Source organism: Enterobacter sp. BNK-8 (genome assembly GCF_048685095.1).
Lineage (GTDB): Bacteria > Pseudomonadota > Gammaproteobacteria > Enterobacterales > Enterobacteriaceae > Enterobacter > Enterobacter quasiroggenkampii.
This window is the reverse complement of the sequence record NZ_JBLQTN010000002.1, coordinates 1-57,671: the sequence shown is the minus strand read 5'-3', so window position 1 is coordinate 57,671 and position 57,671 is coordinate 1. Positions and strand designations below refer to the sequence as shown.

Annotated in this window: 47 protein-coding genes and 2 pseudogenes (1 of these 49 running past the window's edge); 31 read left to right on the top strand and 18 right to left on the bottom strand. The window is 51.3% G+C overall.

Annotated features, from left to right (window positions below; genetic code table 11):
- The 21 genes from ACMGGU_RS23550 to ACMGGU_RS23450 form a co-directional block, all read left to right on the top strand.
- Positions 1-919 carry the 3' portion of a hypothetical protein gene (locus ACMGGU_RS23550; protein WP_208557642.1) on the top strand. Its footprint begins 92 nt before the window's first position, so only the last 919 of its 1,011 coding nucleotides appear in the window; its start codon lies off the left edge, out of view; the stop codon is at positions 917-919.
- Positions 920-1,022: 103 nt separating this feature from the next.
- Entirely contained in the window at positions 1,023-1,238 is a 216-nt protein-coding gene (locus ACMGGU_RS23545) for a hypothetical protein (protein ID WP_032641288.1), read from the top strand.
- A gap of 55 nt (positions 1,239-1,293) precedes the next feature.
- Entirely contained in the window at positions 1,294-1,617 is a 324-nt protein-coding gene (locus ACMGGU_RS23540) for a hypothetical protein (protein WP_032641290.1), read from the top strand.
- The gene (traU, locus tag ACMGGU_RS23535) at positions 1,614-2,612 is read left to right on the top strand and encodes a conjugal transfer pilus assembly protein TraU (RefSeq protein ID WP_032641291.1); all 999 of its coding nucleotides are present in this window, start codon (positions 1,614-1,616) and stop codon (positions 2,610-2,612) included. Before ACMGGU_RS23540 ends, traU begins: the two co-directional genes overlap by 4 nt.
- 10 nt (positions 2,613-2,622) lie before the next feature.
- Complete coding sequence (gene trbC / locus ACMGGU_RS23530; RefSeq protein ID WP_208557643.1) at positions 2,623-3,246, top strand: type-F conjugative transfer system pilin assembly protein TrbC; 624 nt, start codon at positions 2,623-2,625, stop codon at positions 3,244-3,246.
- A complete protein-coding gene (traN, locus tag ACMGGU_RS23525) occupies positions 3,243-5,102 on the top strand; it encodes a type-F conjugative transfer system mating-pair stabilization protein TraN (RefSeq protein WP_420301040.1) in 1,860 nt (619 codons plus the stop codon). Before trbC ends, traN begins: the two co-directional genes overlap by 4 nt.
- The gene (gene traF / locus ACMGGU_RS23520; protein ID WP_110915517.1) at positions 5,099-5,881 is read left to right on the top strand and encodes a type-F conjugative transfer system pilin assembly protein TraF; all 783 of its coding nucleotides are present in this window, start codon (positions 5,099-5,101) and stop codon (positions 5,879-5,881) included. The genes traN and traF overlap by 4 nt, the downstream gene beginning before the upstream one ends.
- Positions 5,882-6,000: 119 nt before the next feature.
- On the top strand, positions 6,001-6,219 hold the full coding sequence (locus ACMGGU_RS23515; protein WP_110915516.1) for a hypothetical protein: 219 nt from the start codon (positions 6,001-6,003) through the stop codon (positions 6,217-6,219).
- Positions 6,209-6,820, top strand: coding sequence for an F-type conjugal transfer protein TrbB (gene trbB, locus ACMGGU_RS23510; RefSeq protein ID WP_208557644.1), 612 nt, complete (start codon positions 6,209-6,211; stop codon positions 6,818-6,820). The genes ACMGGU_RS23515 and trbB overlap by 11 nt, the downstream gene beginning before the upstream one ends.
- A gap of 17 nt (positions 6,821-6,837) precedes the next feature.
- A complete protein-coding gene (locus ACMGGU_RS23505; protein ID WP_208557645.1) occupies positions 6,838-7,101 on the top strand; it encodes a hypothetical protein in 264 nt (87 codons plus the stop codon).
- Positions 7,098-7,514, top strand: coding sequence for a hypothetical protein (locus ACMGGU_RS23500; RefSeq protein ID WP_110915513.1), 417 nt, complete (start codon positions 7,098-7,100; stop codon positions 7,512-7,514). Before ACMGGU_RS23505 ends, ACMGGU_RS23500 begins: the two co-directional genes overlap by 4 nt.
- Positions 7,507-8,871, top strand: coding sequence for a conjugal transfer pilus assembly protein TraH (traH, locus tag ACMGGU_RS23495; protein WP_208557646.1), 1,365 nt, complete (start codon positions 7,507-7,509; stop codon positions 8,869-8,871). The genes ACMGGU_RS23500 and traH overlap by 8 nt, the downstream gene beginning before the upstream one ends.
- Positions 8,871-12,161, top strand: coding sequence for a conjugal transfer mating-pair stabilization protein TraG (gene traG / locus ACMGGU_RS23490; RefSeq protein ID WP_420301013.1), 3,291 nt, complete (start codon positions 8,871-8,873; stop codon positions 12,159-12,161). Before traH ends, traG begins: the two co-directional genes overlap by 1 nt.
- 1 nt (position 12,162) lies before the next feature.
- Entirely contained in the window at positions 12,163-12,852 is a 690-nt protein-coding gene (locus ACMGGU_RS23485; RefSeq protein WP_208557648.1) for a hypothetical protein, read from the top strand.
- A 149-nt stretch (positions 12,853-13,001) separates the two neighbouring features.
- Positions 13,002-13,733, top strand: coding sequence for a conjugal transfer complement resistance protein TraT (gene traT, locus ACMGGU_RS23480; protein WP_032641144.1), 732 nt, complete (start codon positions 13,002-13,004; stop codon positions 13,731-13,733).
- 190 nt (positions 13,734-13,923) lie between these two features.
- Entirely contained in the window at positions 13,924-14,235 is a 312-nt protein-coding gene (locus tag ACMGGU_RS23475) for a hypothetical protein (protein WP_420301012.1), read from the top strand.
- Between the two features lie 115 nt (positions 14,236-14,350).
- Entirely contained in the window at positions 14,351-16,918 is a 2,568-nt protein-coding gene (traD, locus tag ACMGGU_RS23470; protein ID WP_420301011.1) for a type IV conjugative transfer system coupling protein TraD, read from the top strand.
- Positions 16,915-22,338 (top strand): conjugative transfer relaxase/helicase TraI, encoded by a 5,424-nt coding sequence (gene traI / locus ACMGGU_RS23465; RefSeq protein ID WP_208557560.1) that lies wholly within the window; start codon positions 16,915-16,917, stop codon positions 22,336-22,338. The genes traD and traI overlap by 4 nt, the downstream gene beginning before the upstream one ends.
- A gap of 28 nt (positions 22,339-22,366) precedes the next feature.
- On the top strand, positions 22,367-23,149 hold the full coding sequence (locus ACMGGU_RS23460) for a DsbA family protein (protein ID WP_208557561.1): 783 nt from the start codon (positions 22,367-22,369) through the stop codon (positions 23,147-23,149).
- 136 nt (positions 23,150-23,285) lie between these two features.
- Entirely contained in the window at positions 23,286-23,513 is a 228-nt protein-coding gene (locus ACMGGU_RS23455; protein ID WP_208557562.1) for a type II toxin-antitoxin system Phd/YefM family antitoxin, read from the top strand.
- Positions 23,514-23,539: 26 nt separating this feature from the next.
- Positions 23,540-23,875 (top strand): type II toxin-antitoxin system RelE/ParE family toxin, encoded by a 336-nt coding sequence (locus ACMGGU_RS23450; protein WP_208557563.1) that lies wholly within the window; start codon positions 23,540-23,542, stop codon positions 23,873-23,875.
- A gap of 166 nt (positions 23,876-24,041) precedes the next feature.
- Here the strand turns inward: ACMGGU_RS23450 and ACMGGU_RS23445 are convergent, their stop codons facing one another.
- The 5 genes from ACMGGU_RS23445 to ACMGGU_RS23425 all read right to left on the bottom strand — a co-directional run bounded on the left by ACMGGU_RS23445 (position 24,042) and on the right by ACMGGU_RS23425 (position 29,881).
- Positions 24,042-24,383, bottom strand: a complete 342-nt coding sequence (locus ACMGGU_RS23445; protein WP_208557564.1) for a hypothetical protein — start codon at positions 24,381-24,383, stop codon at positions 24,042-24,044.
- Between the two features lie 720 nt (positions 24,384-25,103).
- A complete protein-coding gene (locus ACMGGU_RS23440) occupies positions 25,104-25,226 on the bottom strand; it encodes a hypothetical protein (RefSeq protein ID WP_276522996.1) in 123 nt (40 codons plus the stop codon).
- Between the two features lie 59 nt (positions 25,227-25,285).
- The gene (locus ACMGGU_RS23435; RefSeq protein WP_208557565.1) at positions 25,286-26,053 is read right to left on the bottom strand and encodes a hypothetical protein; all 768 of its coding nucleotides are present in this window, start codon (positions 26,051-26,053) and stop codon (positions 25,286-25,288) included.
- A gap of 844 nt (positions 26,054-26,897) precedes the next feature.
- Complete coding sequence (locus tag ACMGGU_RS23430; RefSeq protein ID WP_208557566.1) at positions 26,898-28,517, bottom strand: phosphoethanolamine--lipid A transferase MCR-10.2; 1,620 nt, start codon at positions 28,515-28,517, stop codon at positions 26,898-26,900.
- A 368-nt stretch (positions 28,518-28,885) separates the two neighbouring features.
- Entirely contained in the window at positions 28,886-29,881 is a 996-nt protein-coding gene (locus ACMGGU_RS23425; RefSeq protein ID WP_208557567.1) for a tyrosine-type recombinase/integrase, read from the bottom strand.
- Positions 29,882-30,420: 539 nt separating this feature from the next.
- Between ACMGGU_RS23425 and ACMGGU_RS23420 the strand changes: the two genes are divergently transcribed.
- A protein-coding gene (locus ACMGGU_RS23420; RefSeq protein ID WP_420301010.1) for an IS3 family transposase occupies positions 30,421-31,541 on the top strand; the annotation gives its coding sequence in 2 pieces (ribosomal slippage) (positions 30,421-30,679 and positions 30,679-31,541; 1,122 coding nt in all).
- 77 nt (positions 31,542-31,618) lie between these two features.
- Here ACMGGU_RS23420 and ACMGGU_RS23415 read toward each other — a convergent pair.
- Positions 31,619-33,151 (bottom strand): EAL domain-containing protein, encoded by a 1,533-nt coding sequence (locus tag ACMGGU_RS23415; protein ID WP_420301009.1) that lies wholly within the window; start codon positions 33,149-33,151, stop codon positions 31,619-31,621.
- Between the two features lie 38 nt (positions 33,152-33,189).
- Positions 33,190-33,554: pseudogene (locus ACMGGU_RS23410) on the bottom strand (integrase core domain-containing protein); the annotation flags it as partial.
- Between the two features lie 776 nt (positions 33,555-34,330).
- On the opposite strand from ACMGGU_RS23410, the gene ACMGGU_RS23405 reads away from it, so the two are divergent.
- The 4 genes from ACMGGU_RS23405 to ACMGGU_RS23390 all read left to right on the top strand — a co-directional run bounded on the left by ACMGGU_RS23405 (position 34,331) and on the right by ACMGGU_RS23390 (position 37,837).
- A complete protein-coding gene (locus tag ACMGGU_RS23405) occupies positions 34,331-34,663 on the top strand; it encodes a DUF3302 domain-containing protein (RefSeq protein ID WP_420301008.1) in 333 nt (110 codons plus the stop codon).
- A gap of 12 nt (positions 34,664-34,675) precedes the next feature.
- A complete protein-coding gene (locus tag ACMGGU_RS23400) occupies positions 34,676-35,713 on the top strand; it encodes an HlyD family secretion protein (RefSeq protein ID WP_420301007.1) in 1,038 nt (345 codons plus the stop codon).
- 641 nt (positions 35,714-36,354) lie between these two features.
- Positions 36,355-36,906, top strand: a complete 552-nt coding sequence (locus ACMGGU_RS23395) for an NlpC/P60 family protein (protein WP_420301006.1) — start codon at positions 36,355-36,357, stop codon at positions 36,904-36,906.
- Positions 36,907-37,246: 340 nt separating this feature from the next.
- Positions 37,247-37,837: a DUF2913 family protein gene (locus tag ACMGGU_RS23390; RefSeq protein ID WP_420301005.1), complete on the top strand. Its 591-nt coding sequence runs from the start codon at positions 37,247-37,249 to the stop codon at positions 37,835-37,837.
- 242 nt (positions 37,838-38,079) lie between these two features.
- On the opposite strand, the gene ACMGGU_RS23385 is transcribed toward ACMGGU_RS23390, so the two are convergent.
- From ACMGGU_RS23385 to ACMGGU_RS23375, 3 genes are all read right to left on the bottom strand, one after another.
- Complete coding sequence (locus ACMGGU_RS23385; protein WP_420301004.1) at positions 38,080-39,477, bottom strand: ISNCY family transposase; 1,398 nt, start codon at positions 39,475-39,477, stop codon at positions 38,080-38,082.
- 194 nt (positions 39,478-39,671) lie between these two features.
- A complete protein-coding gene (locus tag ACMGGU_RS23380; RefSeq protein WP_420301003.1) occupies positions 39,672-40,157 on the bottom strand; it encodes a GNAT family N-acetyltransferase in 486 nt (161 codons plus the stop codon).
- Positions 40,145-40,447: a DUF1778 domain-containing protein gene (locus ACMGGU_RS23375; RefSeq protein ID WP_376744025.1), complete on the bottom strand. Its 303-nt coding sequence runs from the start codon at positions 40,445-40,447 to the stop codon at positions 40,145-40,147. The genes ACMGGU_RS23380 and ACMGGU_RS23375 overlap by 13 nt, the downstream gene beginning before the upstream one ends.
- 619 nt (positions 40,448-41,066) lie before the next feature.
- On the opposite strand from ACMGGU_RS23375, the gene repA reads away from it, so the two are divergent.
- Together repA and ACMGGU_RS23365 are read left to right on the top strand one after the other, a co-directional pair.
- Positions 41,067-42,080 carry a plasmid replication initiator RepA gene (gene repA, locus ACMGGU_RS23370; RefSeq protein WP_420301002.1) on the top strand — a complete coding sequence of 338 codons (1,014 nt, stop codon included), beginning with the start codon at positions 41,067-41,069 and terminating at the stop codon, positions 42,078-42,080.
- A gap of 890 nt (positions 42,081-42,970) precedes the next feature.
- Positions 42,971-43,774, top strand: a complete 804-nt coding sequence (locus ACMGGU_RS23365; RefSeq protein WP_420301001.1) for a DUF4225 domain-containing protein — start codon at positions 42,971-42,973, stop codon at positions 43,772-43,774.
- On the opposite strand, the gene ACMGGU_RS23360 is transcribed toward ACMGGU_RS23365, so the two are convergent.
- From ACMGGU_RS23360 to ACMGGU_RS23325, 8 genes are all read right to left on the bottom strand, one after another.
- On the bottom strand, positions 43,752-44,075 hold the full coding sequence (locus tag ACMGGU_RS23360; protein ID WP_029403831.1) for a hypothetical protein: 324 nt from the start codon (positions 44,073-44,075) through the stop codon (positions 43,752-43,754). The two genes, ACMGGU_RS23365 and ACMGGU_RS23360, sit on opposite strands and share 23 nt — an antisense overlap.
- A 14-nt stretch (positions 44,076-44,089) precedes the next feature.
- Entirely contained in the window at positions 44,090-44,860 is a 771-nt protein-coding gene (locus tag ACMGGU_RS23355; protein ID WP_420301000.1) for a TraX family protein, read from the bottom strand.
- Between the two features lie 475 nt (positions 44,861-45,335).
- A complete protein-coding gene (locus ACMGGU_RS23350; protein WP_420300999.1) occupies positions 45,336-45,707 on the bottom strand; it encodes a hypothetical protein in 372 nt (123 codons plus the stop codon).
- Between the two features lie 12 nt (positions 45,708-45,719).
- On the bottom strand, positions 45,720-46,718 hold the full coding sequence (locus ACMGGU_RS23345) for an IS256 family transposase (protein ID WP_420300998.1): 999 nt from the start codon (positions 46,716-46,718) through the stop codon (positions 45,720-45,722).
- Between the two features lie 245 nt (positions 46,719-46,963).
- Complete coding sequence (locus ACMGGU_RS23340; protein ID WP_420300997.1) at positions 46,964-47,470, bottom strand: hypothetical protein; 507 nt, start codon at positions 47,468-47,470, stop codon at positions 46,964-46,966.
- Positions 47,471-47,525: 55 nt separating this feature from the next.
- Positions 47,526-53,225 carry an autotransporter outer membrane beta-barrel domain-containing protein gene (locus ACMGGU_RS23335; RefSeq protein ID WP_420300996.1) on the bottom strand — a complete coding sequence of 1,900 codons (5,700 nt, stop codon included), beginning with the start codon at positions 53,223-53,225 and terminating at the stop codon, positions 47,526-47,528.
- 363 nt (positions 53,226-53,588) lie between these two features.
- A complete protein-coding gene (locus ACMGGU_RS23330) occupies positions 53,589-54,146 on the bottom strand; it encodes a helix-turn-helix transcriptional regulator (protein ID WP_420300995.1) in 558 nt (185 codons plus the stop codon).
- Between the two features lie 44 nt (positions 54,147-54,190).
- Entirely contained in the window at positions 54,191-54,628 is a 438-nt protein-coding gene (locus ACMGGU_RS23325) for a winged helix-turn-helix domain-containing protein (RefSeq protein ID WP_420300994.1), read from the bottom strand.
- A gap of 496 nt (positions 54,629-55,124) precedes the next feature.
- Between ACMGGU_RS23325 and ACMGGU_RS23320 the strand changes: the two genes are divergently transcribed.
- The 3 genes and pseudogenes from ACMGGU_RS23320 to ACMGGU_RS23310 all read left to right on the top strand — a co-directional run bounded on the left by ACMGGU_RS23320 (position 55,125) and on the right by ACMGGU_RS23310 (position 57,526).
- Positions 55,125-55,895: a winged helix-turn-helix domain-containing protein gene (locus tag ACMGGU_RS23320; RefSeq protein ID WP_420300993.1), complete on the top strand. Its 771-nt coding sequence runs from the start codon at positions 55,125-55,127 to the stop codon at positions 55,893-55,895.
- A 208-nt stretch (positions 55,896-56,103) separates the two neighbouring features.
- A complete protein-coding gene (locus ACMGGU_RS23315) occupies positions 56,104-56,361 on the top strand; it encodes a hypothetical protein (protein ID WP_420300992.1) in 258 nt (85 codons plus the stop codon).
- 191 nt (positions 56,362-56,552) lie between these two features.
- A pseudogene (locus tag ACMGGU_RS23310) lies at positions 56,553-57,526 on the top strand (diguanylate cyclase domain-containing protein).
- Positions 57,527-57,671: the final 145 nt, after the last annotated feature.

The following is a 57,671-nucleotide window of genomic DNA, read 5'->3' as shown; positions in this document are numbered from 1 at the left end:
CGTCGTTGCGCTACTCGCAGGCTGGATCGTTGTTCAGCATCTTGCAGATGCACGCCGTGAACGCTGTGCGTGGGAGAGCAGACCGGGAATACCCGTCCCTCTGGCGCAATTTGGCGGTGCCCGACATGCTGACGCGGTTCACGCCTTTGCTAACCGGGAATACTACCAGGTGATGCTGGCCGAACTGGAAAAAGCATTGACTGACGCGGGCTACGAACTGACGCGTGAAGAATCACTGCGCGTGACGATGCCAGAGGCAGACCGGCAAAAAATCAGCCGCCGTATTTTCCGGGCGCGCCAGTGTTATACGGCACCGAGAGTCACTGAGCAGGCGATGCAGGACAGCGAAGATGCGGCAGTGAACGATGGGTACGCCGGCTCGTGGCTGAATTTGCTTATCCGGGGCAGTGAGCGGGAAGGGTGGTACATCACAAAACCGGTACCGAAATTCGTCCCGACGAACTTTCCGTTGAAGCAGGTCACCATAACTGTCAGTGCAAAACAGTCTGTCCTGACGCGGGATGTTGTGAGAATTATCAACGATGTGGCTGAAAAAGTGAAAAAACAGCCTTCATTTCCTGAAACACCGGAAGCTATTGTAGGAAAGGTAATTAACAGTGAACTGTGTTATGGGGCCTATCAGAGACAGGTAAAGGTAGCGCCAGGCTGGTTTAGTTCACCGTCTGGAAATGATGTTCCTGACGATATCACCGAAGGACAATTCCCGCCGGCGGGGATGTCAGAATACCGGCATTTCATTGTCCGGGCGCAGGCAGGAAGGTTTTATACCCCGGCTGCACTTGCCTTCTATATTGATGAAGCTGGTCGCAGGATAGAACAGGGGGAATCCAGAGGAGCAAGCTACGAAGATGACAGCGGCTACGCTTTCACCGTGACGCCTGCAAAAAACACGCCCTGATACAACCGCGCTGCCCTTCAGGATGTTCGGTGCTCACTGCGTTGCGCTCCGCCTCAGCCTGAATGTCATCCCGGTTTCCGATTAACCCCGACCAGGTAACGCCATGAAAAAAGACCCTGATACTGAAAAGGGCCAGAATGTTACAGCCGTTCGTCATGATGAAAAATCGGCTTTACGGCTTAAGGCCATTCTTGCAGAAAATCCCCTTTATTATCCCTCAATAGTGTTAAGAGCTGGCTTGCTGGCTCTTGAGGATATGTCCAAAGACCAGCGGCTGGCATTCATCATGAAGGCGGCCGACAAAACCAAAAACTATTAATCCTGTTTTAAGCCCTCCCGCCGTCCGGTGGCTGCGGCACTCCCGGAGATACCCCATGACTCACCCTGAATCTGTCAGGCCGGTGACGGTTACCCGTGACCGCAATGGCTTCTGGACGCACCCTCATTATTTTGCACCCGCCAGTGATGAGGCCACGCAGACTGAATTTGGCGACTGGATGCGCCGGCACAATCTGACCTGCGCCACCCGCTGGATGGAAAACGACGCGCCTCCCCAGGTGATTGCCGACTGGGAAAAGGGGAAACAAAACATCAGTGACTGGCTCCCTTCCGCGCCTCAGGGCGAAGGCTGGTTCATCGGCTCCATTCATGACACTGAGGACGGCCCGGTCTGTGTGTGGCTGCGGGAGGTGAAATGAAGCGTTTCTCATGGCTTGCCGGTGTGATGCTGATCCTGCTGTCCTGGATGCCAGCTCAGGCAACGGCCGCAGCCAGCAACGCGGGTGATGGCCGCTGGGTTAACCCGATAAGCGATGTCTGCTGGAAGTGTCTGTTTCCGATGACGCTCGGTAATATTCAGCTGGCCGCCGGTCCACAAAAGGATACCAACAACCCGGCTTCGCCGATCCAGATTTGTCCATATGGTGTGTTTTATCGTATCGGTCTGGCCATCGGGTTCTGGGAGCCAATGGCGATGGTGGACGTAACCCGTGAGCCTGGCGTCATGGTCAACATGGGCGGCTTTAAAATCGATCTCGGACGAACGGGAACGGGAACCGCAGGGCAGAGTGACCGGCCCGCTGCCGGCACGTTCTACCATGTTCACTGGTACAAATACCCGCTGATTTTCTGGCTGAACATCATCACCAGTCTGGGGTGTCTGCAGACCGGCGACATGGATATTGCCTATCTCTCCGAAGTTGATCCTCTCTGGAATGACAGCACCCTCTCGATGCTGATTAACCCCGAGGCAGCACTGTTCGGCAACCTGATAGCTCAGGGGGCCTGTGCTGCTGACGCAGCTGCATCATCAGCTGGCCTTCCTCTGTCGCCGCTGTTCTGGTGCGCAGGTAGTCAGGGTTCTATCTACCCGCTAACAGGCTTTACCAGCGGTGAGTTTTCTCCGCTCGAGGCCTCTCTGCTGGTCGGAGAGCGAATGGCCTTCAAGATGCATCGTGAGGGGCTGGTATGGAACTCTGTGGGCGCGGACGTCGCCGTATGTAACCAGTATCCATCCCCGATCATCCCGAAAGAGCGATGGCGATACCAGATGGTGAACATGTACCCCGAACCGGGCAACTGCCATCCCTTCGGGGCCAGCACGCAGCTGTGGGGCACAACGCATAACTCTCCATCCTCCAAAAAGAACTTCGGCTACCTCTTCTGGCGCAAACGTAACTGCGTATTCCTTTAAGGACATGACAATGAAAAACGCTTATCTCCGGGCGCTGACGATCAGCGTCATGATTGCTTTCGCGCCGCTGGCCCTGGCGAGCGCCCAGACCGATATCTCCGTCTCCGACCATAGCTGGATCAAAGGTCAGCAGGATGCGCTGACAGCGATGAAGGAAGACCAGCAGGGGCATCCGGCGGCCGCACCCGTCTTACCGCAGCAGCAACTGGACCTGATTAACCGCCTGCAGGGCGATATCGCAGCCCAGACTAACAAGATGGGGGAAAAAGACACGTTCCCGGCAATTTACTTTGTGAGCCTCGGTATTCCACGTGAAGGTCTGCTGCCCATGCTGAAGGATGCCCGCCGTTACAACATTCCGCCAACGCTGCGCGGCCTGGTCAATAACGACATGCGGCAGACCGCGGCGGCAATGTTTGAACTGAGTAAGGAGGACAAGGACGCCGGTGTGCAAATTGATCCAACGTTGTTCACTCAGTACAACATCACCACGGTACCGGCCCTGGTGGTGACCTGCTCTGGTCACTATGACGTAATCAGGGGAAGTCTGCCCCTGCAGCAGGCTCTCGAAAAAGTGGCAGAAAATGGTGATTGTGCGGCAACGGCACGCCATCTTCTGGAGGCCGCAAAATGAAAAATCTACTTTCAGCAATACTGATGCTTTTTCCGCTTCTGGCTGGCGCAGCTGATCCTGCCTTTGAGGCGGGAGCGAGCTTTGGCAAGGGCAATGCTTCCGCCGGCACGGGAGCCCTGAAGAACCCGGATACTGTCACGGGGGCAATACCAGGCTATACCGCTAATCCACCAGAGAAAGGGTATTACGGCGGTGTGGATGGCGGAGACGGCGGGCTGGCCAACAAAGGGCAGGCCGCTCTGCAGGGCAATGACGCAGCGCAGTCGGTTATCAACTCCGGAAAAACGAACCCGACGCCCGCCATCGACCCGAACGCACCTTTCATCACTATCGGTAAAAATGCGGAAGCTGGTGTAGACGGTGTGCTAAACGGGACCGCGAACCAGTGTAAGGAGGTGACGGTATCGAAAACCACCTTTGAAAATTACACCTGTGATAAGGATGTTGCCTCAGTGGAAGCCTGCTCAAGAACGGCAACACCTGGCGGACATACTTCCACCACGACAGTGCAGAAAACTTTCACACTGACGGCGGCCAATGGCGATGTTGTTTTTACGAATAACGGAACTTCCTTCAGTTTTAGTTTTAAAGCGCCGGCATCAGGACCGGTGATCAGCGCGCATTTTTACTGGGCGGATCGCGATGTCAATGCCGGGAAAATCTCCTGGTGGGGCATCAGCAAAACTATAGTCGGGAAGGCGTTTGACTGGGAGATGCCGGGCGCTCCGGGGACACCGTTGTCGCAGGGGGGCTCGTTACCTGCCGGTTCCTATCAAAGCACCGGGTGTGTTAGCGGAAATCAGGGTGTCTGTAGAAAACATATCCAGGAGCAGATAGCTGACTTTCAGTCCGGCGCGTCAGGCTTCACGCTCGTGCTCGTTATGAATGCGGTCGAGACTACCTTTGTCCCCGAAGTGAACTGGACTTCATCCTGCGGTCTGGATATGTCGAAGGCGCAAAAAACCACGTCAACCTGCACCTCTCCGGGCGGAAATAAAACCATTGTTAACAATGGCCAGAGCTATGACGTTTACAGCGACTGTTGGGAGTACACCGATAACTATGTCGTACCATCAGACTCCACGGGAACCTGTGGCACGCTGATGACAAACCCGTCCTGTACAGTGGCCGGAACGACCTGCACCGAGTCGACCGACGGGCAGTGTACCCATATGAGCTACACCTACCAGTGTCAGACCACACATCAGTCTGGCGGCCTGGTTTGCGGTGGCGACTACATCTGTAAGTCAGGCGAGTGCGACGACACCAATGGTGCCGGAAGCAGCGGTTTTGATACGGCTGTGGCCAAACTGGCAGGTCTTGCCTCGGCAGCTGAAGACGCAAAAGGCGCCAGCAGCGCCATTGATGTAAAAGTCTTCACGGGTAAAGCTATGCGGTGCCGTAAGGCCTTTGCAGGGTTCTCTAACTGCTGTAAAGACTCAGGCTGGGGACAAAGCGCCGGTCTGGCCGCATGTGATGATGAAGAAAAAGCTATAGGGAAGGCGAAGGCGAAGAAAATCACCGTCAGCGTCGGCGAGCGGTGTGACCGTCAGGTGCTGGGTGCCTGCATCCAGAAAAGTCAGGTCTACTGCGTCTTTGACGGCAAGCTTGCCCGCATCATTCAGGAGCAGGGACGTCGCGACCAGCTGGGCATTAAGTTCGGTAGCGGTGACAGTCCGAACTGCCGGGGTATGACAGAAAAGGAGTTGGAGAAAATCGACTTCGACAAAATCAACTTCTCTGACTTTTATGAGGATTTAATAAAAAACCAGAAAGTGCCGGACACAAGTACCCAGATTCAGCTTATAAAAGATCGTATCGCCGCGCAGGTGAATCAGCAGGGAGGTGGCAAATGAAGCGTGTCCTCTGTGGCCTGCTTATGGCGCTGACGAGCCATACGGTGATGGCCGAGGAGATTGTGACGCCGGCAGAGCCGTTCACCGGCTGGTCCTGGTACAACGAGCCGAAAAAGCCGCCGGAGCAGCCCAGAAAGCCACAACAGCCTGCACCGCAGGCCATTCCGGATCTCAGCAGAATGTCCCCGATGGAGCAGGCCCGGGTACTGAAAGGGTACACACAGGAGGCGCTTAATCGCGCCATCCTGTACCCCTCACGGGAAAACACGGCGACGTTCCTGCGCTGGCAGAAGTTCTGGACAGATCGGGCATCGATGTTCAGCCAGTCCTTTGCGGCGGCGCAGCTGAGCCACCCGGATCTCGACTACAACCTGGAGTATCCGCACTACAACAGCATGGCGCCGTTTATGCAGACACGCGACCAGCAGACGCGGCAGAGCGCCGTGGAGCAGCTGGCGCAGCAGTACGGTCTGTTCTACTTCTACCGGGGCAGTGACCCGATTGACGTGCAGATGGCGGGCGTAGTGGCGGACTTTGCGAAAACCAACGGTATTTCGCTTATCCCGGTATCGGTTGATGGACAGGTGGCAGCTTCCCTGCCGCAGAGCCGTCCGGACACCGGACAGTCCCGGTCGATGAATATCACGCACTTCCCGGCGCTCTACCTTGTTGACCCCCGGAGCAAGAATTACCGCGCGCTGTCATACGGCTTCATGACTCAGGATGACCTGTCTAAGCGATTTCTGAACGTGGCCACCGGCTTTAAACCCAATTCCTGAGAAATTCCTATGCCATACAGACTTTTTACCCTAATCGGTGAAGCCGTGCGTACCGCCCGGAAACGCATTTCACCAGATACGCATTCGCTTTTGGTACGGCAGAGCAAGGAGACACACGAATGAAACCCGCTATTCTCGCAGGACTGATTTTCTGGGGCACGATGGCACGCGTACTGAGCGAGCTGATGACCTGGTCCGTGGAACATACACAGCAGGGGCTCTTATGGCTTTGCAATGGTATGTGGGCCGGTGCGGCAGGGATGGTGGTGTATGCCGTGTATCGCTGGTTCCGTTACGAAAGAGGTCAGGCGCATAAGGAAGCCGATCATGAACGTTAAAACCGGACTCACTGCGCTCCTGTTATCCCTGCCCCTGCTGGCTAATGCCGGTGCACGTGAGGAATTAATGGCGCTTGAAGCAACAAAAACGGCGCCATCTGCAGACGCTGCAGCCATAATCGCTTCCACCGTTCCCGTACCCGCGCCAGCCAGCCTGATGGCGCTGCCGGACGGACGTCGGGCTAACATGAAAGATTATGCCGTGGTGCTCTTTATGCAGGCGCACTGCCAGTACAGCGCTAAGTTTGACCCGCTGCTGAAGGGCTGGGCCGATGAGCATGCCATCAGGGTGTACCCGTACACCCTTGACGGGGGCGGGGACGTATCTTATCCGACCCCGATGGTCCCGCGTAAGACTGACCCTAACTCTCCCATCGCAGACGAGATTGTCACCTTCTTCGGAAACGGTTTGCCGATTGCGACACCGACGGCCTTTATGGTCAACGTCAACACCCTGAAAGCCTATCCACTCACCCAGGGCGTGATGGACATCCCCGCACTTGAGAGCCGAATGGCCAGCCTGATTCAGGCAGACATGGATAACGTCGATCCGAAGATGCTGCCGCCAATGCCGGCAAGCGCGCAGGTCACCCCTCAGTAATACAAACGGACTACAAAATGACGACAAATACGTATGCGTTATCGCGTACCGAGCGCGTGTGGCTGTTATTCAGCGTAACGCTGCTTGTGTCCGCAGCGTTCTATGGGGTGCTGGCCCACCGGGTGGTCAGCGTCATGGATCGCCCTGAACTGACAGCCTGTCTGCAGGACTTCCCGGTGCTTCTGCTCATCTCGTTGAGCATCGGATTCTTTTTCACTGTTACCGGGCTGTACGCCTGCCGGCAGACCCTGGCCAGGAAACCCCGGGAGGAGATTGCATGAGGCACATCAGACTGAAGACGTTTATCCGAGCCCAGGCTATCGGGATACTGAAAGACAGTAGTGAGGATACGGAAACCCGAAAATGGACGGATTTGTTAACCCTGAAACTGTTTTATGCCTTAATTTTTACTGCCGTAGTCGAAAGAGTATATGTGAAGTACGCCGACGCAACGCTTAATACGATGGTAAATTCAGGCACCGTTCACCGCCCCGAACAGTTTACGCTCTCGCTTCTCATCCACTATCCGCAGTACCTGTTGTGGGGTGTTTTGGCCGCGATTATCGCGCTCATTGCGTTGAATTTACTCGTCTGCGGCTGGCTCTGTCTGGCCAGATATCTTTGCCGCAAAATTAACCGTGCTGACAGCCCGGCAGGCAAGAATACGCAAGCTGTGGAGGTGCCAAATGATTAAGGCGCTTATTACGGCAGGGGTCGTGTTCTTCTCAGGCCTGGCTGCTCTGCCTGCTCAGGCGGACGTCAACGGCGATCTGAACGGTTTCTTCAATAATCTGGGCTACAGCGGCAACGTAACTCAGGCGCAGGCCTGGCAGGGACAGGCGGCCGGTTACTTTACTGGTGGCTCGGTTTACCTGCGAAATCCCGTCAAAAACGTCCAGCTGATCTCGATGCAGCTGCCTTCCCTGAACGCAGGCTGCGGCGGTATCGACGCCTATCTCGGGTCGTTCAGTATGATCAGCGGCGAGGAAATCCAGCGATTCGTGAAACAAATCATGAGCAACGCCGCCGGCTATGCATTCGACCTGGCCCTGCAGACGATGGTACCGGAGCTGAAGCAGGCTAAAGACTTCCTGCAGAAGCTGGCCAGTGATGTTAACTCCATGAACATGAGTTCGTGCCAGGCCGCTCAGGGCATTATCGGTGGGCTGTGGCCAGTGACGCAGGTCTCGCAGCAGAAAATCTGCCAGGACATCGCCGGTGAAACCAACATGTTCTCCGACTGGGCGGCATCCAGGCAGGGCTGTACCGTCGGAGGACAAGGCGACAAAGTCACGGCTAAGGCCGGGGATGATGAGAAGGATCAGGTGCTGAAGAACAAAAACCTTATCTGGGACACCCTCAGTAAGAATGGTCTTCTCGGCAACGACCGCGCGCTGAAGGAGCTGGTCATGAGTACCGTTGGCTCCATCATTTTCAACAAGAATGGCGATGTGACGATTCTGACGCCACTGGTTGATAACCGCGACCTGATTAAAGTCCTGATGCGCGGCGGAACGGCGAAGGTCTACGGATGTGACGAATCCGATCTCTGTCTGGGACCTGTCGTGACCAACCTGACGATTTCCGAGTCCAACGCTCTGGTCACGCTGGTTAAAAACCTGATGCTTTCGATGCAGAACAAGCTGGTCGACGATACTGCGCTGACCGATCAGGAAAAAGGCTTTGTGAACACCACCTCTGTGCCGGTACTGAAGTACCTGACTAACGCCCAGAGCATGGGGCAGAGTGCAACATATCTGATACAGGTAGCTGACTTCATCGCACAGGACCTGATGATTCAGTACCTCCAGGAGCTGGTGAAACAGGCAAGCCTGTCTCTGGCTGGCAAGAACTTCCCTGAAGAAGCTGCCGCAAAACTACGCGACAACATTATTCATGCGCAGGGACTGCTGGCCGACATGAAGCTGCAGTCTGCGGCAGACCAGAACGCGCTGGACGGCATCGACCGCAACATGCAGTACCTGCAGCAGCAGGTGTCCACCATTGTTTCAGGCTCCTATCAAAGCAACTATCACTGGGGTGATCGCTGATGCTTGAGATATACACCATTTATGGCGGGGGAATGTGGAAAACGGCGCTGGACGCCGTAGTCACCCTTGTCGGTCAGAATACTTTCCACACTTTACTGCGTATTGCCAGCACCTTTGGGGTGCTGGCCGTACTGCTTACCTTCATCAAACAACGTAACCCGATGGTTTTCGTCCAGTGGCTGGCGGTCTTCATGATCCTGACATCCATCCTGCTGGTACCGAAACGCTCAGTGCAGGTCATTGACCTCTCTGACCCGGGGGCGGTCTGGGTCACTGATAACGTACCGGTTGGCCTGGCGGCTATCGCGTCTCTTACGACCAGTATCGGGTACAAGATGGCGTCGGTTTACGACATGCTGATGGCCAGACCCGACTCAGTGACCTACAGCAAAACCGGGATGCTTTTTGGCTCGCAGATTGTGGCGGAAACCAGTGACTTCACGACGCAAAATCCGGAGCTGGCGCAGATGCTGCCGGACTACGTGGAAAACTGTGTGATCGGCGACATTCTTCTGAATGGAAAATACACCATTAATCAGCTGCTCAATTCTACTGACCCGCTGACGTTGATAACCAGTAACCCAAGCCCGCTGCGGGGAATCTTTAAGATGACCTCCACCTCGCGTCAGTTCCTGACCTGCCAGCAGGCCGCAACGGAGATCCAGAAGCTTGCCAATACTGACGTTAACCCGGGCAGTGCGACGTTCACCTGGCTGACGAGAAAGGTCTTTGGCAACAAGCTGAATGGTGCGTCGCTTCTGGCCAACTCAATGGGGGACAGTTATGGGTTCTTCTATGCCGGTGGTATGACTGCTGCGCAGATCATGAAGAACAACATCACGAACAGTGCAGTACGGCAAGGGATCAAGGGCTTTGCCGCTCGATCATCAGACACGGCTAACCTGCTTAATCTGGCCACCGAGAACGCTGCAACAAAACAGCGTCTTGCCTGGGCTGCAGGTAACGAGCTGGCGACCCGCACGCTGCCGTTTGCACAGTCTCTGCTGATGCTTATCCTGGTGTGCCTGTTCCCGCTGATGATTGCGCTGGCCGCGTCAAATCACACTATGTTTGGCCTGAACACCCTGAAAATATACGTTTCCGGGTTTATCTATTTCCAGATGTGGCCGGTGATGTTCGCCATTCTTAACTATGCCGCCAACTACTGGCTGCAGAGCCAGTCCGGGGGCACGCCCCTGGTGCTGGCCAACAAGGATGTGGTTGCGCTGCAGCATTCGGACGTGGCGAATCTGGCAGGGTATTTGTCCCTTTCCATTCCGGTGCTGTCGTTCTATCTGACCAAAGGTGCTGCGGCGATGGGCTCTCAGGTGGCAGGGAGTGTACTCAGCTCGGGCGCCTTCACGTCAGCAGGTGTGGCCGCGACCACAGCGGACGGAAACTGGTCGTTTAACAACATGTCGATGGACAATGTCAGCCAGAACAAGATGGATACCAACCTGATGCAGCGTCAGGGTCAGCAAACGTGGCAGGCAGATAACGGCTCCACGCAGACTCAGACGGCCGGTGGCCATACGGTTATCGACGGCTCGGGTGCAATGTCGAACCTGCCGGTGAACATGAAGCTCAGTCAGCTGGCCAGCAGTGGATTCCAGGAGTCCGCCCGTCAGTCGCAGGTACAGGCGCAGACTGCACTCGATGGCTACAACCACAGCGTTACCAGTGGCTGGTCACAGCTCTCTCAGCTTTCTAATCAGACCGGTACCAGCGACAGCCTGATCAAAGGCAGTGAAAACAGCCAGGCCACTAATGCAACACGCGGTGCTGGCATGATGTTGTCTGCCGCTGAAAGTTATGCGAAAGCAAACAATATCTCGACGCAGGAAGCCTATAACAAACTGATGGATATTAGTAATCAGGGGTCTGTGTCTGCAGGCATTAAAGGAACGGCCGGAGGGGGGCTTAATCTGGGCGTTGTTAAGTTAGGTGCTGAAGGAAGTATTTCAGGCGATTTGCGGCATTCGACGGGCAGCTCAAGAGGAATCCAGAATTCAGATTCCCATTCGCAGGATATGCGGCATGATCAGAACAGCCAGGCAGTTAATGACTTCCGCCAGGGTATGGATATGGTTAAAAGCAGCCGTATCACCGATGGTGCGAATCATTCCGAAAATGCTGCAAGCAGTAATGTTCAGCAGCTGGCAGCAACGCTTAATGATGCTGAAAGCCAGTACCATCAGTACACCACCAGTTCGACGCAGAGTAATGAATTCAGTCGTATGGCCACCGTTGCGCAGAATCAGAGCGCAAGCCTCGATACGAACTATACGCAGGAGTTTGTGGACTGGGCGGCGAATAAATACGGTGATAAGGCTCAGTCCATGCTGACAAGTGCGCCGTCGGCGCGAGAAGCAGCGATGGAATTCGTAAATGAACGTCTCAAACCTGAAATTATGGGGGATTATCAGCAGGGTCGTTCAGATCTCACCAGCGGCCAGGAGCATGCAGCATTCAGTGGTGAGCATATTGTTCAGCCAGCGCGTGGCAGTCAGCAGGTATCAGGTTCATCTGGTCATGATGCTGGAGTCAGTTACAGCTCTCAGGATGGCGGTACTCGTAGCTCGGGAGGTGTTAGCAGTACCCAGCCTTACGGAACGACCCAGGTCGCTGAATATGGAGGCCAGCAGGGTGGGAATTATTCTGCCAGAACAAACGATTCTGTTTCGCCGGGTATTGAGCATTCAACTGTTCATCAGGGGCAAGCAGCCGGACAGAGAAGCAGTTCGGGTAATATCACCTCGTCGGCAGGGATGGTTGATGCCGGTGGACGCACTACTGCAGATGAAAGGACCGGTCACATTGCAGAATCGCACCCGGAGTTCCATCATTCAGGAGCCATTAGGGAGAAAGGAAACACGTATGGCCAGGAGAGTGAAGTTACTCATAGCCGTTCAGGAATTAATGTTGGCGGCGAAAAAGTACGTGGTGATGCTATGCAGGAGTCCTACAAAGAAAATCAGGCTAAGTTGCATGAACATTCTACTCAGGGTTTTGGTCCCCAGAATGAATTACAGCGCAGAGTGGCGGAACAAAGATCTGAAAATGAGCATAAAATCAACGAATCTGCTGGAGAAATTGATAAAAAACAATCCACTGTTCAGGCATCCAGTGATATCCTGAAAGGAGAAAACTTAATCGGTCAAGGGCGATTCAAGCTTGGTCGTGCCGAAGCTGAACTGGATCAATCAAGTAAACTCAATCCGTTTAATGATCTCCAACCAGATGAACTGCAACAGAGAGTAGCAGAATTAAGGAAGAAAACTGGAGGGTAAAATGAACAAAAAAGTAAGTGCTTATTGTTGTTTCATTCCAATCGGCATTTATGCAGCTTATTCTTTAAGCATGCAGGTACTTTTTGACGTGCCATTTATGGCTAAGAGCATGCTCTTATCAATTATCCCCAGCGCTATCTATCTGCTCTGTTTTTGGAAGTTACGAAGCAGCCAAAGAGGGATGGGTTTAAAAGCAACTTTACTGAGTAACGGGGTGCTTGCAGTCTTGCTAACCTTCCTGATGGTGTATGTAGGCAATGATACAGAAAGTGCTTTAATAGCAGGCATAGCTGTTCACTCGTTAATAGCTTTTATCCTAGTGGGAGCAGTATTGCGGCCTATTACTTACAAGGATAATACCCTTCTTAAGGATGAAGATAATGGGCGGATATACGTTATCCGGAACGGGATAGCTCATGTGTTACCAGATAATGAGGCTCAACGCCTTAGCGCTAGTGACAACAAAATTATCAGCTTTTCAGGCAGCCAAATGAGTATCCAGGATGCCGGTATAACCCCTGTTCCTTTAAATACTTCCTTCAACGATTCGTTCAGTAATGGAATAACGGTGAACCCTGCATCAGGAATGCCAATGGTTGGTGGCATCTCTGGCCTGGATATACACGGAAACAGTTGGGGAACAAACTTCAACGAACCTTCAAATACGTATGACCCTAACCGGGGATACTGAGAGTAAGGGGGGGCATTGGCCCCCTTAATTTTTATCGTAATCTAAGTAAGCCATCTATTTAACCTAAATTCCCTTTCAAATCAGCCGATAACGTCTCTGTTAGCTATATCTCGCTAACGGGGACGTTTTTCTATGCACAGGATGAATTCATGAAATTAAAACAATTAGCCGTTGTTGGTCTGATCGCGTCTACTCTCGCTCTGTCTGGTTGTGGTGCCATGTCCACAGCGGTGAAGAAACGTAACCTCGATGTCAAAACCCAGATGAGTGAAACCATCTGGCTGGAGCCATCATCAGAGAAGACTGTTTATTTGCAGATCCGTAATACCTCTGACAAGGATATGTCTGGTCTGCAGGCACAGATTACAAATGAACTGGCCGCGAAAGGTTACCGCGTCTCCAGCTCTCCGGACACGGCCTACTACTGGATTCAGGCAAACGTGCTGAAAGCCGAGAAAATGGATCTACGTGATGCCCAGGGCTTCCTCAAGACCGGGTATGAAGGTGCGGCAATGGGTGCGGCACTGGGCGCGGGTATTACGGCGTATAACTCGTCGTCTGCTGGCGCAACGCTGGGTGTAGGGCTGGCCACCGGGCTGATTGGTATGGCTGCTGATGCAATGGTCGAAGACGTTAACTACACGATGGTGACCGATCTGCAAATCTCCGAGCGTAGCAAAGCAGCCGTCACTACCGACAATATCGCCGCCCTGAAACAGGGCACGTCAGGTATTAAGCTGCAGACCAGCACGGAGCAGGGCAACCGTGCTAAATACCAGACTCGTGTGGTATCCAACGCCAACAAGGTGAACCTCAAGTTTGAAGAGGCAAAACCTGTCCTGGAAGCGCAGCTGGCCAAGTCCATCGCCGGCATCATGTAATACCCGCGGCTGCGGCGATCGTCGCAGCCGTTCTCCCTCACAGCTTATTTTTAACCGTGTTCATTCCGGGCAGGGTGCGTCAGTGCTTTCTGTCAGTTACCAGTAATTACGCTTCCTCGCATAACTGCGCCTGGCGCAGCCCTGTCTGCGGCGAGCGTTGCGTCCTTAATTTCAAAGGAGTTCGTCCATCATGATGCATCAGATATATGAACATGCAGATTACTCAGCTGAATTCTGGTCGCTTATCCATCTGGAAAGCGAGCTGATGGTAGCGAGGGCTTTTATGAATGTATTTGGTTCACTTCCTGAGGGGCAGGGAATGACCATCATTGCTGGCTGGGCTGGCTATGAATTCACTCTATATGGTCTGGAGCCCCAGGAGTGGCATTCAGCGGTTTATAAGGATGTGGCCTCCTCAGTCCGTTCTATGGCTGAATACATTAATGCACAGGACTGGGAGGACGGATGTCAGCAGGCCAGATATGAACTGAGTCTGATGTAATAACCCGACGTTTTCCCACTCGCGCTATCACGTAATTCATCACCCTTTTCAACGTTTCTCCCCTGATAACACACATCACCAAACAGGTGATGCGATAACGGCCGGACAACACTCTATGAGCTTCGCAGGAAAAAACCTAACCCAGGGCGGGCAGATGACCGCCTACCGCTGGCGCATGTTCATTCAGGTGAACAACTGGATAGGATTCTGGATCTTCATCCTGTTCGCCGTGCTGACTACCGCCATTTTTCTCTGGCGAATTCCACAGGAAGCCCTTGATAACGGCTCCCTGTGGTGGTTCGCCAGTATCAACAGCAGTTTTATCGATCTGATGCCGGCAACGGGGACGCCAAAAATTTACGACGTCCACTACTGGTATGCGCCAACGGCGACGATGATGGTGCTCAAAATGACCCTGCCGCAGATCTATGCGGACCCGTACATGCAGGCTATGGGTGACCAGTGCCTGACTGAGCTGCAATGGGCGGCCGGCGCCAGTGGGTTGTTCAGTATGGTGGTGTTTATCGCCGTGACATGGTTTATCGCCAATATCGGTCGTAAGGAAAGTGAAGACGAATATATTTCCGGTATGCAGCTGACCGATAAACCTGCTGAAGTGAATAAGCTGCTACGTAAAAACGGTGAATTGTCCGATCTGCGGGTGGCTGATTTACACATGGTTAAACGGGCTGAGGTAATGAACTTCCTCATGCATGGCACCATTAACGTGGGTAAATCAACCATCATCCGCTGGCTCCTGGACTACATACGCAAACGTGGTGATCGGGCCATCATCTACGACTCCGGCTGTACCTTTACCGAAACCCATTACAACCCGTCCACCGATTTCATCCTGAATGCCCACGACGAACGCTGTGCCAACTGGCAGATGTGGGGTGAGTGTATTGATGCAGTCGATTATGACAACCTGGCCGCCAGCCTCATTCCGGTGGAAGGGGAGTCCGATCCATTCTGGGTTTCAAGTTCACGGACCATCTGCGCTGACCTCGCGATACGTATGTCGGTTGACCCGGACAGGAGTATAGAGAAGTTTCTCAAAACCCTGCTGTCACTCAGCATGAAAAGTTTACGTGAATATCTGGTCAATACGCCTTCAGCCAACCTGGTTGAGGAGAAGATCGAGAAAACAGCAATCTCCATTCGCTCGGTGGTGACCAACTACGCCAAAGCGCTGCGGTTTCTTCAGGGGCTGGATGACGGCACCAAACCACCTTTCACCATTCGGGAGTGGATGACGCAGGAGCGTTATGACAACAGCTGGCTGTTTATTTCCACTCAGGCCCGACACCGCAAGAGTGTGCGACCACTGATTTCACTCTGGGTGTCACTGGCCACATTGTTACTGCAGAGCATGGGTGAAAACAGCGAGCGCCGCGTGTGGTTCATTCTTGATGAAGCCCCGAGCCTTCAGCGCATCCCGGAACTGGCTGAAACGCTGGCGGAAGCGCGTAAATTCGGCGGGTGTTTTGTTCTGGGCATGCAGAACATGGCGCAGCTGGTTCACGTTTACGGCCGCGAGCTTGCCAGAAGCATCTTTGACCTGATGAACACCCGTATGTACGGCCGTTCGCCGAGCGCCGAGATGGCCGAAGTGGTGCAAAAGGAGCTGGGCAACCAGCGTAAGCGCAAAATCCGTGAGCAGAACAGCTACGGTCTGGACCAGGTGCGTGACGGTGTGTCCCTTGGCAAGGACGAGGTGAATAACCCGATTGTCGACTACGAGCAGATCATGCGTCTGCCAAACCTCAACTTCTACGTGCGACTCCCGGGTGAGTATCCGGTCGTCCGCCTGAAGCTGAAATATCGTCCATTCAAAAAACGTCATGCTGGCCTTATTGAGCGCAATATCCGTGATGCGCTCAGTCCGGAGCTTGAGAGGGTTATTCAGGAGAACGAGCGCGCAGCGGCAGCTGCCGGTCTGACGTTCCCAACCGGTGATGAAGTGCTGGAGAAGGGGAGCGAGACATCATCTGCAGCTGAGGGTACGGCTCCGGTTTCTTCTGCAGGGGTATCCGGCTCGCCGGCAACACCGGCCGTCGAAAAAGTGGCGCGTACTCCGTCGGAAGAAAATAAACCTTCGCGCAGCGCTGCACCTGAACGGAAGCCAGTACCAGCCAGGGAGCCCGTCACATCGCCAACAGAGCCTGTGGTTACGCAAGTCGTAACTGAACATTACAGCACGGTGACAGACCCTGTCACCGAAGACAAAAAAGACAACGTCGTTTCACTTCGGTCTTCTCCTCTTGCAGTAACTCGTCAAAAAGAGACTGCGCCCCTCAAACCGGAAATACCTGCAGCACTGCAAAAAATCCGCAGCAGAACCCAGCTGGATGCTCCCAGCGAGCCTGCTGCAGCCGGCGCGCTGGGGATGCTGAAACGGCGGCTCAATACCGGAGCGACCTCAGGCGGAGAAGAAGGTCAGACCAGCGAGAATGCGGGCGAATCAATGAACCTGGATATGAAGGTGACAGCACTGCCAGACGGCGGCCTGAGTCTGACGACGGCTGGGAAGTCAGTGACACCGCAGACCCCGGATGAAGCACACCGGACGAGCCGGCAGCTGGCGAAGGAAGAAGAGAACATTTTAATTCACCGTCACGCGGACGATCCGGGTTACGACGAAAACGACCATCACTATTACGACAGAGAGCATGACCTATGATGTCAGTCGCCCCAGTAGCGTCAGCCGGCGAGGCTGCAGGCTACTACAGCAATTCCGATAACTACTATTTTCTGGGCAGCCTGCAGAGCCTCTGGATGGGAGAGGGGGCAAAAGAGCTGGGTCTGGAGGGCAACGTCCGTGGCGATGATCTGACGGCCGTTCTTGAGGGCCGTCTGCCGGACGGCTCACGGCTTGGCAAGGAGATTAACGGACAGCACGTCCACCGCCCGGGCCATGACCTGACCTTTTCAGCTCCCAAGAGCGTGTCTATTCTGGCGCTCATCGGCAACGATAAAGAAATGGTGGAAGCACATAACCATGCCGTCCGCGTGGCGGCTGGCTATGTGGAGAAGCTCATCTCGGCCCGCGACACGAAAGACGGCGTTACGTCCATCGTACACACCGGCAAGATGGTGGCGGCCGCCTATACGCATGATACCTCGCGCAATCTTGATCCTCAGCTGCACACCCATCTCCTGATTGCCAACATGACGGAGTATGCGGGCAAATGGAAAGCCCTGGCCACGGACTATATCCATAACGCCGGCTTTATCGAAACCGTCATGAAGCATCAGGTCACGCTCGGCAAAATCTATCGCAGCGCGCTGCGCGAGCGGGTTGAAGCGCTCGGTCATGAAGTGGAAGAAGTAGGCAAGCATGGCATGTGGGAAATCAAGGGCGTTCCGGAAGAAGTCAGGGACGAGTATTCCTCACGGGGCCGGGAAATTCAGGGGGCCGTGGGGGCTGAAGCCACGCTGCGCAGCCGGGATGTGGCTGCCAAAGACACCCGCAGGGCGAAAGTCGACCCTTCGAGGATGCGCCTGATGGAACGCTGGCTGGGACAGATGAAGGAGAAAGGATTTGACCTGAAGGCGTATCAGGAAAGCGTGGTGCCGCGTGATGCAGGTCTTCGTGAGACCGCGCCTCAGCCGGAACGAGATCACCAGGCTAAAGCGGTTCCCGCCGTGCCTGAACAGGCTTCTTTGCAGACGTCGTCCAGGGCAGAAAAGAGCGTCGATACACCTGCTCAACCCGCAGAACGGGAGAGCCTCTCCCGTCAGCCAGTACCACAACAGACTGACACGCTGAGTCAGCCGGCACAGACCGGTCCCGAAAAGACGCCGGCGACCAGGAGCTTTCCTGCAGCGCAGCTGGACACTGAAATACCCCGCCCGGAACTGACTGAGGCTGTCCGGCTGGCCATCTCGCAGCTCAGCGACAGTAAAACGCGCTTCACCTTTGGCGAGCTGATGATGACCACCGCTGAGCTGAGTGAACGGCTGCCGGAGATTAAGGATATTCGTGTGGCCATCGATGCAGCGCTGAAGGACGGCATGATTGTGCCGCTGGACAGTGAAAAAGGGGTTTTCACCTCCCGTATTCACCTGCTGGATGAACTCTCAATCCAGGCGCTGAGTCAGGAGCATCTCAAATCCACAAAAGTCGTCAGTTTCACCCGCCCGGCGCAGTACGCGCCGGCGGCGCTTGAAGTTGTGGAGAAGGACGCCCTGGTTCTGATGAATGCCCCGTCAGGCGTGGCGGGCATCCGTGACCTGACCGCGCAGCTGGCCGGTATTGCCGGCGCGAACGGTCGTGACGTGCAGGTGCTGGCCAGCTCTGCCGAGCGCGCCATTTCGCTGGCAAAATCCGACGATTTTCGTGAACGGATTATCAGCCGGCAGCATGTTCTGAGCGGTGATTTCCACCTTAAACCCCAGAGCACGCTGATTATCGAAGGGGCAGAGCGTCTGGGGCTAAAGGAGACGCTGGTTCTGCTGGGCGAAGCGCGCGCGCAGGACGCACAGCTGGTCTTTCTCGACAGTGCCGGGCGTCAGGCGAACGGTAATGCCATGTCCGTACTGGAGTCCGCGGGGGTTGCCCGCTCCCGCCGCACTGAGCCGGCACCCGGGCTGGAAGCCGAAGTGGTCAGTATTCCGAACAAACGCGACCGTTACGAGGCGCTGGCCAACCGGTTTGCAGAGCTGAGCGGAGGAACTGATAACGTCACCGCGGTCGTGGTCGGCAAACGTGAACAGGCACAGCTGACGGGCCTGGTACGTGAGGCGTTGCAGAACGCAGGGCAGCTGGGCCGCGATGGCGTGGAGATAGAGGCCCGGCAGCCTGTGTGGCTCGACAGCAAAACCCGTCGCATGTCAGGTTCGTACCGTCCCGGCATGGTGCTTGAAGATCGCACGGACGCAAAAGAGCGTAAGTCCTATGTAATTGACCGGGTGCATGAGGACACGCGAGTCCTCTCGCTCATCGACGGGGATGGCGTGCTGACCCGGATGAAAATCGGTGATATCAGCGCTGACTGGCGTCTCTTCAGCCGTGAAACCCTCAGCGTGGCCACCGGCGAAAAACTGCTTTCCGTGGCGGGCGACCGCGAGCACAGCCTGAAGGCCAAAGATCGTCTTGAGGTGACCGGGATAAGTGAAAAGGGGATTGAGGTGAAACGGGGGGAAGACACCCTGACGCTGCCAAAAGACCAGCCGCTCTATCTGTCACATGCTTACGTGACCGCGCCGGGCGGACGGGATAATGACACCGGCGTGGTACTGGCCGCGCTCAACAGCCGCGACATATCGACCCAGACCATGAACTCGCTGGCACAGAGTGGCCACCGGGCGGAAGTGTTCACCGCCGAAGTGCAGGACCGGGCTGAAGCCCGGCTGCAGCGCATGAAGACCAATGCCTCTCCTGTGCAGCTGGTCAGAAACCTGAGCGGTCACCAGGACGTCAGTCAGGCGGTTGATTCACTGCATGACCGCGTCCGGACGGACGCGGGCCTGGCCGTGTGGCGTGCCATTAACGACCAGCGCACCGTGGTGATCAACGAGCTTAAGCTGGCGGCGGAAGCGCAGAAATATCATCCCGACCTCGAGGCCATCGGGAATGAAATTGGCGCGATGATTAAAAATGGCGAGCTGTTGTCCGTATCCGCAGGGGGAGAGCCGGTACTGGTGTCCCGGTCCACCTGGGAGATGGAGAAAGCCATTCTGCGCGTGGTGGACGAAGGAAAAGGTACGCAGCAGCCGTTGCTGGAACAGGTACCGGAGGCAGTGCTGAACGGACTCACCGATGGCCAGAAAAAGGCGACCACCCTGGTGCTGGGTACCACAGATCAGTTTATCGGGATTCAGGGCTATGCCGGCGTGGGGAAAACCACGCAGCTGAAGGCGGTGATATCTGCACTGGAGACCCTGCCGGCGGATGTTCGTCCGGTGATGACGGGGCTTGCTCCTACGCACCAGGCGGTGAAAGAAATGAGCGACGTCGGTGTCCGGGCGCAGACCATCAAATCTTTTGTCGTTGAGCATGACCAGGTGACGGCCGCAGGCGGGAAACCTGACTATAAAGGACAGGTTTTTCTTATCGATGAGTCCTCAATGGCAGGCAACCAGGATACGGCGGCACTGTTCCAGGCCATTGCCAGCGGCGGCGGTCGCGCGGTCTCGATTGGGGATATCGATCAGTTTGAAGCGGTCGACGTGGGCGCGCCGTTTAAGCTGATGCAGGAGCGCAGCCCGATGGATGTGGCCATCATGAAGCAAATCGTCCGCCAGAAAGATCTGCAGCTGCGCGGTGCCGTTCACGACATCATTGATAACCGGATCGATGCTGCCCTGCAGCGGATAGAAAACCAGCCGGCTGACCGTGTGGCGCGTAGCGATTCAGCCAGGCTCCCCGGGAGTGCCATTCAGGAAACGGAGATGCCAGTTATCGATATCGTTGCTGACTGGACGGGCCGGACACCAGAGGCACGGTCCCGCACGCTCATCATTGCGCAGCTGAACGCCGACCGTAAGGCGATAAATGCCGGCATTCATGCCACGCTGGCTGAGCGGGGAGAACTGGGGGAGAAGGCCATTAAGGTGCCTGTGCTCGATAAAATCACCCATACCCGCCATGCGTTCAATAAAACAGAGGCCTGGGAGCCGGGAATGGTGGTTAAACGCGGTGACCGCTACCAGGATGTGGTGGCCGTTGACCTTAACGGCAGAACGGTGGCAGTACGAGATGAGGAGGGGAAGATTGGTCTGGTTTCACCGAAGGAGCTGATCACCGGTGACGTGCAGCTGTTTCGCCGCAGCAAGATTGAGGTTCGCACCGGCGATCTGCTTAAGTTCACGGCGACCGATCGCGAACAGGGTCAGATGGCCAACCAGCGCTATACGGTGGAGTCGATAAGCGAGTCGGGGAATATCCGTCTGAAGGGGGAAAACGGTCACGTCACCATCAATCCGGAGAATGTCCGGGCGCAGCAGCATATCGACTACGGCTGGGCTGTCACCGGGTACGGTGCACAGGGGGCCAGCAGTGATTATGTCATTGCGCTTGAGGGCACGAAAGACGGGCGTAAGGCACTGGCTACCCGTCGTGCCTTCTATATTTCAGCCTCACGCGTGAAAGAGCACGTCCAGATATACACCGACGGGAAAGCGGACTGGGTTAAGGCGGTAAAAACGCCGGAGCGTGATATCAAAACTGCGCACGATGCGCTGGCGCCAGAAACGCAGCGCAAACAGGCGAAAGCCATCTGGGCAATGGGGCAGCCGGTGAATAAAACGGCCATCGGTCGCGCCTGGGTGCGCCATCAGGGCATGCAGGATGCGTCACTGACGGCAAAAATCATCCCGGCCACCCGGCGCTTTCCTGAACCGGCGCTGGCGCTGCCGGTGTATGACAACAATGGCAGGAGTGCGGGCCTGGCCCTGGTTTCCCTGGTTGCCAGCCCGGAAGGACGGATGACGCAGGGTGAGACCCGGATGGTCATGACAGAGCGTGCCCGTGGCGCCGTGCTGCAGCGGAGTCAGTCCGGAAACACGATTGTGGCCAGCGACCTGACGGCTGCACTCGATGCAGTACGAAATCATCCTAAGGACGGCGTGGTCTGGCAGACCGGTGATGAACCGCCTTCAGCATGGCTGCTTAAGGTAAGCGGTGGGACAAAACAGGATGTGTCACCGGGTATTGTCTCCACGCTGACGGACGAACAGAACGTACAGCAGCTGCGCGAGCAAATGCTGGCAGACCAGGTTCGCAATGAAGAAGCCGGACGTAGCAGGCAGCCGGAGTCGTTGCTGGCGGAAGTTCCACAGGAAGAGGTGATCAGACTGAAACCGGAAGACATTAACCCGCGTAAACCGGAACCACTCAACCCGGATGCGGATGTGATCGCCAGGGTCAGAGGTGAGGAAAACACCGATGGACAGGAAATAAAAGCCGCTGCAGACGTCAGAAACGAGCTGGAAGGTGCTGACAAGACCGCCGGTGAACTGTCGCGGGCATCACGTGTGATTGCAGATCTGGCAAACGCGGAACGCGACATGCTCAGGGCGGCAGAAAATACTGAGCGCGGCCGCATGCCGGAGCGTGAAGAACAGACCCTTACCCGTACCATTCAGAAAGAACGCTAATCCCCTTTTAAACCAAGAGAATCAGGCAATGAAAGCAAACAAGTTAGCCGCATTAATAGTTACAACATACATTGGCTTAATTTCAACGGCACACGCTTCGGCCCCTCAGCCGGTATTCAGCCCGGAGCAGGAGGCACGTATCGGCGAAATCGCTGCTGACTACCTGGTGTCGCACCCGGAGATACTGGTGACGGTCAGTCGTAAGCTGCAGGAACAGCAGGAAGCACGTAAGCAGAAGATGTTTGCACTCAGCGTGATGGAGAATCAGGCGAACCTTCTGCATGATCCGGACACCCCGGTTTACGGGCCTGATAATGCAAAGGTCGCGGTGATTGAATTCTTTGATTACCAGTGCGTGTTCTGCAGCCGCTTCGCGCCGGAGCTGGAGAAGGTCATGAAAGCGCAGCCGGACGTCCGCTACCTCTTTAAGGAGTGGCCAATATTTGGTGGTCGCTGGGAAGCTTCACTTCAGGCAGCGCAGCAGGGGCTGACGGTCTGGCAACAGAAAGGGCCGCAGGCTTATATCACCTATCACAATGCCATCTACGCCACCGGCCATAATGAAGGCAAACTGACGGCGCAGGATATTCACGGGGCAGCGTCAAAGGCGGGACTGGCCGCCCCGGCTCCTGGCGACCATACCGCGTCCCTTGAGAAAAACAGTAACCAGGCAGAGGCGCTGGGACTCACCGGAACGCCGGGGATCATCGTCATGCCCGTTAGCGGGGCGACTCCCGACACCATCACGGTTTTCCCGGAAGCCGTTACCGCTGACAGACTACAGGCCGCGATAAGAAAAGCCTCCCGGTGACAATGACCCTCACTCGGATTTTCAGCGGAATGGCTTCGTGATGCCGTGTTGAGCGCAGTCAAATCATAAGGGTCAAATTGCAGTTGGACTAAATTTAGACTATATTAAGTCCTGATTTAACGACAAGGCCCCCACAATGAAAGTTGAAACAATCTCTTTCGTAAAAAAAAATGCAGCATCCCTGGACCTCTCGGAGCCTATCCTGGTTACCCAGAATGGTGTACCAGCTTACGTTATTGAGTCCTATGACCAGCAACAGAAGCGGGAAAATGCCATAGCACTTCTTAAACTGCTGACGCTATCTGAACAGGACAGAGTGGAAGGAAAAGTGCTTACCAGAGATCAGTTGCTTGAGGGATTGTAAGGAGGCTTTCCGCTTAAGGTGAAAAAATGGAAAAAAAAGTCGTTAAAATTGAATACACGGAAACAGTGAGAATTTGCCTGTCAGAGATCGCATCTCACCTTACACAGTCAGACGTTGACCCTGCTCCCGTCCTGGCCGAAATACTGGATCAGTATGAGCAGCGCGTGAGTCTTTACCCCTATGGCTGTCAGAGTTGTCCGGAACTGCTTAAAATGGGTGTCTCAAAATATCGTGAATGTAATACGGCAAACGGATACCGCGTCATTTACTCTGCAGAAAATTCTGTCGTCACGACACACGCGATACTTGCGCACAAACAGGATATTAAGCAACTCTTGTTCAGACGCCTTATCAATGCCTGATAAATAATCAGCATCCCGTATGCGGCATCTGTGGTTCACAGGGAAATTAATATGCTGAAGATTTCAGGAATGACTTAACAAGCTTGCAAGATGTTAAGATTGGTATGTGTCTTTACGTTTCCGGCCTTGAAATTTATTTTTATGCATTTCAAGGTATTATTACGGGTCACAAAAAAACGTCCTGCCCGGTACGCAGTCTCTTATTCAAAGTGATGGCCGGCGGATTTGCCAGCAGGCTGACACTGCTTGCCTGGCCGGCCGCAGGGCCTTTCATTATGAGAGTACGAATCGGAGAACCAGCGTAGCCAGATACAGCTGACACAGGAGCTGGAACATTCTCCATCCCCATATGACATATCGCCATTTGCGTTTCTCCCTGGCATCGGCTTCTGCAATAGCCGTGTTGGCACTGTTTTTTTTTCCACCACTCTCTGTACATGCTGCAGAACAACCAGAGCCACAAAGCAAGCAATAATGTCATGATCATTTTTTCAAACACAATGTCCATAACGTTGCGTCCTGTATAATTTATTTCAGGTTCTTTGAGATATTTTAGTCGAAATAACGTCCGTTGTTGTCTCGTGTTACCGGATACCCGCCGGAGCCAAGGAATATACTGACAGTTATCGCGACCACACGATCAAGAAGGGAAAATTAACGACTCAACGCATACAGTTCAGCATCTTCCCGCCTTTAGCTTAGAGGCACCCAGGAATCAAGATGCCGGCAAAGTACAGAACCTGCCTTAGTGCAGAATTAACCAGACGGGTTTATTACCAGAGCACCTTCCCTGATTTAGGTCAGATACACTACCGGATTTCCTGTTCGCCTGCGTTCAGCCCCTGCTTGCGGTTCTGGAGATGTAAATGAGTGGACTGTCCCCGCCCTTAATACACAATCTACCGCACCACTTTTACGGGAGGGAAGGGACCTGGTCATCTGTTGATTTATCACAGAAGTGAATCCCGTCACGGCTGCTGACAGCCACCAGATCACGACCAGCCTTTTTTGCTGCATACATGGCGACATCCGCCCGGCGAAGCAACTCCCCGGTAACCGGGGCGAAAGGAAAAGGGACGTGGGAAAGGACGGGATACTGCGTGGTGGCTAAACGAGTGCTGACGTATACACGCCGGACGGGTTCAGGAACCACTCAGGATAAGCACTGACGAGGCATGGCCAAACCAGTTTCTGAAAAAGGGCTCCGGACAAACAGAGCTTTCCGGCACTATCTGCGTGACAACAGTAAAACCAGTTCCTGCAAATAATACGCTGCATCGCGGCAGATATCGGGATGCAGCAGGAATGTCAGCACAATCAGGATAATCTCCAGGATCATCAACTTTTTCATCTGTCTTTCAGCAGTCCGGGATCACGGAGACCGGTATGATCTGCCAGGTCCGGCAGACGCTATTTTTCCGACATTTGCATTTTATCGCGGAAAGTCAGATAGCCTACCAGACTGAGAATGGCCAGCAAAAACAGAATACTTGTACCCGTCGCGCCCAGACCAATCCCCCCGTTCCCGGGAGGCTGCGACAGCAAATCACCGCAGGAAGCCCCGAAGGGGCGCGTCAGAATATAGGCAATCCAGAAACAGAGCACGTTGTTTGCCCTGAACAGATAAAAAGCCGCCGCCGTCAGCCCAATCAGTGCGCCGAACAGTGCTGCGGCATTCAGATAGCCAAGATCCATGCCTTCCGCCAGCCAGTCACCCGCGGCGGTACCCAGAGAAAAGGTAAAAAGTATGGCCACCCAGTAGAACATCTCGCGTTTACGGGTGGTGATACTATGAATTGACAGGGTTTTCTCTTCGTTATGCCAGAGTACGAAAGTCAGGATCAGCAGCGAACCAAACACCCCAGTGGATAAAGACAGAGGCACGCTGAAATGGTCTGTCAGGTTGTCCGTCAGCAGCGTGCCGAACACACTGATGAGCAGTACCGTTAGCCAGTAAAGCGCCGGCACATAACGCGTCGCGCGCATCTGGAATACAAGGACAACCACAAATAAAAAACAGGTCAGCAGGGTGGTGTAAGTCAAGCCCCAGCCGAGATCCATGTTTAAATAATCGGCGAAGGTTTCACCTACGGTGGTGGACATCATTTTGATGAGCCAGAAGAAAAAGGTGACTTCCGGCACCTTACTGAGCCCTGTGGTTCTGGAGTGAGTCATCATTTTGCAGCCCTGTTCAGCAGTGTGATGAGTTCACTCTACGAACGCCAGATTAGCTCTACCTTAGGAAAGCAGCTTATCTTCTTGGATATGACGATCTACTGACACAGGCCTGACGTGCAGCCAGCCAGGGACGACCGCATCCCTCAGGGTTCACAGCAGCAGGAGAAGGATTACGGACCGGTAAGAGGATGGCCACTCAGGATAATAACGGAGTGAACGGGCGCCCGGATTTATCTGTTCCAGAGCAGATCCAGTATTGCGAGACCTTCGCCCTCATGAAAAAGTGACAGGACAGCCGTCACTATCATGACGGTAATAATTAATACCAGCAACGGATTCATGTGCATATGGTCACCTGCCAGACGGTCCCTGAGCTGACACAGTGTATCAGAAAAGAGATCCCCGATCGGCCAGTAAGCACAACGGGATAATCAGAGTCACATTTTGTCTTCATCGTAAATGCGATGGCACCCGTCCGTACTGAACCCGGCAGGTTTATGATGGACGGCTCCATCCGTCAGGATAATGCAGACGGCAAGCAGGCATCCGGTATGACGCCAGGGACAGAGATACTACGGGCCCGCGCACTGGCCGAGAGGCAACCGGTCATTCTGCCGCCCGAAGGCACCAGAAACGGGGATCCGTTTTGTAAGGTTTATCCACAGGAACGGGGGATAAGGGTGTGGGTAAGCGCGGCGATGTATGTCAGACAGGTCGACTCAGGGAAAAAAATGCCTGCTTCGGGAGCAGGCAAACAGGCGCTGACGGCATGCACGCCGTCAGCAAAATTTTATAATTTCCTGCAGCAGGCTGTTTGTTTCCGGAAATCGCCCGAGTATGTAGGCTATCCACGACATTCGCGGAACAGGTCGCTTTCCGGAAGATAGGCCCCGGTGGTGATGTCCCAGAGCCCCAGTACGGACGCGAAAAGGTTATCGTGGGAATATGTCCTGTTAACGGCATTATGCTGCAGACACGCGGCGTTAATATTTTTAGCAGCAATGAAGTCTGGCGACATCCAGAGCTGCATCGGGATGTGCGTCTGCTGATCCGGTGCCAGTTTGTAGGGGGTACCGTGCAGATACAGTCCGCTCTCTCCCAGAGATTCGCCGTGATCGGACACATACAGCAGTACGGTGTTGTACTGTTCGCTGTATTGCTTAAGCTTTTCAATCATCTGCGCTAACACATAGTCGGTGTGGCGAATGGTATTGTCGTAGGTATTAACCAGCTGTTCCTGCGTGCAGTTTTCGATATCGCTGCGCGCACATTCCGGCATGAAGTGACGATGCTCTGCCGGATAACGCTGGTAATAGGTCGGTCCATGGCTGCCAATCATATGGAAGGCGATCAGCTTGTCTCCGGCCATTTTGCCGATTTCGGTATCCAGGTTTTCCAGCATAACATCGTCATAGCAGGTTTTACCGTCACACAGTTTTTTACTGATACCGGGATTAATTTCGACAGTCGGGATACGGCTGCATACGCCTTTACACCCGCCATCGTTTTCTTTCCACAACAGCGAAACCCCCGTTTTCTGCACAATGTCGAGGACATTTTCACTGCCGGCAGCCTTTTTACCATCGTAATCCGTCCGGTTCATATCCGAGAACATACAGGGCACCGAGACTGCGGTCGCCGTGCCGCAGGAACGCATATTCCTGAACGAAATAACGCCATCGATTTTGCTGGTAAAGGCATTTGTGTCACGCGGGTAGCCGTTCATGGAGAAATTCTGGCTCCGTGCCGTTTCGCCAATTACCAGGAACATCAGCGTGGGTTTACCATTCCGGGTAACGCGCCTTGCATCATCCCCCAGCGTCCGGAAAGGCATTTTCGTCGTAAAATAGGTATCCTTCACGTAATGGAAAGTGCTGTACGCATAGTTTGCCGGGATAATTTCTTTGTTCAGCGTCGGGTTATTGCGCCCGACAGAAGCATAATCCTGGTAATACAGAGCGGCAACACCTGCAATCAGGATCAGCGAAGCGAGCATGGAAAGCAGCCGGTGGGCAACCCCTTTGTACCATTTGTCTGTATATTCAATTTTAATCAAAAACAACAGGATAGCCGGAAGAATGCCCATAAAGACCAGCCACAGCACCAGTGAGCCATTCAGGTAGGAATGCGCTTCCTGTGGGTTTGTTTCCAGTATATTTTCGATCATGGACTGATCAAACATCACTTTATATTTCAGTGTGGCGTAACTCACCACCGAACCGGTGACCAGCAACAGGGCAAAGAAGGGTTTAAGCAGGTAGCGAACCGAGAAGGGCATAAACACAAAGTTAAGCGCTGCAACCAGCACAAACGGAATGGAGATGACGAACCCCGCCCTCACATGTTCAAGACGGCTCAGGATATCGTAGAAATGCAGCAACACCGGCCAGTTAAGTAAGAATGCAAAAACGAGTGCCAGAAGTAAAACCAGGGGGATTACCCTCATCCTGAAAAGTACGGGCATTACGATCTCCATCAATAATATGTCCCCGCCCGGGGTCACAGGTTGCACCAGAAAAAGGGCAACAGGTTATCAGACCAGGCGGTTCCTAAGCGAAACTATTTTTTAATGACTAGTACCTAATCAGTGAGTTATCTCTGGTATCCGGCCTGAGACACCGGTAGCGGTATTGGGATACAAAGCGGAGCAGCCAGCTGGCCGTTTACCGAAGGGAAAAGATGAAGACGTCCTTCAGACTGCGCAACAGGGGAAGCAGCGTAGTCCGGAGTTCCGCCTCCTCTGTTCAGACAGTATCCGGATATGACAGCAGCACGGCTGCCACCGGCATTACTGTTACGGGTTTCTTGTTAAGTTATTAACTTAACATGATGTTAAATGTCAGTCAGATTCAGGCGGTCGCGGGCCGTGCGCAGGCGCGCTTCGCCGCGGCGATCGTACTGCTGGGTGGTGGTGACGCTGGCATGCCCCATCGCGTCCTTTACCGTGATGAGATCCTCGCCATTATCGAGCATGGCGGTGGCAAAAGTTCGCCTTAAATCGTGCGGGGCACATTTCGTAATCCCCGCCTGGCGCTGGCGGACCTGCAGGACGTGATACACCGCCTGGTCGGTCAGCCGGTCGTTCGTCAGGGTGTCAAAGCGGCGGATACGGTTGAACAGCGGCCCGTCTTTTTCTCCCCGCACGTCATCGATCCACGTCCTTAGCCGCTGCCAGGTGCCCGCCGGCATATAGGCCAGCCGCTCCTTGTTTCCCTTACCCAGCACCCGGAGCGCCCGCTCATCTGTTACAACGTCACTCAAATCCAGCCCTACCGCCTCCGAACGGCGCAGGCCGCAGCCGAGAATGACGGCCAGCATCGCCGCATCACGGATGCCGATACTGGAACTATCAGTTTCACAGGCTCCAAATAGCGCCCGGATTTCTTCATTCGGCAGGGCCCGGCCGCGCGGCAGTCGGCTGCCGCGCAGGTTTCGCACCGCCCGGATGTGCTGGAAGCTTTCCACGTCCATCAGCTTCAGCATCCAGGCTTCCTTCGCCACCCCCTTGAGCGCCGAAAGATAGGTGTTGACGGTCGCCGTGGCCCGGCCGGTGTCGCGCAGCAGCTCGGTCACGGCCATCACGTGATGACGGCGCAGGCTGCCCCAGCTGCAGGACTCCAGGGACGCGGCGCCGAGCATGCCGGCGACAATACCGAGGAACGAGGCCATGGTCTGCCGGCTGCGGGGGGAATTGAGGGAAAACAGGTAGGCCCGGGCGGGACCGACCGGGCTTTCAGCACCGACCAGCGCCGGCAGGAAATCCACATCAGGCGGAATGACCGCCGGTGGCGGGAGCTGCTCGGGTTCATCGTCAGGCATCAGTGTCATCCGGGGCTCCGTCCGGGCCGGAAAGCGTCCGGCGCGCTGCGTGAAAAATCGGGGAAAAGTATACGCCAAAGCGTACCGGAGAGAGTCTACTTTTTCAAACGTACATTTTAATAAGTAGAGTGTGTACTATAGCCAAATCTTATTTTTATACTCACCAGAATATGCGGGACGAAATAGAAAGAGACCCTATGCGGTGTATTTATTGGAAGACGGTAGCGCTGCCCTGCAGTTGTAGGTGTTAACTTTATAAAGATGAGCCTAAATTGGCAACGCCTGAAATAATGATATTGACGGTCGCGTAAATATAAAAAATAGAGATATAAATAATTTCAGCTTATGCGTGTTAAAGGAATTCTTCGCACAAAAAAATTGTGAGATGAGGGAGTAAGATAAACGCGCAGCAACTGGAAAATGTACGCATTCAATTATAAGCTGCACTGGTCGATGACTCTGGCGACACCAAAGGGCTGACCTGCTCCCCGTTGATTAATACACCCCGATGTTAGTAATGTCTTCATAAGCCACATGAGGACATCCCCATGAAGAAGCGTTTTTCCGACGAACAGATCATCAGTATTCTTCGCGAAGCGGAAGCCGGCGTTTCTGCCCGTGAGCTCTGCCGTAAGCACGCCATTTCCGATGCCACTTTATACACCTGGCGCAAGGAGTTTGGTTGCATGGAAGTTCCTGAGGTGAAGCGGCTTAAATCTCTTGAAGAGGAGAACGCCCGCCTCAAGAAGCTGTTTGCCGAAGCCATGCTGGATAAGGAGACACTTCAGGTGGCTCTGGGGCGAAAGTACTGACGACAGGCCGGAAGCGGGAAGCCGTTGCGTTTATGTATGATGCGACCGGTCTATCGCAACGTCGTGCCTGCAGGCTTACAGGTTTGTCCCTGTCGACCTGCCGCTATGAGGCTCAGCGTCCGGCAGCTGATGCGCATTTATCAGGGCGCATCACTGAGCTGGCAATGGGGCGCAGGCGTTTTGGCTACCGCCGCATCTGGCAGCTGTTGCGTCGGGAGGGCCTTCACGTCAATCACAAGCGGGTATACCGTATTTACCACCTTAATGGACTGAGCGTAAAACGCAGACGACGCCGTAAAGGGCTGGCAACCGAACGGTTTCCGCTTCAGCGCCCGGATGCGCCGAACCTGACATGGTCGATGGATTTCGTTATGGACGCACTGGCCAACGGTCGGAGGATCAAGTGCCTGACCTGTGTGGATGATTTCACGAAGGAGTGTCTGACGATCACCGCGGCTTTCGGTATTTCAGGCGTTCAGGTCACGCGTATTCTGGACAGCATCGCGCTGTTTAGGGGCTATCCGGCGACAATAAGAACCGATCATGGTCCGGAATTTATCTGCCGCGCGCTCTATCAATGGGCCTTTGAGCATAGTGTTGAACTACGGCTTATCCAGCCAGATAAGCTAACGCAGAACGGATTTATTGAGAGTTTTAACGGACAATTCCGCGATGAGTGTCTTAATGAACACTGGTTCAGCGATATTCTTCATGCCCGGAAAACGATTAATGACTGGCGGCTGGATTATAACAAGTGCCATCCCCATTCATCGCTGGGTTACCAGACACCAGCTGAATTCGCAACGGACTGGCGAAACAGGAAATATGAAGAAAAACCAACCGACATTACTAACTGAAGGTTGTATCTAATCCTGGGGGCAGGTCAGTCGCTTTCTTTTTATCAATGCAACGCACTTATATGAAGACGACATTCTCAAATTTGTTGATTCGGTCTAGAGGTTTTCATAAATGACAAAAAATCGCTGAATTGTAACGGACGGGAGAAGAGATACCCCTGAAACAGTGGCACCCCCATACTGAACAAAATATGTCTCTGCTCATTATCTTCTATGCCTTCGGCGATCACACTGCAGTGGACTTTACTGGCAAGGGTGACAATATTTTCAACAACCATTGACGACAATTCATTGTTTTTAATACCTAAAGTAAACATCTTGTCAATTTTAAGATAGTCCGGTTTGAAAAGAGACAAATAACTGTAGTTAGCATTCCCTGTGCCGAAATCATCCAGAGATATCTGCACATTTTCTTGCTTAAGTTGGTTAATGATTTGTATTGTCAGGGGTGACTGTGCAATGTAGTCACGCTCAGTAATTTCAAGCACAATACGGAAGTTATGCGTCGAAAGCCGCGAATAAAATGACTTACAAAGCGTCACAATCTCGTCATTTTCAAAATTGCCAGCACTGACATTGAAGCAGATGATAAACGGCGCTTCGTGAGTAAACGTCCATTTTTCCAGCTCTTCCGCTACGTATGAAAAGCAATCTCGGGTTATTCTGTTGATCATACCGTTCTGTTCGGCTGCAGCGATGAAGCGATCCGGAGGGATAAATCCTAGTTGAGGATGATTCCAACGCAATAAAACTTCCCCACCGACTAAATGACCATAACTTGCAGATACAATAGGTTGTATCCACGGGATAATTTGCTTTTTCCTAATTGCAGTTTTGAGACGTGACTCTATTGTGTTTAGATACATGAGATAGCGACTGAAGAGTAACGTTATGAGAACTGAAAAAAGAAAAATAACAGCCAGTGTGCTTTTTTCGTGCCTAATGAAAGTTGCAAACTGATAAATAAATGCCTTATCTGCAACAACAGTATAATTATAGTGCTCTGAACCTAGACTCTGGGGCTCTTTCAGTTTTGGGATATCAGTCACCATTCCCTGAGCGCTCATCGCTTTGTTACCGACGATGAGATATAACGGTGTCTCATTCTCAAGAAGATAAAGGATGTTGTACAGATAATAACCATCTATCCCGGCAAGCACACTGTTGCCGTTTTGAACGGGATTTCGGTAAATAATTAATGAGCGTGAAGGCGTCATTGTATTGCTGTTAAGTAACAAGAGCTTTCCATTGGTGTAATCAGCAGTATTTATTCTGAAATTTCTCCCCCCAAATACGGAGGTACAGTATATTTCATTTCCTTCGACAAGATTCACGGTACGCACGTCAGGAATCGTGGCAACGAGTGTTCTGATTTCAGTAAGAACATTGTCATCACAGCCTTTGCCGAGCAACGGAGTAGCTGCATTTGCTGCTAACTGTCCGTGAAAAAGCGTGATGTCAACGTTAGAAGTTGCCTGATGTAAACGATCTCGCAACTCATGCAACAGCGTCATTTGCATCTGATACCAGGTTGAGGCCACCCCCATAGCCATTGAGCAAAGGAAACATAAAATGAGCCAAACGCTTTGACTGAATTTGCTGGTTCTCATGAGTATTTCACTGGTTACTTTTAAGCCCTTCATTATGTTTAGCCTAAATTCTGCATAATACAATCTGGAACTAAATGTGCTGTAATGTAGATTGGTTTACCTTCACATTTCCCATTCCGCCACCTTGCAGCAAATTCAGATGGCATCTGATAATTCAGTGCTGAATGTGGATGGCACCGGTTATCATCCGGCAGCCAGTTATTACTGGTTTTCCTGGCGTGAACATTTTCGCTTAACTAGTGCTCATTCAGACACTCATCGCGGAATTGTCCGTTAAAACTCTCAATAAATCAGTTCTGCGTTCGCTAGCTCGGCTGGATTATTCGCAAATCATCACCATTCTCAAGGCTCATTGATACAGTGCGTGGCAGATAAATTCCGGTCCTTGGTCAGTTCTTATCGTTCTTTCGTCAGTGGTTCATGCAGCTCATGAACGGCTGGGGTAAGATCATTATCAGCTTAATCGTCCGACTGACAAAGCCCGTGGTATTGCAGTGGACAGCTAGGTGATCTGCTCAGGGAGCTGTTCATCATGTCAGGCAAAGACATACCAATCATCAAGGGGACAGTTTGGGAAACGGAAAATATTGCATGTTAAGATAAAAGTTGGCCACCAAACTAGCTCCCTGCAGCAGTACCGCTACAGCTACGTTTTAGTCTCACGCACTGGAAATGCACAGATCCAGCATCGTTCATCCCGCAAGTCACTGGGTCACCCTCCCTGACCTGCTGCCGCTCAATGCCACCGATTTCGTAAGTGTAGTCAGACGCACCGAAAAGGATCCGCCCCCGCAGGTGGTTTTATCCAGGTGACACAGAAAAAACCGCTGCCATAATCCCTCATGAAAGAAGTGGTTATAAAATCAACGCATCATTCCTTAATTATGACCTAACCTTTCATTAATGGAACACCTATAGTTGATTCGAGGTACATATGCGTTTACATGCTAAAACCTTATATAAAAACTTCTCTTTTGAATCATCTGGATCTGTATGCAGAATAATTTCTATAACGGGTCATTTGTACAGGAACACCATAATCATGACACTGAACTCCGCTAATGAACCAGAAAATTACCAGGCTAATATTTATCCTGATAACGTATCCCGGCATGAAATAAAAAAATTTTTTTAGGATGAATTCCACTCGGTTTCTTGGATAATTTAAAGGACCTTCACATGCTTGACTATTTTGCTCTGGGGCTACTGATTTTTGTTGCGCTCGTAATATTTTATGGCGTTATCATTATTCATGATATTCCATATGAAATCGCAAAAAAAAGGAAGCACCCTCATCAGGATGCTATTCATGTTGCAGGGTGGGTCAGCCTGCTTACATTGCATGTACTCTGGCCATTTCTGTGGATTTGGGCAACTATCTATCGTTCGGACCGTGGCTGGGGATTTAACGACACAGGTCAGAAAGGTGACAATGACGGACATTCCATAGCAGAGGTTGTCGAAGAATTGCAGGCACGGCTTGACAGTCTGGAAAAAGAAAAGAAAAACTAATGAGGTGTTTTGATGGATTTGTTACTCATTCTTACCTATGCATCGATTTGCTTTGCAATTTTTAAAATTTTTCATATTCCATTGAATAAATGGACCGTTCCTACAGCTGTACTGGGTGGGGTTATAATCATTTCAACGCTAATTATTTTAATGAACTATAATCATCCTTATTCTGAATTGGCCCGAAGCTATTATGTATCCACGCCGATCGTTCCCCTGGTAAAGGGACGTGTCGAAACAGTCAGTGTCACGAACAATCACCATGTTAAAAAAGGAGAGGTTTTATTCAGTCTTGATCCCGAACCTTTTAAACAGCAGAAAGCAAGCCTTCAGGCACAGTTGCTGTCAGAAAAAGAGCGTCTCTTATCGTTTCAGGCACGACTGCGTTCAGCGCAACTGGATCTTGGCAGGATTCGGGAGTTAGTCGGCAAAGGTTTCGGAGTCAAAAGGGATCTGGATGCCAATGTCGCTAATGTTGACGATCTACAGGCTCAGACAAATGCGCAACTTTTAAAAATTGATCAGGTTACTGCACAGTTACGACAGGCAGAATATGACCTGAAGCAAACTACGGTTCTTGCACCAACAGACGGATATGTCCTGCAGCTAGCACTGCGTCCGGGCATGATAGCTACCCCGTATCTCTACCGGCCCACAATGACGTTTGTGCATGCAAGTGAAAACTATTTCATTGGTTGGTTCTGGCAGAACAGTATGCAGCGTCTTAATATCGGCGATGAGGCAGAAGTTGTTGTCGATGGTGTACCCGGTAAAATTTTCAAAGGAAGAGTGAAATCAGTTATTCCGGCGATTGCTGCTGGAAACGTACAGGCAAACTCAGCGTTACTTGATCAGTCAACCGCTCAGCAGGCAGACAGAATAGCTGTCGCAATTGAGATAGTTGATCCTGAATGGAGTAAATATCAGATGATTGCGGGAGAAAGTGGACAGGCGGCAATATATACCCATTATTTTCATCATGTTGCTATTATGAGAAAGATACTGCTACGGATGGCCAGCTGGCTTAATTATATTTTCCCCTTCCACTGACAGCCTGTAATGTCCCCAAAATTAATATTTTGCTTTTACTTCGGTCTTGGTACAGCATATCATTTTTAAAGATATGCTGTACTGCGAATGAATTTGTGTATTACCTAACTGTTTTAGAACATTTATTGGCATTGCTGGTGATTGTTTTTAGAAAAAAAACCGGGCAAGCCCGGGAAAGAGTTACACCATATTAGAATTATCGATCAGGCACTCAGATCACACCGAAGACTATACTGATTTTTTTCTGGCGATAAATAGAAAAAATGCAAGAAAAATCTTATTTTTACGGTTTGTTATTTTTTTCTTTGTGGCTTCAGACCTTTCATTTACTTTTATCATTAAAAATTCCATACACATCAATTTGATAGTTTCATGCATATCATGGGTGCACTTAATTTTTTGTTTATCTTTGGTCGGTTGTTGCTTTGGATTTCATGAAGATGCTCCCTAAGTAATCGAATTTTTTATAATCATTAGGCGCCTCACTAATAACAGTAAATTGTTACATCTTAATTCCTGACGCATAATTTATACCGCTATCAAAATTTTATAAGTCAATACAACATGAAACACAATATTTAAACACTATGCTTACATTAATTTCAGTAATTTTCACATTTTAGATCTTGCCAATCCGGCCCATGCGCTTAATAATTGCTCATTCTGTTTGTTTTTTGAGCTACTTTGCTTTGCTGCATTTCAATACTTTCATTTTTTTTATAGTCATTTTCTTGATTAATATTGCATTTCCTTCATATGCTGCGTTTAGCCAACCTTTCCTTAAAGATGTCTATTCTTTGCAGGAAGGACAATCAAACCATCACGCTGTACGATCGCGACTCCATGCAGAGTTCCAAAAATGGAAGGGGGTTCGTTATCAGCTGGGTGGTGCGGGCAACGGTGGTATCGACTGCTCAGCCCTGACACAAAAACTCTTTTTAGCTGCTCTGAACAAGCGGCTGCCGCGCACTACAGGTGAACAAATTAAGCTGGGCCGACCTGTTCCGATTACCAGTCTGCTACCAGGAGATCTGGTATTCTTTAAGCCAGGGGGAGCGCTCAGGCATGTGGGAGTCTATCTGGGAAACAACCAGTTCATACATGCCTCTGATAAGGCAGGAGTCACTCTTTCAAACCTGTTATCTCCCTTCTGGAAGACACGATTTGAAACAGCGAGAAGAGTGGATGGATAGGACAGATAACTCAGGGCGTTGACTGGTGCCTGACCAGCACAATAGACAGTCTATTATCCCTTTTTGTGGTTTTCGCCTGTCGTTATTTTTCAGACAGGGAGGCGTATGTAACCCGTACGGCATGGTTGACGTGTGTACCGGATTGTGAGGACAATAGATTGTCCGGTCCCTTACACTGCACCGGATGACTTTCAGGGTTAACGTATACCCGGAGTAAACCACACAGATAAACAGCCGACTGTAATAATCATCCGTGCTGAAGGACAGGCACCGGGCTGAGGACTTTATGCGAGATATGGAAAAAACGGGTCACCTGGCATGGTGTGCTCTTATAGCCCTCATGACAGCCAGGGAAGATGGCCTGGTGGCGTCGGAGTCGCAGGAAAACCTGTTTATCACCCGCTGGTTTGCGCAGGCTAAAAAACAGCGCCGTTTTTCACGTGACGTGGTCTCCGATATTGACTGGATTATCAGTCAGGGCCGGACCCTCGGCGTTCGTGCGCAGCTGCGGCATAAGCTGGATTATCTCTGGCGCAGCTGTACGGGTGAACTTTCACAGCAGAACGATCTTTTTCGCCTGACCTACGCGCTGGAGCTGGCGAAGCAGTACGACTGGGTTTATCACGTTCTCAGCGACAGTGAGTGGAGCGGCCGGCGTCAGGTTCAGCCATCGGCGACGGTAAACAGCATCTGTCTGCTGAAAAGCGCGCTGGATACCGGTTTTAATGATGACGGGACGCAGGTTATGCGATTGCCGGCCAGAATTGGCGGCCGGGCTGACGGGCTGAATGCGCTGCTGAAAAGCTGTGGCTGGGAGGCAGTGCCTGAGTCTGGTGCCTCCCAGCCCCACCAGTATTCGCTGATGGCCGGCAGGGAGTGTCAGGTGAGGGAGATTTGTGATGGAGCTGCGCTAGGTCGTCATCGGCACTGACGATCGGAAATACCAAGGCGCTGCGCGGCCATCAGTGTGGTCAGACACCGGTCGACAACGTCTGAATGATTTTGAGTCGGTTAACTTCGTCCAAAGTGAAAAACTCCGCTGCATGTGCCGTCATCAGAATTCCTCGATGATGAATCTACGTGACGGACATTACAACTTTGCTATTACTGTCTGGACTGTTTTTAAAGGTCCGCTTTGTGGCTAAATTGAGATGTCCGCATGTGGGTTATGTTTCAGCTTTTGCCAAAGATTTCTTCACTTCGTGTCTGGAGCTGCTGCAGGGCTTCCAGCATGTCGTCCTGATTGAGACTTCGTTGTGATTTCTTTCCGGGTTGCTTCTTTCTGCGTGAGGTCTGGCCGTCCAGTGATGGCAGGGCCTGCGAGCGGGTGTTGTCCCGTTTGTCCTGAACCAGCTTTATCATCTCCAGAGCTCGCCCCAGGCGCTTGTTGTCGACAATGGCGCCCTGGTCCAGTTCCCCCAGCCGGTCGTAGGTTATGAAGGGCAGGGAAGTACCGTTAGCCCGGAGCTCGATAGCACCGTCCGGATACTGCCAGACATCAATGTACTCCCCCTGAAAACGTCGGTTTTCTTCATTATCTTCAAGCAGATAGAGCTTTTTATCATACTGTAATGTCAGGTTTTTTGAGACCTTACGCTGTTCACGCCAGGTAAATGTTGCTGCCAGATTTTCATTATTCTCGAGCGGACGGTGAACGTCGAAATCGCGGCGTGGCGGCTTCGCAAACCGGCGGTTGTAGTCAGCCATGAACTCTTCGGTAAAGGCGTTTGCAGCCTCGGGTGTACTGATACCGCGGAGCCGCAGCTCCTTGACGAGGCGATCCTGCAACGTAAGGTGAGCCCGCTCAACACGGCCCTTGGCAGAACTGGTATTGGCACAGATACCGGTGATGTTCAGCTCGTTCATGGCTCGGCCAAACTGAGTCTGGCCATCTCCGCCAGTGGCCTGCTTGTTGTTGATCCTGAAGACACTGGCCTTGTCGCTGTAGAATGCCAGAGGCTTGCCGTAACGCTCCAGATAGCCCCGGGTGGCTTCAAAATAGGTGAAAGTGGACTCAGAACTGACGAACAGAAGCTGCATCAGCCGGCTGGTCGCATCATCAACGTAAACGAGCAGCGTGCAGGCCGGACCACGATCCTCGAACCAGCGATGCTCACAGCCATCAATCTGGATGAGTTCTCCGGTGCAGGCCCGACGCGGTCGAGGCTGATGCACACGAGGCGGCCGTAACTTGCGGGGGATCCATAAACCAGCCTGTGTCATCAGCTTGCGTACTGTCTCTTTGGCCAGACACAGCCCATGAACCTCGGCGAGCTTCTCACAGGCTAAAGTCGGGCCAAAATCAGCGTAGCGTTCGCGGATAATACGTAGTGCTTGTTCAGCGAGGCCCGGCATGAGTTGCCGGTTGCCAGGCTGGCCACGACGACGGTTAACAAGTGAAAGCGGCCCATGTTCACGATAGCGCTCCAGCAACCGTCGGCAGTGTCTGTCAGATATCTCAAGCCGGGTTGCTGCAAGACGTGTGGTAAGACGGCGGTCGATAACGTCCTGAAGGATCCTGAGTCGGTTTACATCGTTCATTGAGAAAAACTCCGTTCCGTATGCCGTCATGAGTCTCATCCTTTGAAAGCAGTGATCGCTGTGGTGAGACTGTAGCGCGGACATGTCATTTGGTCAGAGACGGACATCTCAATTTAGCTACTATAGTACAAGTTCGCATAATCAGGGTTATGTTAAATTGCGTTAATATATATTTAAAAATCATTAATTTATCACCAGTCACATCCCTTTTCTAGCCAATAAATCTATTGCGGAAGCTTGAGGAACAGAGTCCGTTCCTGGGTTTGCGATGCCTTAAAACCATGATGGAGATAAAACCCTTTGGCTTTTTCTGTCAGCGCATGAACCATAATTGCACGAACGCCCATATTTTCAGCCACACGATAACAACGCAATACCGCATCGTGCAGTAAATTAGCACCAACTCCTTGTCCACGAAATGAGGTATCAACCGCCAGGCGAGCAAGTATGATTACCGGGATTGGATCTGGCATATTGCGCCTGAGACCTCCCGTCGCTTCTACATGGTTAACACTGCCGGTGGCCAGGGAGTAAAAACCGGCAACCTGTTTGGTGCCTGTTTTACATACAACAAATGTTCTGGCAGCACCAAGAGCCTGATTTTTTAACCCTCGCTGTTTAAGCCAGTCATCGAGAACGGCCTCCCCACTTACTAACTCAGCCAGTTGATGTGAGCTGGATAACGGTTCCGGAGCTGTTACACGTCCCACTGAGGTTTCCTTGCCAGGAGTTTATTGATGGCAGCGTCATCCGCAACTGGCGCATCGAGCATATCGATAAACTCGGCATACTGTTCATCGTTAAAATTAAATACACGTCGATCAAGGATCACATTCTCCGCAGCCTGGCATGCCATTTCCAGAATGAAATCCGTACGTGATTTATGAAGTATCTCTGCAGCAGCATCGATGAGTGCTCTTTGAGATTCTTTGGCTCTGAGATTGAGTTGAACATCAGATTTCATTAGTGCCCCCTTGTATAGCAGTTGCTTTACGAGCATAACACAGGAATAATGTATAGCAAACGCTATACATACTTTCTCTCACTACAGATATGATCCTAAAGCTCCACAGTTCAACGACTTGAGTTAAATGCCCTGCCTGCAGATTTCTTTACTCTCTGCAGGATTCCCGGATTACACATAATTCCCTAACATTAAAGCGAGCGCTGCCTGTAAAAATTTCTTAGGGACAATCAGCACGCGCCGATGGGTAGTAATCTGGTCTAACATCTGGAAAAATTACTGACGAGAAGGTAGTATTCGGATCGTCAGCGATCGTCTTGTGGTGGGACAGATTGTTGATTCGAATTACTTTTGTGACCTAACTCAAACTCACAGTTTGACTGCTTTGTGGTGAGGCAGGCGGGTAACAAAGATGGTTTTACGGAAGAAATGCGGACTTCCGGAAACAAACAGGGACAGGACGTGTCCGTTAAAACGTTCAGGAGCAGGTAACGGGATTTCCCGGAACCTGAATGCACAAACCCCCCGATAACTGTCATCAACTTGGCGGAAGACACAGGTATCAGGGGGTCCAAAAGCAGGCGCGTTGCCTGTGAAGGATTATAACGCATGCACCACATAACACAACACCCGGCCGCCATAAGAACAGGCCGCCGTGAATGACAATCAGATTTCTGTTCATTGGTCAGATCTACCGAAAGATGAGCTAACCCGTTTCTGGCAGGATGTTGATGCCGGCACTCAGGGTAATTTCCTCATTGCACCGGTCAAAAAACTGACCCGCCGCAAACGCGGTGAGCATTCCACAAAAGCCAAATGTGAGAACCCGAACTGGTATCGTCCGGAGCATTATAAAAAGCTCTCTGGACAGCTCGGTCATGCTTACAATCGCCTGGTGAAAAAAGACAAAGAAACCGGGCAGGTCAGCCTGCGCATGCATGTTTCCCGTCACCCTCTCTATGTCGCCGGCCGCCGTAAAGCGGGACGTAAATATGGCTTCCGTCCGGAACGTCAGCGCCTGCTCGATGCGCTCTGGCCCGTGCTCATCAGCTTCTGTGATGCCGGCAAGCATACCGTCGGCATGTGTATCTCCCGTCTTGCCAAAGAGCTCAGTGCAAAGGACGCAAAAGGCAATGTCATTCCGGAAAAGGAGGTGACGGTGTCACGCCTATCACGGCTTATTGAGGAACAGGTACGGTTTGGCGTTCTGGGCCTTGCGGAAGAACGCACCTGGGATCGGGAATCCCGCTCCTGGCTGCCAACGTATGTTTATATCACCCCCGTGGGGTTCCAGATGCTGGGCGTCGATATGGACAAGCTGTTTAAAGAGCAGGAGAAAAAGCTCCGCCAGAGCGCCGAACGTGAGCAGCTGATCCGGGAAGGGATGATGAGCGAACATGATGATGTTCAGCCCAACTCTGCGCGGAAATGCTGGTCTGGTCGTAAGCGCCGGGAAGCTCTCATTTACCGCCGCAAAAAAGGCGCGGAGCGTAAACGTGCCAACAACCTGATTAAGCTGCCGGCAGATGAACGACTCCATGCAATGTCTGAATGGATTTATCGCACCATGCCGCCTGACGAAGCGTACTGGTGCACATCTGAGCGCCTGAAGGCTCTAGCCATCCAGCATCTTTACCAGCTGGATCTGGCGCTTTCTCCACCGGACTAGTCACAGACGGCACAACAGTCTTCTTGTTTACAGGCCCCTCACCGGGGCTTTTCGTGCTTGTTTTTTTCGGCCATTCTGTTCATTTTTCATCCTTCACTCCTTTCTTCTTCCGGTCACCATGACGTTCTGCCGGTCGTTATGGCCTGCAATGGTCACAGTCTCTTTTTTTTTACACAGTAATCCGCAAACGAATAAGTGAAGTAACCCGGAAATGAATAAAAGACATTCCGCAAAACAGTCTTACTTCACCTTTTTTATCTTTCTGTTCATTACATTCCAGAGTAGATCTTTGTCTTCGGCCACTCTGTGGATAACGTAAAATGCCTTCGCATGCAGCGGCCTCACGGCCGCGCGCTCAGAAGGAAATCAAAAGTACCTCCCGTCGCAAGCGCCGGGCCCCGTTCTCGCCAGAACCAAGCGCCGCATACATACCTGACCCCTGCTAAACCGACGCCGCCCCGGCCCGAAGGGCCGGAACACCATCGCTTTAAGAGGGATGTTGTAACTAGAAATCAAAGCAGCTGCAGTTTGCGTCGCGGCAATCCCCCTGTACACGCTCGTAAGCGCCTCACGGCGCTAACGCGGAGATACAGCCCGTCAGCGGCCTCTGGCCTCGACGTGCTCACTCCGACCGCGCATGTCACTACCAGGCGTGGCGGTAAGCGGGTATGGCTTTGCAGGGTAAGGGATGGGACAGGCAGAACCTTTCAAACCGCAGCGGCTTACGCCGGTCACGGCGCCCGTCGACTTTCTCTCCCTATCTGGCTTCAGCTGGCGCCTCCATGACGCGATGCGGCATCAGTGAGTTCTGCAGGGCAGCGGGCCCTTTTTTTGTTGTCAAAACTCGTTTCGGGAATATGCTTTCAGAAACAGATAAGCGAGGCGATAAAATGGACACGTTGCTTTTACCCGGCCAGAATCCCCGTGCCTGGGCCGAAACCATGATCAACCTTGAGGCCCGGAAACTGGTGAATACGGCCAACACGGTGGCGGCTATGCATCTCCAGGATGGTTTTATCCGGATTCAGTTTGTGGATGAGATCAGGGCATTCATCATGGCCCAGTTTGAGGCCGCGCGCCGGGCGAAAACGGATGATGACTGTATGGCCTGTCTGCGGGCCTTACGGGCTGAAAATACCAGCCTGCTGGAGCAATCCCGATCGCTCAAAACCGGCTATGCAAAACTCTATGCTGAGGTGAAGGTTGTCCGGGAAGAGAACAAAATTGTGAGCTACATCATTTCAGCGGTCGACGTCGTGGTGGCCGGTGCGGCCATCTTTGGTGGGATCGTCATGATGTCCTCAATGACGCCGGTGGGCGTGGTGGCTGGCGCGGTGATTGTTGTAAATGGCTTTAACACGATTTCACGGGAAGCCGCGCACAACCTCCTCGGTGATAAGCAGACGGAGGGAATATTCGCTGACGGCTCGATGGAGATCGCTGAATTTCTGGGCTTCAGCCGACAGCAGGGGCTGGGGACGTATAAGGCTGTCACACTCTTCAGCGAAGTCTACGGCGCGTATGGCCTGAGGCTGAAACCCGAAGCACAACGGCTGTGGTACTGGACCAGGCCCGATTTCTTCAGGAAAGTATCCGGCCCCCCCCGTCCCGCAATGGCGCTTAAAATTGCGGGATGGGGGGTTAAAGCCAAAGTGGCGCTTGATTTACTGACTATTGAGCCTTCCGGGAAATAGTCTTCTGCAGGCGGAATGCTTTCCAGCCCAGTACAGGAGGGAAGGTCACCCAGGCAATGATCAGGACTACAAGGGAACTCATGCCCCCGGAAAGAATGTGTGTCCGGCTGCCGGCAATGAGGGTGACCAGCATAACCAGAACCAGCGCGACAGTGATCCATACCGACACCCGGAAGCGCCGTGAGAGCGCATCGATGAGATGCTGCATGGTGCCTCCGCCTGCTGCAAGCCGGCCCTGTAAATTGTCCACTTCGCTCTTGCTGAAACCTGCCTCAAGCAGCTCTTTCTCACTGATAGCCATCACGTCCTCCCTAATCAGGCGAAAGTATACTGTACCAGACCAATAATCCCCAGGTGACCGGCGTAAGCATAATAAAAGAAATTACGCGGCATGAAACGCCTGCGGCCCTCCGGACAGATTTTCCTGCAGAAGGAAACCACTGCCAGGGGGAATGCCAGAGTAGGCAGCGTGGCCAGTAATAATGTTTCTGCGGGCATATCCAGGAGATGCGATAACCCCTTTAAACAAATCAGTGACAGCACGGCAGTGATGGCCGCCAGACGCTGCACTTCGGGTTTTTCGTTGCCAGAAACGGTTGCCATACTGATGGCCAGCGTTATTCCTGCCAGCCCGTAGCTTGCCGGCTGCAGTGGCCAAATCATGAGGGCCAGGAGCAGATATCCCACAAACATTCCTTTCAGGCCGTGCTGGTACTGCAGGGCAATCAGCTGCGTGACGCCGGCAAACACGAACAGAATGTTCAGGGCCCACCAGGGCTGGTGATGCCAGAAGGCCAGGCTGAACACCGGCTGCGTGATGACTGCCCAGATCCACAGACGATTGGCTCTCTTCTGAAGTCGTTCCGGGGTGCGCTGTACGTTCATCGCCCATATAAGCGTGAACAGGGGGAAGGCCATCCGGCCAAGCGCATACATCACCGGCAAGGCTGGCGACAGAAACACCGTATTGATGTGGTCGATAATCATGGCCAGAAGTGCGAGAAGTTTGACCATATCGAGAGCTGCGGGACTGAGCTGGCTGGCGTCCCGGATACTGGGAAGAACGTCGGGTACTGAATGATTCATGCTGTAGATTCCCCTTGCGACACGCGGTTAACAGCCAGCACTGAACATAATGCCAGAATGCCCTGCCGGTTTGCGTTGTGACCCTGATCTTTAGTTTCTCCAGAATCTTGCGCACTGCAAATTCTGATTTATCACGCAGCACGCGCATTGCGCCTGCCACATCCTTATTCTGAATACAAATACTTAAATTATGAAAATCGTTCACACCGCCCCCTTTCTTACTCTCTTATTATCGGCCGAGTGAATATTATATTTAGTGCAGTAGGATAATTCCTAATAAAAGTTTTATATTACCACCCCCCAAATTTTAGTCATATTATTGACCATACTTAATGGTTGACAATGGTTTATTAATTATTTGCATTGCTTGCTGATGCCTTTGTCCTGACCAGAGCGAAATCTTCACGAATAGATTTTGCGGCAGGCTTCCACCTTTTAGCCCATTCCTCGTTCATACGGCCTTCACTGACAATTTTCAGGGTGATGGCATAAAGGGTGCGCTGCAGTTTATTCGACAGCCAGAGTATATGATCATCGATTCTGTCATCCGGAATATCAGAAATAATCGAATGTATAAGGTCCAGGTCCTCCGGTGCCCACGGTTTTCCGGAACGCGGAAAAACTTCATCCGGAAGGCGTGGTTTTTTTCCTTTTCTTCTTTTACCTGCTTTCTGGCTTCTTTTTCAGCTGTGATGAGGCGCTGCCGTTCTGTTAACGCACCCAGAGTTGCAACCGTCCTGACCATATTTTCGCGCTGCTCACGCGTAATATTGACTTCACCGCATATAATGGCATTTAACGTATCGATAAGAATTTCCAGTTTGCTTTCGGTTAATTTGAAAGTCATACAATAATCACCTTAATTTTTATTCGTTTTTTGCTCATCCTGATGCAGACTACGCCAGCGCCACGGCTCTGTCTGACCCGGTTCTGACCAGAGTCCGACTAACAGTACCACCGGATAATGTTGGCCCCATTTTGCCTCCAGCTCGTCCAGCGCGACTTCTGCTGCCTCTTTTGATACCGCACGATAAACCGGCTTTAAATCAGCCATAAACGCCTTGTGATGCTTCGACGCGACATATTTTATCGAGTTACGGATCTGGTGGATGACGCACAGCTGCCCTTCTGTATTGGGGTAAATGCTGTTTATCGCTTCCGGGAACCCTGTCAGACCATCCACACAGGCAATCAGAATATCGTTCACGCCACGATTTTGTAGATCGGTCAGTACTGACAGCCAGAAATTAGCGCCTTCACTTTCAGACAGATACAGACCCAGTATCTCTTTTTTGCCTTCCAGATTCAGGGCGAGAACCGTGTAAACCGCTTTGCTCTGATAGCGACCATCTTCACGAATTTTATAGTGGATTGCATCCAGCCAGACAAAGGGATAGACTGCTTCCAGCGGGCGTTGTTGCCATTGTTTTAACTCAGGTATCACCTTATCGGTGACTGCGCTGATAGTAGCACTCACGCTGAAAGCGTATAAATCCTCGATTTCCTGGCTGATATCTTTGTAGCTCATGCCCAGCGCGAACATACGGATGATCTTACGTTCGATCTCATCGCAAAGCGTGGTCTGATGTTTTTTCACGAGTTGAGGCTCAAAAGTGCCATTGCGATCGCGGGGAGTGGCAAGTTCAAAGCTGCCAGTGGGCGTTTCAACGGTCTTTTTGCCTGACCCATTTTTGCGGTTGGCTTCAACGTCCTGAGGCAGATGCGCATCGAGTTCAGCAGCCAATGCAGCTTTAGTTAAGTTTTTGATTAATGGCGTTAAGATGCCATCTTTTCCGGTTAATGCCTGACCAGACTGGAGTGCCTTAAGCGCTTTGTCGAAATCGAAGGGTTGGGACATGTGTCATTCCTTTTTAATTACATATTACTGGAATGACACAGAATTTCTAACACTCCCCTGTAAACATAAAAGAGATGTATACTTCTTGCCGTCTTTGTGTCTGACAGGCGGCGTAGATTTTACGTAACATCCCGGGATAGCCCGTTTTTTTTTGTAACAACTATCTCAAGCGTAACAGACGCTTATTTCCTCAATTAAGTAAATAAAAAACCCGGGTTGCCCCGGGTTTTTTGAGCGGTTGAATATTATTCAGTAGGATTTTTCAAAGTAAAAGCAGGCATTTCACCGTAGTCTACTTTCAAACCCTTAAGTCTTTTTACTAAGGCATTTGTCATATCCATTTGTTCATCTGCTGAAACAATTGAACTACGTAACAATATAACACTATAACCGCTTTCCGTGCGCATCTTTTCTATTTCTTCCTGGATAACTTTAAGCGAACTTAATCGAGCTGAATGTTTACTTTGCTCTAAAAAGCTCCTCATGTTTACAGCATCAGCCTTTCGCGCTTCCTCTGCTTTTTCCGGCGATAATTTATCATATTCCTTGTTTGATTTATCCATAACATCCTGCATAGTTCTAATAATGCTATCAATCCTTTCTTTTTCCTGAGAAGCGATTTCACTTGAGGAAAATGATTTTGATAAATCTACAAACGCAAAATCATTTTGTTTTTTTATACGATTATTATCACAACCACTCAAAGCAACTGCAACAAATGTTAATAACGGAAATATTTTTAAAAATCTCATGTTAAATCTTTTTTTTAATTTTAGCAGGCTCTATACGAACCTGCTAATTTCCTGATTAGAAGTTAACCTTAATACCCAGCATCGCGCTGGAGTCGCTGTAACCCTTATCGCCGATTTGCTGTGCAACATTCCCCCAGACATTTACATTTCGGGAAATTTGCCCTTCCACACCAGCCTTGAGTTCTCCGATGTTTTTAGTCCCTGCCTGCTCGGTCTTCACATCATTCAGACGGGTACCAAAGGTCTTGGTATTATGTATCCAGTTAGCTTCAACAAATGGTTCAAATGTTCTTTCCTTACCTTCATCTAAGGTACTACGCCCTTTAATGAAGGCTCTAACACCGAGACGAGTCTGGATGTTACCCTTTCCTTCTGCTGTAACTTTTGTGCCATTTGCTTCATGGTGGTCATCGGCATCAACACCCATCCATGTAATCTGTGCTTTCGGCTGGATAAAGTACTGCTGGTCTTTATCGCGCTCGCCAGTTTTCCAGGTATAACCAGCCTCAATCGACGTGGTAAAACCTTTAGATTTATAACTTTCTGACGATAATGACTCACCCTTTACATCATTGTCGAACCAGTTATACAACCCCCACATATCGACATAGGCTCCGGTATGGTCAATGCTGTCCTGTAGCCAGGTAGCATAAACACCTGCGCTGTAACCACTGATACTACCGTCTGCACGATAATGTGTTACATTACTACGTGTGTTACTCTTCTGGTTGGCATACCCAGCCATTACTCCCAAATGGAAACGATCATCTTTATTTGAGGACCACTGCGCAATGTCTCCCCCAATTTGCATGACATAGCGGTTAGATTGAGTACTTAACTGCCCGCTGCTGTCTTTGCTGCGCGTATGGCCTCCCACATTTCGCATCCACATACTGGTGACTTTATCCTCTCCGGTCAGAGCATCTACATAGTGTGTCTCACCAAGACGGTCATGCAGTCTGGCGCTAAATAACGTGTTCGCCGCCGCGATGTTCGCCGAATAAGCGGCTGCTTCCGGACGAACAATCGGAGCCGATGGTGCATCAGGGTTTACAGGATCCACTGGATTAACAGGGGCAACCGGGTTGACTGGATCGACCGGCGTTACCATTTGAGACTGCAAATACCAGTTACCATCTTTCGCCTGACCTTTATTAAGGAAGTAATCATAGGCTCCGGCAACCGCACGACCTTGCAACTTGAAATCACCTTCTGATTTACCGCCGACCTGAATCACTTCAATCCCTTTACTGGTGACATCCCCTTTTCCGCCCAGGTTATTAACCTGTACACGCGTAGAGCCAGAAGTATTCCCTTCCACGACCAGCTTATCGGTCTGTGAGTTGTCTTTGCCTAACGCCGTGTTGATGGAAAGCAGACCATTATCGCCAACGTAATTTCCTTTAACGGTTAACGTATTACCCGGGGTAGTTCCTGTAAGTTTGATTTCCCCGTGGTTGTTAAGATCGCCAACGGTGAATTGGCTGGCTGGCATACTGCCATAGCCGCTCAATGCATTCAGTGACGCCAAGGTACCGAAGTTGTTCACGGTGCCGCTGACTTCGCCATTACCACCGAGGACTGCGCCGGAAGCGATATTGACTACGCTGCTCCCCGAAAGTTTGCCTTCAGCTGCCGGAGTTGTGCCGATCACCAGCCGCCCTGACTGAACATCGGTTTCCCCGGTGTAGGCGAGGTCACGATTGACGATCAGCGTCGCAATACCCAGTTTCTCCAGGCTGCCGCTGCCCTTTATGGCGTTCTTCACTTCCCAGTCGCTGTCTGTCGTCAGGTGCAGTGCGCCATTGTCAACAATGCTCGCGTCTCCCAAATGCTGAGCCGCAGAGGCGCGTAAATCGCTGTCGCTGTCGACCAGCATCTCACCGCTGAAAGCGCTGTTGTCCGCAGCGAGGTTAATGTCCGTACCTTCTTTGCTTTCAAGAGTACCGACGCCCGCCAGTTGCTTGGTGAGATTGCCCGTCACGTCAGCATCAGACGTAAGCTGCTTAGCAAAAGTTAAGTTGCTCTCTTCGTCAGTCAGCGTAACTAGGCCGCTGTTGCCTAAGCCCGCCACATCATTCAGTAAAGACTGAGATCCGCCCTCAAGCGTGACGTCACCAGTGTACGCCGTGTTTGCGCCGTTTACGGTAATGACGCTTGAATCAACCACTAACTTGCCGTTGCCCGCCAGAGTATCAGCGCTAATGGCGCCGCCGTTGCTGTCACCGGAGCTGCGCTGATCGCCTGTGATAGTCAGTTCGCTGCCCTCAGCAAGATTTACCTTACTGCCTGTGGCGGTGTTTAGTGCGCCGATATGTTGGCTGTAGCCCTGGGTATCAATGGTGGCCCCATTTTCTACCACTAGGTTACTGGTATCGCCCAGTACGTTTTCGTTCGCCAGCAGCAGCGTGCCGCTCTTGAGTGCAGTTCCACCCGTGTAGTTGTTTGCCAGATTTGAGAGAGACACCGTGCTGGTGCCCGTGTCAATATGGAGATCGCCACTTCCGGTCACTTTGGCACTCAGGTCACTCGCCGAGCCCGTTGCGCCATTGCTGTTCAGCACCAGAGCATTCGCCCCTTGTGCGATAAGGTCGATTTCCGTCAGTCCATAGTTGACGTAAAGGCCATCTGCGTCAGCGCCGCTGGCCAGACGATAATCCCAGGTGCCTTTCGCAACGGTTGCGCCAGACTGCTCGATATCCCTGATAATCACATCAGAAATCACAACGCCATCCTGATCGATCAGGGCCAGGTTACCCGCATTGCCTTGCACCACGCCGTTTGTCCGGGCGAGCTGCAGTTTAATATTGGCGTCGTCCTGCTCAAGCAGAGGCAGATCGGCCAGCGTCATTGGACCATTATTGACCACATTGCCGATATCAACCTGTACGGTGCCTATTTCACGGAGATCGATACCATTCGTCGCCTTGATAATGCCGCTGGACGTGGTTTTTCCTGGGGTTACACTTCCGAACTTGATTAACCCACCGTTGAACGCAAGACCGCCAATCGCTTGCTCACCTGTTCCGACGGTGATAGTGCTGCTGGTATCCGCACGCAGGGCTGCATTAGCTAGCGCTGCGGTATTGTCGCCGCTGAGCGCGAAGGTGCTGTTACCGATAGCTAAAGTGCCTGCAAAAGCATTTCCAGTTGCTGCGTTAAGGGCGAAAGCATTGCCCGCCGTGTCGGTCGTGATAAGTCCGGAGCCCGTCAGCGCATTTGCCAGCGTGAATGAACCATTGCGTTTAATCGCAAGTTCACCCGCGGACTGGACTTCGATATCACCCATGATGCTGCCAGTACTGCCACCGTTACCCAGTTGCAGAGTACCTGCGGAGATGGTGGTTCCGGCCGTGTAGGTGTTATCTCCCAGCAGCACAGTTGTACCGTTGCCAATCTGATTAATGGCACCAGAGCCTGCAATCAGATCAATCGTGAGGTTATCCGGACTGTTGATGGCCAGTACGCCGTTGTTATTGACCTGCGAAAGCGAAATGTCACCAAAGGACGTGCCATTCCCTATCTGTAAGGTTCCAGCTGTGATATTGGTCGTTCCGGCGTAATCCATTGCGCCAGCAACGGTTAATTTACCTGTTCCGGCTTTGTTCAGATTACCTGAACCTGTCATGCTGTTCATGGCAAGAACAGCATCGAAACCGTTGGTATCGAAAAGACTGTCCTCTGCACCCAGGATGACATCGCCGCTGACGGTCAGATTTGCATTGCTCATGTTTTTCAGGGTGGAGTCATCCAGCGTCAGTGAGCTGAGGGACGAGTTTCCGCCACCCAGATTCCAATGAGAATCGCTGTTCAGCGTCACAGATGAGTTTGCGCCCTGTGCAGTGCCTTCAAGGACAGAAGCTCCTTTGGCGGTGAGAGCGATCGCGCTACCGTTATCCTTCAGCAGAGCCTCGCCAGCGACCTGGCTTCCCGTCACATCAATATTGAGCGAGCCGGTCTTACCTGCGATGGCGGCTCCGTGCGTGCTTTTAATAATGCTGTCAGTCAGGGTCAGCTGGTTAGAACCGCTATTTGACTGAACCGCATTTCCGTTAACGCCGGAGGCATTAATGGTTAAATCGCTGAATGTTGCCGATGCCGTGTTGGCAACGACCAGGCCGTTGCTCTGCGCGCCAGTGGTATTGACCGTCAGAGGGGCGCTGCTGGTGATTGCCGAACCTGCACCATCAATGCCCAGACCCGTGCTGTTGGCGGCAGTCACATTGAGCGAACCACCTTTTAAATTCACGGTTCCGCCGCTGTTTGCCTGAACACCGCTCCCTGCAACCACGGCTGCATTCAGAAGTGCTGCAGTCGCGACGTTCACTTTACCGCCAGAATCCGCAACGATGGCGGCTGCCCCTGAACCTGTGGCGCTGAAAGAACCACCGTCAATATTCACCTGACCGTTATTGGTGGCATAGGCGGCAGTTTTGGTTGCGCTAAGTGTTCCATTGTTGGTGACTGTACTTCCCGCACCCGCGGCCTTAACGCCAGTCCCACTGCCAGTTACCGTTCCGTCCGCATCGAGAATAACGCTGCCACCGTTAATAGCCTGAGCGCCGATGCTTGAGCTCCCGCCGCCAGTAATCGTCGCGCCATGGTTTTCAACAACCGCACCGTTTTCAGCCGACACGGCAATATTATTCCAGCCGGGCAGGGTCAAGGTGCCGTTCATCAGATCGACTCGTGAACCCGCATTATCGGCATAAACGCCGACAGAATTGGCGGTCATATTCGCGTTGGATACGGTGACTTTACTGCCGGATACCGCCGTAATGGCGGTAGTGTCGCCGATGATTTGGCCTCCCGTCACATCAATTGTGGAGCTGTTCATCGCTCTCACTGCGGTAGCGCCACCGCCACCGCCGGTAATGGTAATATCCGCGGACGTTGAAATATGGCTGGCCGCCGGGCCAAAAGCCGTCACGCCGGAGACGCCAAAACCACCCGCGGTGACCGATCCTCCTGCTAAATTAATGTTGCCGCCATTGCTGGCAGTAACCTGGCCGTTGATGCTTACCGCAGAGCTGTTGATAGTACTGCCACTGCCCGTCGCAACCATCCCGTTTGACAGCACGTGTCCACCGGTAAGATTGGCGCCCGCACCTAATTCAACGCGAACGCCTGTCCCCGCTCCTGAACCTGAAATATCAGTATTCGTACTGGTAATCAGGCTGCCTGCGCCGCTGGAGACGATGCCAAACAGTCCGGACAGCGAGCTGCCGGAGAGGTTCAGCAGACCACCATTATAAACGCCTGCGCCGCCGGTGCTTCCGATAACGGTAGCCGCGCTGTCAAGCTGGCTACCTACACCGTCCACGTACAGGCCGTAGGTACAACAAACCACAGGCGCACTGGTGGAAGCCATTGTGACGGAACTGCCTGAATCCAGGCGAGCTTTTCCTCCGCTATTCACGGTAAATGCCGCCATGTTTCCGCCAGGGGAAGGGGCCTGTGATGTTACGGTGATTCCGATGCCCGTGTAGTCGCCACCCGCAGTGACAATAACCGCCGGGCCGGTTGCAGAGTCACGAGCAACACCCGTTTCACTGATGGTGCTGTACACCGTTAGTGAAGGCAGAGGGGCCGCCAGCGTGTCAGCGGCGAATAAAGCACTCAGGCCAAGTCCCAGCACAGCCTTAGAGGTACGGTTAACTGAAGATTTAGATTTCTTTTTCGATTTTGCAAAATCAGATACCACAACATATCTGTTCAGAACATCATTCCAAAGAACTTTGTATATTTTGTTCATATACTTACACTTTAATGATAATAAGAGATCACGCATTGTCGTATGACAGTGCTATATAAAAGCTTATATATACCTAGCCGCCGCTATAAAGCTGGAAGCGTAAATATATCCGTATTGTTGTGCGAATGCACAGGACTGGGCACTAAATACATATATTTGTCAGATACCTATGTTCAGAGCGCGTATTTTATTTGCATTGATACTGCTGTAAGAACCTTTCTCACTACCGAAGTCGCTCATGGCAAGTCCATCCTTAACTGTTTGATCGTGGTCAAAAGAATTTGACTCGATAATTTTAAGTCCATATCATGCCAGGTGTTTTTAGAATATCTTCACGCCTGACATGGTTTTGCCTATCAATGGCTAACAAAATAAAGAAATATACTTACGGTAAATATAAGCACCTTTTCTTCTAAATCTTGTTTTAAGGAATGCTTTATAACGTAAAGCATATGCCGTTTTACTGGATATATTATTTCTGTTTGATATTTCGAATATACTCTTTCCTCTTGCATCAAGTTGACAAATTTGGCTTTCTCTTTCTGTAAGACAGGTTGACCCAGTTTTCGTATTGCGCCTTACTATTTTCAGCAACGTTAAAAAATCGCTTGATTTATTTTTCTTGGAAGTTATATAAATATTTCTGTTTTTTACATATAGTTTATCCATTGGCGTATTCACGCATACAATGATTGTTCCTGAATGATTAAATAAACTTTCTGTTAATTGTCTTAATATTGCATAATGTTCAACTGAAACGATGAGTACATTGTTCTCATTAGCATTGTCACTCAGGAAAATCGAAGGTCTGCATTGTAATATATGGTTTAGCTTAACAAGCTCAGTTCCCAATTCTTTCAAAGCATGTTTTATGCCATTTAGAAAAAATATGTCGTCTGATGAAATAATTAATGTCGACATGTCATACCTGCAACAGGAAACAGCTTGCAATAAGTTTGCGTGTGTTATCCGTAATTGTAGACTTTCGTTTCATTATTTTTTTTCTCACTGTAAAAAATATCTATCTCATTATCCCTCACTACATATCCTTTTCTTCCAACACGATAAAAAATTTCTTTAGTAAGACCAGCTTCAGATAAACGATTTCGCATTTCTCGCATTACCTGCCACAATCGGGCATTTGACGCCCTTAAGTTATGCTTCTCCCAGATATTATCCATAAGTTCTTCATCACTGATCATTTCATGCTGAGAATTCTCCAGAAGATACTTAAGTAAATTCGCCATGGTTGTTCTCAGTTTTATGATTGGTCGTTCCCGGCAATCAATACTAATCAGAATCTGCTCATTTACTAAATAAACAACCTCATTTGCAATGAGAAACCCTGCGGCATGCATATTTGTCTGGGCCGCACCTCTTTCATTGTGTCCAGTGTTGTTCATTTTTACTTTACCTAAAAGTTACTTTTGAATGAAAGTGGCTACAGTATAGCCACATAAAGATAATGTGAAATATATGGCAACAATAAAAATCTACTCAAAATATTTCTCTGCAAAAATTCATTTTTTAAGCATTTTGCTCTTGCAGGCGTGTGGTGTACCTTTTTTTCATATCGTGATGTGTTTTTTTGTTTGCATAGTGAATCAACCCCACACTGTAAAAGCATAATAATTTTATTCTGAATTTATCTTCATTTCAGATGACATATCTTTTTTTTTCAGCGCGCAGGTCCAGCTCCCTCCCCCACGACTCATGATTCTGGTCAATTTTTGATGCGATAATCTTATCAACAGGAACAATTAAACGATATAATATAATGATAAATTTCAATTTATAGGTATTTATTCTTTTTTATGGTTTATATCCATCGCTAAACAGGAGCAATATCTAAATTGTTCTATTTTTATTGCTATGTAAAAACTGTTTTTTGGTGACGCGATGATCTTTATTATCGAGCAAGAAGTAGTGTATTCACCGGATGATGGGAAGATCAGCTGTCAGGGAGATTCAGAAGGAGAGTCAATCATACTTACACCGGTGCTGAACAGAATCCTACTGATCCTTGTTGAGAGACATGGGGAACTTGTCACACGGGATGAATTTTTAACATATGTATGGGATGATTTCGGGAAGAGTGGTTCAACCAATACCCTTATCCAGTATGTCAGTACGTTACGGAGAATTTTTGAACCCAAGTTTGATAAGGAATTTATAATCACCATTCCCAGACTAGGTTATATGCTAAACTCTGAAATTATGATAATTCAGCAGAATGAACTATCTTCTGAAACAAATGCTAGTGATTCTGATAATGAAGTTCTGGCTGAATCAGCAGTTGTTTTAGAAAAAACAAGCGCTGAAACTATTGCATCCTATAAAAACTATTATTTTCTTCTTTCAATATTCGGGTTATGTCTGTCAGCTGTTGTCTATATTTTTTTACCAACAAACACTCAGGAGTTAAGAATTTTAACGAATTATAAATCCTGCCCGGTATTCACTAACAACTCTTCTGAAAGCATGCAGTCTCTTGATGACTTTAATGATTATCTGAAATACTTCGAGATAAAATGCACTGGCACCGAAAAAATATATTTATTACGATATGAACACAATACTTCTGAAGATAATAAATACATTTTATCTGTATGTTCACCCTCATCAAAATCAGGTCAGTGTTTATCTTTTTCACGCGAGATGGCATCATGAGCAATAAACTAATTACGATCTTGTCATTATTCTTTTTCATACTGCTTATATATTTGATGGTTTACATTTTTAGTGTTGAGCATAGCCTGTCATGCACTGGTTCTATGACACAAAAAAAATTTACCCGGACTATACAGTGTCATCTCAACTAAACCATTCCATATTTGAAACCACTGCATCTGGTTATGATACCATACAAGGAAATGTAATGATTGATAATGATACGTATTCTGTTTCAAGAATCATAGAATACTCTGTCTCGCAGTCAGGAGCGTCATACCGGACTATAAAAATAAAATCAGTCAAGAAAACACATAAAGACAATTTGCCTGATGAAATCGCCAGTAAGTTCTTCCCTTATCTGTTAGATTTTAATGATGGTCTGATCAGACTGGACAGGATTTCAAAAAATTTATTTATTGTATCAACCCCTGCTGCACCTATTGTCCTGTGTTATAGTGATTAGTCTCCATAAAAATTTATTACTTTTTTATTTCCGCCCTTCTTTTTATAATGTCTCAGGAATATCGTTCGGAACCTGAGCGCCAGCCCTGACATGAAAGCCGTTAATCCTCCAGCCGCAGAACCGTGATCTATACTCAATCAGACCCAAACTCTTCTTATCTGTTTATGAAGTTGAACAACTCAGGTGATCACATGCAGGCACCCGGTATTCCGGACAATGAAGAAAAGAGGCTGAAGTCCCTGTATATTACCGGCCTTCTTGATACCCGTGACGATGAGCGTTTTGAACGCCTGACGCGGCTGGCCCGCAAAGCCTTTCAGGTGCCGGTGGCCCTGATAAGCCTGCTGGATCGCGAGCGCCAGTGGCTCCTCGCCTGTCAGGGTGCCGGCGTGCGCGAACCCCCCGTAACATCTCGTTCTGCGGGCATGCCATTCTGCAGGAGGGGCCCTTCATTGTTCACGACGCAGCTGCTGATGAGCGGTTCCGTGACAATCCCCTGGTCACCGGCGAGCCCCACATCCGGTTTTATGCCGGCCAGCCGGTGAGCCTGCCGGACGGTACGGTGGCCGGCACGCTGTGCCTGATCCACACGTCACCCCGCGCCTTCACGAACGAGAACATTGCGTCCCTCCGGGACCTGGCCTGCATTGTGGAGGACGAGTTTGAGGCCATCAGCATGGCCATGACGGACAGCCTGACGGGCATTCCCAACCGGCGCGGATTTTACCGCGCCGGCGAAAAACTCTTCCACGCAATGAACCGGCAGGATGCGTCGTTCAGCCTCATCTATTTCGATCTGGACAGGTTCAAACCGGTTAACGATCTCTGGGGACACGCTGAGGGTGACGAGGTGCTAAAGGTCTTTGCCGGCTTTTTACATCAGCACCTCGAACCGGGCGAAATTGCAGGCCGCCTCGGCGGGGATGAGTTTGCCGCCCTGATCCGGCGAAACGGCAATACCGGCTCTTATCTGCACGCGCTGAGTGCCAGTCTCGATCATTACAATGACACCTCAGGCAAGCCCTACAACATCAATTATTCCTTTGGCGAACTGATCAATAACGCAGACCGGTATACGACGCTGGAGGAGATGATCGGTAAATGTGACGAAGTGATGTACCTGAAGAAAAAACGAAAGACCCTGTCGCAGAAAACAGAACCGTGACGCTTTCCTTCCCGGCTGATCCCCTGATCCGGGGTTCAGCCGGACGGCAGGAACAATATATTTAACCTCAGGACATATAAAGTCATTTATATTTGCTCATGGGGCAATAATCCTCCTTCTTCCCTCCTGAGATCCGAAAAAAGGT

Bases quoted from the DNA above. Each gene is read 5' to 3' on its own strand.
- ACMGGU_RS23545 (WP_032641288.1), top strand. From the start codon at position 1,023: ATGAAAAAAGACCCTGATACTGAAAAGGGCCAGAATGTTACAGCCGTT.
- ACMGGU_RS23540 (WP_032641290.1), top strand. From the start codon at position 1,294: ATGACTCACCCTGAATCTGTCAGGCCGGTGACGGTTACCCGTGACCGC.
- traU (WP_032641291.1), top strand. From the start codon at position 1,614: ATGAAGCGTTTCTCATGGCTTGCCGGTGTGATGCTGATCCTGCTGTCC.
- trbC (WP_208557643.1), top strand. From the start codon at position 2,623: ATGAAAAACGCTTATCTCCGGGCGCTGACGATCAGCGTCATGATTGCT.
- traN (WP_420301040.1), top strand. From the start codon at position 3,243: ATGAAAAATCTACTTTCAGCAATACTGATGCTTTTTCCGCTTCTGGCT.
- traF (WP_110915517.1), top strand. From the start codon at position 5,099: ATGAAGCGTGTCCTCTGTGGCCTGCTTATGGCGCTGACGAGCCATACG.
- ACMGGU_RS23515 (WP_110915516.1), top strand. From the start codon at position 6,001: ATGAAACCCGCTATTCTCGCAGGACTGATTTTCTGGGGCACGATGGCA.
- trbB (WP_208557644.1), top strand. From the start codon at position 6,209: ATGAACGTTAAAACCGGACTCACTGCGCTCCTGTTATCCCTGCCCCTG.
- ACMGGU_RS23505 (WP_208557645.1), top strand. From the start codon at position 6,838: ATGACGACAAATACGTATGCGTTATCGCGTACCGAGCGCGTGTGGCTG.
- ACMGGU_RS23500 (WP_110915513.1), top strand. From the start codon at position 7,098: ATGAGGCACATCAGACTGAAGACGTTTATCCGAGCCCAGGCTATCGGG.
- traH (WP_208557646.1), top strand. From the start codon at position 7,507: ATGATTAAGGCGCTTATTACGGCAGGGGTCGTGTTCTTCTCAGGCCTG.
- traG (WP_420301013.1), top strand. From the start codon at position 8,871: ATGCTTGAGATATACACCATTTATGGCGGGGGAATGTGGAAAACGGCG.
- ACMGGU_RS23485 (WP_208557648.1), top strand. From the start codon at position 12,163: ATGAACAAAAAAGTAAGTGCTTATTGTTGTTTCATTCCAATCGGCATT.
- traT (WP_032641144.1), top strand. From the start codon at position 13,002: ATGAAATTAAAACAATTAGCCGTTGTTGGTCTGATCGCGTCTACTCTC.
- ACMGGU_RS23475 (WP_420301012.1), top strand. From the start codon at position 13,924: ATGATGCATCAGATATATGAACATGCAGATTACTCAGCTGAATTCTGG.
- traD (WP_420301011.1), top strand. From the start codon at position 14,351: ATGAGCTTCGCAGGAAAAAACCTAACCCAGGGCGGGCAGATGACCGCC.
- traI (WP_208557560.1), top strand. From the start codon at position 16,915: ATGATGTCAGTCGCCCCAGTAGCGTCAGCCGGCGAGGCTGCAGGCTAC.
- ACMGGU_RS23460 (WP_208557561.1), top strand. From the start codon at position 22,367: ATGAAAGCAAACAAGTTAGCCGCATTAATAGTTACAACATACATTGGC.
- ACMGGU_RS23455 (WP_208557562.1), top strand. From the start codon at position 23,286: ATGAAAGTTGAAACAATCTCTTTCGTAAAAAAAAATGCAGCATCCCTG.
- ACMGGU_RS23450 (WP_208557563.1), top strand. From the start codon at position 23,540: ATGGAAAAAAAAGTCGTTAAAATTGAATACACGGAAACAGTGAGAATT.
- ACMGGU_RS23445 (WP_208557564.1), bottom strand. From the start codon at position 24,383: ATGGACATTGTGTTTGAAAAAATGATCATGACATTATTGCTTGCTTTG.
- ACMGGU_RS23440 (WP_276522996.1), bottom strand. From the start codon at position 25,226: ATGAAAAAGTTGATGATCCTGGAGATTATCCTGATTGTGCTGACATTC.
- ACMGGU_RS23435 (WP_208557565.1), bottom strand. From the start codon at position 26,053: ATGATGACTCACTCCAGAACCACAGGGCTCAGTAAGGTGCCGGAAGTC.
- ACMGGU_RS23430 (WP_208557566.1), bottom strand. From the start codon at position 28,517: ATGCCCGTACTTTTCAGGATGAGGGTAATCCCCCTGGTTTTACTTCTG.
- ACMGGU_RS23425 (WP_208557567.1), bottom strand. From the start codon at position 29,881: ATGACACTGATGCCTGACGATGAACCCGAGCAGCTCCCGCCACCGGCG.
- ACMGGU_RS23415 (WP_420301009.1), bottom strand. From the start codon at position 33,151: ATGAGAACCAGCAAATTCAGTCAAAGCGTTTGGCTCATTTTATGTTTC.
- ACMGGU_RS23405 (WP_420301008.1), top strand. From the start codon at position 34,331: ATGCTTGACTATTTTGCTCTGGGGCTACTGATTTTTGTTGCGCTCGTA.
- ACMGGU_RS23400 (WP_420301007.1), top strand. From the start codon at position 34,676: ATGGATTTGTTACTCATTCTTACCTATGCATCGATTTGCTTTGCAATT.
- ACMGGU_RS23395 (WP_420301006.1), top strand. From the start codon at position 36,355: ATGCGCTTAATAATTGCTCATTCTGTTTGTTTTTTGAGCTACTTTGCT.
- ACMGGU_RS23390 (WP_420301005.1), top strand. From the start codon at position 37,247: ATGACAGCCAGGGAAGATGGCCTGGTGGCGTCGGAGTCGCAGGAAAAC.
- ACMGGU_RS23385 (WP_420301004.1), bottom strand. From the start codon at position 39,477: ATGACGGCATACGGAACGGAGTTTTTCTCAATGAACGATGTAAACCGA.
- ACMGGU_RS23375 (WP_376744025.1), bottom strand. From the start codon at position 40,447: ATGCTCGTAAAGCAACTGCTATACAAGGGGGCACTAATGAAATCTGAT.
- ACMGGU_RS23365 (WP_420301001.1), top strand. From the start codon at position 42,971: ATGGACACGTTGCTTTTACCCGGCCAGAATCCCCGTGCCTGGGCCGAA.
- ACMGGU_RS23360 (WP_029403831.1), bottom strand. From the start codon at position 44,075: ATGGCTATCAGTGAGAAAGAGCTGCTTGAGGCAGGTTTCAGCAAGAGC.
- ACMGGU_RS23355 (WP_420301000.1), bottom strand. From the start codon at position 44,860: ATGAATCATTCAGTACCCGACGTTCTTCCCAGTATCCGGGACGCCAGC.
- ACMGGU_RS23350 (WP_420300999.1), bottom strand. From the start codon at position 45,707: ATGACTTTCAAATTAACCGAAAGCAAACTGGAAATTCTTATCGATACG.
- ACMGGU_RS23345 (WP_420300998.1), bottom strand. From the start codon at position 46,718: ATGTCCCAACCCTTCGATTTCGACAAAGCGCTTAAGGCACTCCAGTCT.
- ACMGGU_RS23340 (WP_420300997.1), bottom strand. From the start codon at position 47,470: ATGAGATTTTTAAAAATATTTCCGTTATTAACATTTGTTGCAGTTGCT.
- ACMGGU_RS23335 (WP_420300996.1), bottom strand. From the start codon at position 53,225: ATGAACAAAATATACAAAGTTCTTTGGAATGATGTTCTGAACAGATAT.
- ACMGGU_RS23330 (WP_420300995.1), bottom strand. From the start codon at position 54,146: ATGTCGACATTAATTATTTCATCAGACGACATATTTTTTCTAAATGGC.
- ACMGGU_RS23325 (WP_420300994.1), bottom strand. From the start codon at position 54,628: ATGAACAACACTGGACACAATGAAAGAGGTGCGGCCCAGACAAATATG.
- ACMGGU_RS23320 (WP_420300993.1), top strand. From the start codon at position 55,125: ATGATCTTTATTATCGAGCAAGAAGTAGTGTATTCACCGGATGATGGG.
- ACMGGU_RS23315 (WP_420300992.1), top strand. From the start codon at position 56,104: ATGATTGATAATGATACGTATTCTGTTTCAAGAATCATAGAATACTCT.